Annotated in this window: 47 protein-coding genes and 2 tRNA genes (1 of these 49 only partly in view); 29 read left to right on the forward strand and 20 right to left on the reverse strand. The window is 57.8% G+C overall.

All coding sequences use genetic code 11. From position 1 onward, the window contains the following. Nucleotides 1–154: 154 nt before the first annotated feature. Genes ABNH18_RS06565 through ABNH18_RS06575 form a run of 3 tightly spaced genes read right to left on the reverse strand, consistent with a single transcriptional unit; the run spans nt 155 to nt 5,967 of the window. Nucleotides 155–1,579 carry an efflux transporter outer membrane subunit gene (locus ABNH18_RS06565; protein ID WP_349382044.1) on the reverse strand — a complete coding sequence of 475 codons (1,425 nt, stop codon included), beginning with the start codon at nt 1,577–1,579 and terminating at the stop codon, nt 155–157. Nucleotides 1,580–1,599: 20 nt separating this feature from the next. Then, nucleotides 1,600–4,725 carry an efflux RND transporter permease subunit gene (locus ABNH18_RS06570; protein ID WP_349382045.1) on the reverse strand — a complete coding sequence of 1,042 codons (3,126 nt, stop codon included), beginning with the start codon at nt 4,723–4,725 and terminating at the stop codon, nt 1,600–1,602. Between the two features lie 27 nt (nt 4,726–4,752). After that, a complete protein-coding gene (locus ABNH18_RS06575; RefSeq protein ID WP_349382046.1) occupies nt 4,753–5,967 on the reverse strand; it encodes an efflux RND transporter periplasmic adaptor subunit in 1,215 nt (404 codons plus the stop codon). 176 nt (nt 5,968–6,143) lie between these two features. Here ABNH18_RS06575 and ABNH18_RS06580 point away from each other — a divergent pair, with 176 nt between their 5' ends. The 13 genes from ABNH18_RS06580 to ABNH18_RS06640 all read left to right on the forward strand — a co-directional run bounded on the left by ABNH18_RS06580 (nt 6,144) and on the right by ABNH18_RS06640 (nt 21,939). Then, a complete protein-coding gene (locus tag ABNH18_RS06580) occupies nt 6,144–6,794 on the forward strand; it encodes a TetR family transcriptional regulator (protein WP_349382047.1) in 651 nt (216 codons plus the stop codon). 328 nt (nt 6,795–7,122) lie between these two features. Further along, nucleotides 7,123–8,802, forward strand: a complete 1,680-nt coding sequence (locus ABNH18_RS06585) for a long-chain fatty acid--CoA ligase (protein ID WP_349382048.1) — start codon at nt 7,123–7,125, stop codon at nt 8,800–8,802. 195 nt (nt 8,803–8,997) lie between these two features. Then, on the forward strand, nt 8,998–9,861 hold the full coding sequence (locus ABNH18_RS06590) for a branched-chain amino acid ABC transporter permease (protein WP_039927576.1): 864 nt from the start codon (nt 8,998–9,000) through the stop codon (nt 9,859–9,861). After that, the gene (locus ABNH18_RS06595) at nt 9,861–10,925 is read left to right on the forward strand and encodes a branched-chain amino acid ABC transporter permease (protein WP_349382049.1); all 1,065 of its coding nucleotides are present in this window, start codon (nt 9,861–9,863) and stop codon (nt 10,923–10,925) included. The genes ABNH18_RS06590 and ABNH18_RS06595 overlap by 1 nt, the downstream gene beginning before the upstream one ends. Continuing rightward, complete coding sequence (locus tag ABNH18_RS06600; RefSeq protein ID WP_349382050.1) at nt 10,918–11,685, forward strand: ABC transporter ATP-binding protein; 768 nt, start codon at nt 10,918–10,920, stop codon at nt 11,683–11,685. The genes ABNH18_RS06595 and ABNH18_RS06600 overlap by 8 nt, the downstream gene beginning before the upstream one ends. Beyond that, nucleotides 11,672–12,379, forward strand: a complete 708-nt coding sequence (locus ABNH18_RS06605) for an ABC transporter ATP-binding protein (RefSeq protein ID WP_349382051.1) — start codon at nt 11,672–11,674, stop codon at nt 12,377–12,379. The genes ABNH18_RS06600 and ABNH18_RS06605 overlap by 14 nt, the downstream gene beginning before the upstream one ends. Nucleotides 12,380–12,494: 115 nt before the next feature. Continuing rightward, complete coding sequence (locus tag ABNH18_RS06610; protein ID WP_349382052.1) at nt 12,495–13,679, forward strand: ABC transporter substrate-binding protein; 1,185 nt, start codon at nt 12,495–12,497, stop codon at nt 13,677–13,679. A 212-nt stretch (nt 13,680–13,891) separates the two neighbouring features. Beyond that, on the forward strand, nt 13,892–15,979 hold the full coding sequence (locus tag ABNH18_RS06615; RefSeq protein WP_349382053.1) for a 3-hydroxyacyl-CoA dehydrogenase NAD-binding domain-containing protein: 2,088 nt from the start codon (nt 13,892–13,894) through the stop codon (nt 15,977–15,979). A gap of 18 nt (nt 15,980–15,997) precedes the next feature. Continuing rightward, nucleotides 15,998–17,194 carry an acyl-CoA dehydrogenase family protein gene (locus ABNH18_RS06620; RefSeq protein WP_349382054.1) on the forward strand — a complete coding sequence of 399 codons (1,197 nt, stop codon included), beginning with the start codon at nt 15,998–16,000 and terminating at the stop codon, nt 17,192–17,194. Nucleotides 17,195–17,206: 12 nt separating this feature from the next. Beyond that, entirely contained in the window at nt 17,207–18,349 is a 1,143-nt protein-coding gene (locus tag ABNH18_RS06625) for an acyl-CoA dehydrogenase family protein (RefSeq protein WP_349382055.1), read from the forward strand. A gap of 172 nt (nt 18,350–18,521) precedes the next feature. Next, nucleotides 18,522–19,550 carry an NADPH-dependent curcumin/dihydrocurcumin reductase gene (gene curA / locus ABNH18_RS06630; protein ID WP_349382056.1) on the forward strand — a complete coding sequence of 343 codons (1,029 nt, stop codon included), beginning with the start codon at nt 18,522–18,524 and terminating at the stop codon, nt 19,548–19,550. Beyond that, nucleotides 19,550–21,004 (forward strand): DHA2 family efflux MFS transporter permease subunit, encoded by a 1,455-nt coding sequence (locus ABNH18_RS06635; RefSeq protein ID WP_349382057.1) that lies wholly within the window; start codon nt 19,550–19,552, stop codon nt 21,002–21,004. Before curA ends, ABNH18_RS06635 begins: the two co-directional genes overlap by 1 nt. Further along, nucleotides 21,001–21,939, forward strand: coding sequence for a ketopantoate reductase family protein (locus ABNH18_RS06640; RefSeq protein WP_349382058.1), 939 nt, complete (start codon nt 21,001–21,003; stop codon nt 21,937–21,939). The genes ABNH18_RS06635 and ABNH18_RS06640 overlap by 4 nt, the downstream gene beginning before the upstream one ends. A gap of 77 nt (nt 21,940–22,016) precedes the next feature. Here the strand turns inward: ABNH18_RS06640 and ABNH18_RS06645 are convergent, their stop codons facing one another. From ABNH18_RS06645 to ABNH18_RS06660, 4 genes are all read right to left on the reverse strand, one after another. After that, nucleotides 22,017–22,262, reverse strand: a complete 246-nt coding sequence (locus ABNH18_RS06645) for a YheU family protein (RefSeq protein ID WP_349382059.1) — start codon at nt 22,260–22,262, stop codon at nt 22,017–22,019. Between the two features lie 188 nt (nt 22,263–22,450). After that, the gene (locus ABNH18_RS06650) at nt 22,451–22,843 is read right to left on the reverse strand and encodes an MAPEG family protein (RefSeq protein ID WP_349382060.1); all 393 of its coding nucleotides are present in this window, start codon (nt 22,841–22,843) and stop codon (nt 22,451–22,453) included. Next, nucleotides 22,834–24,000: an FAD-dependent 5-carboxymethylaminomethyl-2-thiouridine(34) oxidoreductase MnmC1 gene (gene mnmC1, locus ABNH18_RS06655; RefSeq protein WP_349382061.1), complete on the reverse strand. Its 1,167-nt coding sequence runs from the start codon at nt 23,998–24,000 to the stop codon at nt 22,834–22,836. The genes ABNH18_RS06650 and mnmC1 overlap by 10 nt, the downstream gene beginning before the upstream one ends. A 97-nt stretch (nt 24,001–24,097) precedes the next feature. Beyond that, a complete protein-coding gene (locus ABNH18_RS06660; protein ID WP_349382062.1) occupies nt 24,098–24,763 on the reverse strand; it encodes a hypothetical protein in 666 nt (221 codons plus the stop codon). Between the two features lie 119 nt (nt 24,764–24,882). On the opposite strand from ABNH18_RS06660, the gene ABNH18_RS06665 reads away from it, so the two are divergent. Next, nucleotides 24,883–27,486 (forward strand): hybrid sensor histidine kinase/response regulator, encoded by a 2,604-nt coding sequence (locus ABNH18_RS06665; protein WP_349382063.1) that lies wholly within the window; start codon nt 24,883–24,885, stop codon nt 27,484–27,486. Here the strand turns inward: ABNH18_RS06665 and ABNH18_RS06670 are convergent. Then, entirely contained in the window at nt 27,476–27,769 is a 294-nt protein-coding gene (locus tag ABNH18_RS06670; protein ID WP_349382064.1) for a hypothetical protein, read from the reverse strand. The genes ABNH18_RS06665 and ABNH18_RS06670 overlap by 11 nt on opposite strands. Nucleotides 27,770–28,061: 292 nt before the next feature. Here ABNH18_RS06670 and ABNH18_RS06675 point away from each other — a divergent pair, with 292 nt between their 5' ends. The 3 genes from ABNH18_RS06675 to cmoB all read left to right on the forward strand — a co-directional run bounded on the left by ABNH18_RS06675 (nt 28,062) and on the right by cmoB (nt 30,323). Beyond that, nucleotides 28,062–28,508 carry a hypothetical protein gene (locus ABNH18_RS06675; protein WP_349382065.1) on the forward strand — a complete coding sequence of 149 codons (447 nt, stop codon included), beginning with the start codon at nt 28,062–28,064 and terminating at the stop codon, nt 28,506–28,508. Between the two features lie 115 nt (nt 28,509–28,623). Then, entirely contained in the window at nt 28,624–29,355 is a 732-nt protein-coding gene (gene cmoA / locus ABNH18_RS06680) for a carboxy-S-adenosyl-L-methionine synthase CmoA (RefSeq protein ID WP_349382066.1), read from the forward strand. Further along, a complete protein-coding gene (gene cmoB, locus ABNH18_RS06685) occupies nt 29,355–30,323 on the forward strand; it encodes a tRNA 5-methoxyuridine(34)/uridine 5-oxyacetic acid(34) synthase CmoB (protein ID WP_349382067.1) in 969 nt (322 codons plus the stop codon). Before cmoA ends, cmoB begins: the two co-directional genes overlap by 1 nt. Here cmoB and ABNH18_RS06690 read toward each other — a convergent pair. Then, nucleotides 30,278–31,036: a GGDEF domain-containing protein gene (locus tag ABNH18_RS06690; protein ID WP_349382068.1), complete on the reverse strand. Its 759-nt coding sequence runs from the start codon at nt 31,034–31,036 to the stop codon at nt 30,278–30,280. The genes cmoB and ABNH18_RS06690 overlap by 46 nt on opposite strands. Before the next feature lie 197 nt (nt 31,037–31,233). Here ABNH18_RS06690 and ABNH18_RS06695 point away from each other — a divergent pair, with 197 nt between their 5' ends. Then, nucleotides 31,234–31,554, forward strand: a complete 321-nt coding sequence (locus ABNH18_RS06695; protein ID WP_349382069.1) for a hypothetical protein — start codon at nt 31,234–31,236, stop codon at nt 31,552–31,554. A 56-nt stretch (nt 31,555–31,610) separates the two neighbouring features. On the opposite strand, the gene ABNH18_RS06700 is transcribed toward ABNH18_RS06695, so the two are convergent. Then, nucleotides 31,611–32,363 carry an SCP2 sterol-binding domain-containing protein gene (locus ABNH18_RS06700; RefSeq protein WP_349382070.1) on the reverse strand — a complete coding sequence of 251 codons (753 nt, stop codon included), beginning with the start codon at nt 32,361–32,363 and terminating at the stop codon, nt 31,611–31,613. A 231-nt stretch (nt 32,364–32,594) separates the two neighbouring features. Between ABNH18_RS06700 and ABNH18_RS06705 the strand changes: the two genes are divergently transcribed. From ABNH18_RS06705 to ABNH18_RS06715, 3 genes are all read left to right on the forward strand, one after another. Continuing rightward, a complete protein-coding gene (locus tag ABNH18_RS06705; protein ID WP_349382071.1) occupies nt 32,595–33,815 on the forward strand; it encodes a DUF445 domain-containing protein in 1,221 nt (406 codons plus the stop codon). Beyond that, the gene (locus tag ABNH18_RS06710) at nt 33,816–34,136 is read left to right on the forward strand and encodes a hypothetical protein (protein ID WP_349382072.1); all 321 of its coding nucleotides are present in this window, start codon (nt 33,816–33,818) and stop codon (nt 34,134–34,136) included. It begins immediately after the preceding gene. Between the two features lie 202 nt (nt 34,137–34,338). After that, the gene (locus ABNH18_RS06715) at nt 34,339–34,794 is read left to right on the forward strand and encodes a phasin family protein (protein ID WP_349382073.1); all 456 of its coding nucleotides are present in this window, start codon (nt 34,339–34,341) and stop codon (nt 34,792–34,794) included. Between the two features lie 288 nt (nt 34,795–35,082). On the opposite strand, the gene ABNH18_RS06720 is transcribed toward ABNH18_RS06715, so the two are convergent. Then, nucleotides 35,083–36,048, reverse strand: a complete 966-nt coding sequence (locus ABNH18_RS06720; protein ID WP_349382074.1) for an NAD(P)H-quinone oxidoreductase — start codon at nt 36,046–36,048, stop codon at nt 35,083–35,085. A gap of 44 nt (nt 36,049–36,092) precedes the next feature. Here ABNH18_RS06720 and ABNH18_RS06725 point away from each other — a divergent pair, with 44 nt between their 5' ends. Continuing rightward, complete coding sequence (locus tag ABNH18_RS06725; protein ID WP_349382075.1) at nt 36,093–37,121, forward strand: MBL fold metallo-hydrolase; 1,029 nt, start codon at nt 36,093–36,095, stop codon at nt 37,119–37,121. Nucleotides 37,122–37,298: 177 nt separating this feature from the next. Here ABNH18_RS06725 and ABNH18_RS06730 read toward each other — a convergent pair whose 3' ends face one another. Together ABNH18_RS06730 and ABNH18_RS06735 are read right to left on the reverse strand one after the other, a co-directional pair. Then, nucleotides 37,299–38,693: a hypothetical protein gene (locus ABNH18_RS06730; RefSeq protein ID WP_349382076.1), complete on the reverse strand. Its 1,395-nt coding sequence runs from the start codon at nt 38,691–38,693 to the stop codon at nt 37,299–37,301. A gap of 185 nt (nt 38,694–38,878) precedes the next feature. After that, complete coding sequence (locus ABNH18_RS06735) at nt 38,879–40,036, reverse strand: acyl-CoA dehydrogenase family protein (protein WP_349382077.1); 1,158 nt, start codon at nt 40,034–40,036, stop codon at nt 38,879–38,881. 338 nt (nt 40,037–40,374) lie between these two features. Between ABNH18_RS06735 and ABNH18_RS06740 the strand changes: the two genes are divergently transcribed. Beyond that, nucleotides 40,375–41,577: a 3-oxoadipyl-CoA thiolase gene (locus tag ABNH18_RS06740; RefSeq protein WP_349382078.1), complete on the forward strand. Its 1,203-nt coding sequence runs from the start codon at nt 40,375–40,377 to the stop codon at nt 41,575–41,577. A gap of 4 nt (nt 41,578–41,581) precedes the next feature. After that, on the forward strand, nt 41,582–42,748 hold the full coding sequence (locus tag ABNH18_RS06745) for an acyl-CoA dehydrogenase (protein ID WP_349382079.1): 1,167 nt from the start codon (nt 41,582–41,584) through the stop codon (nt 42,746–42,748). A 995-nt stretch (nt 42,749–43,743) separates the two neighbouring features. Here ABNH18_RS06745 and ABNH18_RS06750 read toward each other — a convergent pair. The 7 genes from ABNH18_RS06750 to ABNH18_RS06780 form a co-directional block, all read right to left on the reverse strand. Continuing rightward, nucleotides 43,744–45,573: a long-chain-acyl-CoA synthetase gene (locus ABNH18_RS06750; protein WP_349382080.1), complete on the reverse strand. Its 1,830-nt coding sequence runs from the start codon at nt 45,571–45,573 to the stop codon at nt 43,744–43,746. A 235-nt stretch (nt 45,574–45,808) separates the two neighbouring features. After that, the gene (locus ABNH18_RS06755; protein WP_349382081.1) at nt 45,809–47,767 is read right to left on the reverse strand and encodes an acetyl/propionyl/methylcrotonyl-CoA carboxylase subunit alpha; all 1,959 of its coding nucleotides are present in this window, start codon (nt 47,765–47,767) and stop codon (nt 45,809–45,811) included. Between the two features lie 154 nt (nt 47,768–47,921). Next, nucleotides 47,922–48,728 (reverse strand): enoyl-CoA hydratase/isomerase family protein, encoded by an 807-nt coding sequence (locus ABNH18_RS06760; protein ID WP_349382082.1) that lies wholly within the window; start codon nt 48,726–48,728, stop codon nt 47,922–47,924. Between the two features lie 98 nt (nt 48,729–48,826). Continuing rightward, complete coding sequence (locus ABNH18_RS06765; RefSeq protein WP_349382083.1) at nt 48,827–49,984, reverse strand: acyl-CoA dehydrogenase family protein; 1,158 nt, start codon at nt 49,982–49,984, stop codon at nt 48,827–48,829. A gap of 157 nt (nt 49,985–50,141) precedes the next feature. Continuing rightward, entirely contained in the window at nt 50,142–51,752 is a 1,611-nt protein-coding gene (locus tag ABNH18_RS06770) for an acyl-CoA carboxylase subunit beta (RefSeq protein ID WP_349382084.1), read from the reverse strand. Continuing rightward, entirely contained in the window at nt 51,752–52,621 is an 870-nt protein-coding gene (locus ABNH18_RS06775; protein WP_349382085.1) for an SDR family oxidoreductase, read from the reverse strand. The genes ABNH18_RS06770 and ABNH18_RS06775 overlap by 1 nt, the downstream gene beginning before the upstream one ends. A gap of 53 nt (nt 52,622–52,674) precedes the next feature. After that, entirely contained in the window at nt 52,675–54,471 is a 1,797-nt protein-coding gene (locus tag ABNH18_RS06780) for an acyclic terpene utilization AtuA family protein (protein ID WP_349382086.1), read from the reverse strand. Between the two features lie 291 nt (nt 54,472–54,762). Between ABNH18_RS06780 and ABNH18_RS06785 the strand changes: the two genes are divergently transcribed. The 5 genes from ABNH18_RS06785 to ABNH18_RS06805 all read left to right on the forward strand — a co-directional run. Beyond that, nucleotides 54,763–55,359: a TetR/AcrR family transcriptional regulator gene (locus ABNH18_RS06785; RefSeq protein ID WP_349382087.1), complete on the forward strand. Its 597-nt coding sequence runs from the start codon at nt 54,763–54,765 to the stop codon at nt 55,357–55,359. Next, complete coding sequence (locus ABNH18_RS06790; protein ID WP_349382088.1) at nt 55,356–55,544, forward strand: hypothetical protein; 189 nt, start codon at nt 55,356–55,358, stop codon at nt 55,542–55,544. The genes ABNH18_RS06785 and ABNH18_RS06790 overlap by 4 nt, the downstream gene beginning before the upstream one ends. A gap of 251 nt (nt 55,545–55,795) precedes the next feature. Then, nucleotides 55,796–55,871 (forward strand) — tRNA-Val (locus ABNH18_RS06795). Between the two features lie 36 nt (nt 55,872–55,907). Next, nucleotides 55,908–55,984 (forward strand) — tRNA-Asp (locus tag ABNH18_RS06800). Nucleotides 55,985–56,602: 618 nt separating this feature from the next. Next, nucleotides 56,603–57,012, forward strand: the start of a protein-coding gene (locus ABNH18_RS06805; protein WP_349382089.1) for a hypothetical protein. Its footprint extends 952 nt past the window's final position; 410 of the gene's 1,362 nt are visible here — the first part of the coding sequence; the start codon lies at nt 56,603–56,605; its stop codon lies beyond the right edge, outside the window.

Here is a 57,012-nt window from a genome sequence, read left to right on the forward strand (position 1 = left end):
GAGAAATACTGGCGAGACCTATCTACGTCACAGGCTCAGGGCCTCAGGTCGGATACGGGTTGCCCGCCAGCAGTGGCGAAAGGGTAGCAAATCCTTCCGCCGGAGAGACACAAGGTCGGATTAGCCGAAAGGCGTAATCCGACATCGCACTTAACTAACGGCTGGCCACGTGAGTGGGATGCTGTGCGTTCCAGCCCCCGCCCAATGCGCGATACAGCTCTGTTTCGTTGGTTAGCTGCTGCAGCTTCAGGGTGACGAGTTGCTGGCGAGCGGCGAGCAGGGTGCGCTGTGCGTCCAGTACCGCCAGATAATCATCCGCGCCTTGTTCGTAACGCTGTTGAGAGAGCGTCAGGGATTGTTCCGTGGCGGTAACCAGAGCTTGCTGAGCCTGCTGCTGGCGGGCCAGGGTGTCACGGGCCTCCAGGGCGTTGGCGACTTCCTGAAAAGCGGTCTGAATGGCTTTTTCATAAGTGGCCACGGCCTGATCCTGGCGCACTTCAGCCAGATCCAGATTGGCCTTGTTACGGCCTCCCGAGAAAATTGGCAGGGAAATACTGGGGCTGAACGACCAGGCTTTGGAGCCGCTGTCGAACAGGCCGGATAGCTCGCTGCTCATGGTGCCATAGGCGCCGGTGAGCTGAATGCTCGGGAAGAAGGCTGCTCGTGCTGCGCCGATGCTGGCATTAGCGGCGCGCAGTTGATGTTCGGCTTGCTGCACGTCGGGGCGTTGGGTCAGTAGGGCGGAGGAGAGGCCTTCCGGCACCGGTGCTACCAGCGCGAGGGTGTCGCTGTCCAGATTGACCGATTCCAGCGTGGGCAGTGGCCCCCCCACCAGCACGGCGAGAGCGTTGTAATCCTGGCTGACCTGGCGTTCAAAACTGGCCAGATTGGCACGGGCGCCTTGCAGGGCAATCTGCGCCTGCCGCACATCCAGTTCGGTGCCGAGGCCGCTTTCGAAGCGCCGCTGGATCAGTGTGAGTGAGTCCTCTTGTGCGGCCACGGTCTCTTCGCTGATCGCCAGGTTTTGACGGTCGCTGACCAGGGTCAGGTAGCTCTGCGCCGCTTGGGCAATCAGGGCCAGCTGGGTGCTGCGCTGGGCCTCTTCACTGGCCAGATAATTCTCCAGGGAGGCATCCTTGAGGCTACGCACCCGTCCGAACAGGTCCAGTTCCCAGGCGGTGACGCCAACCTGAACACCGTATTGATCAGAGAGGGTGGAACTGCCGGTGTATGACAGATCGCCGGGCAAGCGCTGGCGAGTGCCGCTGCCATCCACGGACAGGTTCGGGTATAGATCCGCACGCTGGATCTGGTACTGGGCCCGCAGGGCGGCCACATCCAGCACCGCCAGGCGCAGGTCCCGGTTATTGTCCAGGGCGCTCTGGATCAGTTGCTGCAGTTCCGCGCTCTGATACAGGGTGGACCAACCGGGCAGGGTCAGCTCGCTGGCGCCGTCAGTGGTGGTTTCGCCCAGTTGGGCAGGCACCGGGGACGCAGGTTGTTCGTAGCTGGGGGCTAGGGTGCAGCCACCCAGCATCAGCCCGCCCAGAAGGGCGAGCGTCAGAGGATTACGGGTCATGGGGGTTACTCCGCTTGGACTTACTCTTTGTCTTTCTTCTTGCCGTTGAGGGGCACGCCGGACAGTTTGCGTACCGCCACATAGAACAACGGAATAAAGAAGATGGCGAGGACGGTGGCGGTAAGCATGCCGCCGAATACCCCGGTACCGATGGCGTTACGGGCACCGGCGCCGGCGCCGGTACTGATCATCAGCGGGGTTACCCCGAGCATGAAAGCCAGTGAGGTCATCAAAATCGGACGTAGCCGCATGCGTACCGCTTCCAGTGTGGCCTTGAGCAAGTGCTCGCCTTTCTGCTCCAGCTCCAGCGCAAATTCCGCAATCAGAATCGCGTTTTTCGCCGAGAGCCCGATGGTGGTCAACAGCCCCACCTGGAAGAAGACGTCGTTGTTCAGGTCGCGGAAGGTGGCGGCCAATACGGCCCCCAGGATACCCAGTGGTACGACCAGCATGACCGCGAACGGAATCGACCAGCTTTCATACAAGGCGGCCAGACAAAGGAATACCACCAGCAGGGAAATGATGTACAAGGCCGGGGCCTGGTCACCAGACTGACGCTCCTGGTAAGACATGCCAGTCCATTCAAAGCCGAACCCGGCGGGCAGCTTGGCGGATAGTTCTTCCATGGCATCCATGGCGTCACCGGTACTGTAACCGGGCGCTGCGTTGCCCTGAATGTTCACCGAGGACACGCCGTTGTAACGCTCCAGCTTGGGCGAGCCATAGGTCCAGTGGCCGGTGGCGAACGTGGAGAACGGCACCATTTCGCCCTGATTGTTACGCACGAACCAGTCGTTGATATTTTCCGGCAGCATCCGGTAAGGGGCATCGGCCTGTACATACACCCGTTTCACCCGGCCCCGGTCCACGAAGTTGTTCACGTAGCTGGAGCCCCAGGCGATCTGCAAGGTGCTGTTGATGTCGCTGATGGACAGGCCCAGCGCCTTGGCTTTCTGCTGATCAATGTTGACCTGGTATTGCGGGCTGTCCTCCAGGCCGTTGGGGCGCACACCGGCCAGGCGCGGGTCCTGGGCGGCCATGCCGAGCATCTGGTTACGGGCCTGGATCAGTGCTTCGTGGCCCTGACCAGACTGGTCCAGCAGCTGGAAGTCGAAACCGCTGGCGTTCCCCAGTTCAGGAATTGAGGGTGGGTTGAGGGCGAACATCATGGCTTCACGAATAGTCGAGAAGTAACCCATGGCACGGCCAACCACATTGTTGGCGCCGTCCACGGACAGGTCCCGTTCTGACCAGTCTTTCAGGTTCACGAAGGCCATGCCGGCGTTCTGGCCTTGGCCGGTGAAACTGAAGCCGGCTACGGTGAACAGGCCATCCACGGCGGAGGACTCTTCGTTGAGATAGTAGTCCTCCATTTTTTTCAGCACGTCCACGGTCTGTTCCTGGGTGGAACCGGCCGGCAGGGTGACCAGGGTGAACAGAATCCCCTGATCTTCTTCCGGCAGGAAGCTGGACGGCAGGCGCATAAAGCTGAAAGCGAGTACGCCGACGATGATTACATAGATGAACAGGTAGCGACCCCGGCGGCCGAGGATCTTCTCTACGCTGCCCTGGTAGCGGCGGGTGCCACGATCAAAGGTGCGGTTGAACCAGCCAAAGAAGCCGTGATCGGTCTGATGTTCGCTGTCCTTGGCCTTGAGCATGGTGGCGCAGAGGGCTGGTGTCAGGATCATGGCCACCAGCACAGACAGCACCATGGCCGACACAATGGTGATGGAGAACTGGCGGTAAATGGCACCGGTGGAGCCGGGGAAGAAGGCCATGGGAATGAATACCGCCGACAGAACCAGGGCGATACCGACTAGCGCGCCAGTGATCTGGCCCATGGATTTACGGGTGGCCTCCTTGGGCGGTAGGCCTTCCTCGTGCATCACTCGTTCCACGTTTTCCACCACCACGATAGCGTCATCTACCAGCAGGCCGATGGCCAGCACCATGCCGAACATGGTCAGGGTATTGATGGAGAAACCGAAGGCGGCCAGCACCGCAAAGGTGCCCAGCAATACTACCGGTACCGCCAGGGTAGGAATCAGGGTGGCGCGGAAGTTTTGCAGGAACAGGTACATCACCAGGAACACCAGGATGATGGCCTCGAACAGGGTGTGCACCACTTCTTCGATGGAGATACTGACAAACGGCGTGGTGTCGTAGGGGAACTCCATCTTCATTTTGTCCGGGAAGAAGGGTTCCAGTTCTGCCAGACGAGCACGCAGTGCCTCGGCGGTGTCCAGCGCATTGGCGCCGGTGGCCAGGTTGATAGCCAAGCCCGCGGCGGGTTGGCCGTTGTACCGGCCCTGCACGTCGTAGTTCTGTGCCGCCAGTTCTACCCGGGCCACGTCTTTCAGGAAGACTTGAGAGCCGTCCGGGTTCACTTTTAGCAGAATATTCTTGAACTGATCCACGTCTTCCAGACGGGTTTGGGCAATGATGGTGGCATTCAGTTGCTGGCCTTCCACCGCAGGGGCGCCGCCCAGTTGGCCACTGGCCACCTGATTGTTCTGGACCTGGATGGTTTGGGTGATGTCCTGGGGCGTCAGGTCAAACTTGTTGAGTTTGTTCGGGTCCAGCCAGATGCGCATGGCGTAGGGCGAGCCGAATAACTGGATCTGGCCCACGCCGGGCACCCGGCTTACCGGATCCTGTACGTTGGAAGCAATATAATCGGCCAAGTCCGCCCGGGTCAGGCTGCCGTCATCGGAAGTGAAGGCCGCTACCATCAGGAAGGAGTCAGAGGACTTGGTGACCTGCATCCCCTGTTGCTGTACTTCCTGGGGGAGCAGTGGGGTCGCCAGTTGCAGCTTGTTCTGTACCTGTACCTGGGCAATGTCCGGGTCGGTGCCGGGGGCGAATGTCAGGTTCACCGCGGCGTTACCGAAGGAGTCACTGCTGGAGCTCATGTACAGCAGGTTGTCGATCCCGTTCATTTGCTGCTCGATCACCTGGGTGACCGAGTCTTCCACGGTTTTTGCCGAGGCACCGGGGTAGTTACCGGCAATGGACACTTGCGGCGGCGCAACGGTGGGGTACTGCTCGATGGGCAGGGTGTAAATGGCCAGGGCACCGGCCATCATCATGATGATGGCGATAACCCAGGCGAAAATCGGACGGTCAATAAAAAATCTGGCCATGGGAATCCCGTTTCTCGTCGTTGCGCGCTATTGCGCTGCGCTTTGTGCCTCGCCGGTGTTCTCGGCGGGGGACTGGGGCTGTTCTTGTTGGGCGGCTTCGCCGTCGGCTTTCTCGGTATCCACTGGCGTCACCGGCGAGCCGGGTTGAATGCGCTGCAGGCCGTCGACAATCAGGCGGTCGCCGTCTTTCAGGCCATCAGCGATCAACCATTGGCTTTTCACCGCACGCTCAGTGCTGACCTTCACCTTCTTGGCCTGGTCATTGCTGTCGATCAGCATGGCATAGGCTTGTCCCGTGGGATCGCGAGTAATGCCTTTCTGGGGAACCAGAATGGCATCCTTGCGCTGTCCTTCCGGCAGGCGGCCGCGCACAAACATGCCGGGCAGTAGCTCGCTTTCCGGGTTCGGGAACAGGGCGCGCATTGTCACGGAACCGGTGCTTTCATCTACTGCAAATTCGGAAAATTGCAGTGCGCCGGCTTCCCGGTAGTGAGAGCCGTCTTCCAGAATCAGGGTGATGCGAGCTTCATCGTCGCTGACTTGTTGCAGCTCACCGGCTTGCATGGCCTGACGAAGTTGGCGCAGTTCATTGCTGGACTGGGTCAGATCCACATAGATTGGATCCAGCTGCCTGATGGTGGCCAGGGTGTTGGCCTGGTTGGCAGTGACCAGGGCACCGGCAGTGACGCTGGAGCGACCAATACGGCCACTAATGGGTGCTTCGATGGTGGCGTAGTCCAGGTTGATCTGGGCGCTTTGCAGGTTGGCTCGGGCAGCGGCAACTGCGGCTTTGTTTTCATCTAGCTGGGCCTGGGCTTCGTCGTACTCCTGCTGGCTCACGGCTTTGTAGTCCAGCAGCTTCTTGAAGCGCTTGGCGCGTAAGTCATTGGACTTCAGCGTTGCCTGGGAGCGGGCCAGCTCGGCCTTGGCTGTGGCCACGGCAGCCTGATAGGTACGCGAGTCGATCTTGTACAGCGGTTGGCCGGCTTCTACTTCCTGGCCTTCCTCGAACAGGCGCTTCTCAATGACGCCGCTGACCTGGGGCCGCACTTCGGCAATTTGATGCGCAGTGGTCCGGCCGGGCAATTCCCGGTTCAGGGTGACAGTGTCAGCCTTGACCGTGACGAAACCGGCTTGTGGGGCTTGCTGTTGTTGTTGACCGGGCTGGTCGGCATCGCCGCAGCCGCTAAGCTGCAGGGCGAGTGCGCCTGCCATCAAGGGAAGAATGAAACCGCTGCGCATAATTACCTCAGTGCTTGGAAACACGCTAAAACACGCTACTTACCAACCCTGTGCAGACGGACTGGTAGCGCTTGCATGAATAATGAATCAGGTTCAGTATATACATTCAGCAATGTATGTATAGGCCTTTAGGCCCATCTGCACAAAAAATTCTTATGTCCATTTGGGAGCCTCCTATGGTCCGGCGCACCAAGGCAGAAGCGATGGAAACCCGTACCCAGATTCTGGATGCGGCCGAGCAGGTATTCCACCGCAAGGGTGTGTTGTCCGCCTCATTGAATGATATTGCCAGTGAGGCGGGTGTGACACGAGGGGCGATTTACTGGCATTTCAAGAATAAGCACGATGTCTTTGTGGCCATGGCCGATCGACGACGTCTGCCATTTGAGGCGCTGGCCCAGCGCGCGGGGGCCGATGATGAGGTGGATCCACTGGGTCGACTGCGCGAGTTTATGGTCTATCTGTTACAAAAAGCGGCACAGGACCCGTCCCAGCGCCGGGTGTTCGAGATCATTTTCCAGAAGTGCGAGCTCAGCGGGGAGAACCTGGATCTGCTGCACCGCCAGCAGGATGCCTGCAGAGACGCCTCTGACAGTTTGGAAACCACGTTCAGGAATGCCATTGCCAGGGGGCAGCTACCCGACGGGTTAGACGTTAGTCGTGCGGTGACCATGCTGCACAGCTTGTTAACCGGATTAATCATGCACTGGTTGCTGGACCCGTCGGTGTTCGACTTGGCGGAGTCTGCGCCGGATTACGTGGATACCTTTGTGTTCAGCCTGCAGCACTCTCCCTTTCTGCTCACCGACACTGACGCCCCGGCCTGAGGGGCGCGGCGCCTCAGTCCCCAGTAAAATTCCCGTCCGAATTTCCGATAACCGGTGTGTGCCTGAAGCATACCCGGTGGTATGTTCTTGGTCCTCCTGCCTGCTTTTCTGCTTTTTCCCCTCCGTTGTATTTGTTTTCAAAAAACAAAACGTAGTTCCAAAATAGTATTGACGCTCCCCATTGCCCGTGTCAGATTGACCGGCGAGTCAACACTTTGTATTCACCGATGAGCAGGCTGCGTTAGCCGGGTCTTGTCGGTTTTGCCCGCTTTTTTCGGGCATCAACAATAAAAGCAGCCCTGTAGGGCTGCATTCGGGAGAGTAAGCCATGTCTGATCGGCATTTTGCGGTCTGGCCAGAGAATATTCCCAAGCATCTGAGCCTGCCGCAGACCAGCCTCTATACCAATCTGGAGGTGTCTGCACTGCGTTACCCGCAGCGGGACGCGATCCATTATTACGATAGCCCCCTCACGTTTTCCCAGTTGAAGCAGCAGGTGGATGCCCTCGCGGGCTACCTGCAATCACTGGGCGTGGAGAAGGGCGACCGGGTGCTGCTGTTCATGCAGAACGCTCCCCAGTTCACTATCAGCTATTACGCCATCCTGCGGGCCAATGCCATTGTGGTGCCGGTGAACCCCATGAACCGGGCGGCAGAGCTGGAACACTACCTGGAAGATACCGACGCGTCGGTGGCGATCTGTGGTCAGGAGTTGCTGGCGGCGATGGCGCCGGTGGTGGGCAAGGTGAACCTGCGCCATGTGATTGTGGCGGCCTACAACGATTACATCGTCCGTGACACGGACTTGCCTTTGCCTCCAGAGGTGGAAGCGCCGGCCGCTGCCCTGACGGACCCGGCCCACCTGGCCTGGAAAGACGTTATCGCGGCAGATAAAACCCCCGGCGAATTGTTGGTCGGCCCGGACGATCTGGCGGTCTTTCCGTACAGCTCCGGCACCACCGGAGCTCCCAAGGGCTGCATGCATACCCATGCGTCGGTGATGGCCACCTGTGTGCAGGGGGCAGTGTGGAGCCATGGCACCACCGAATCCGTCACTCTGGCTACGCTGCCGTATTTTCATGTGACCGGCATGCAGGGCTCCATGAATTCGCCGATTTACTGCGGGTCCTTGACTGTGCTGATGACGCGCTGGGACCGCCGTGTGGCGGCCAAGCTGATCGAGCGCTACAAGGTGAGCCGTTGGGTGAACATTGTCACCATGGCCATCGACCTACTGTCCGACCCGGAAGTGGAGAACTACGACCTGTCATCGCTGGAAAATATCGGTGGCGGCGGTGCAGCTATGCCGGCGGCGGTGTCCGACAAGCTCTTCGCACTCACCGGCCTGCGCTACATGGAAGGTTATGGCCTGTCCGAAACCATTGCCGGCACGCACATCAATCCCACCGACCGACCCAAGTCTCAGTGCCTGGGGATTCCGGTGTTCGATATCGATTCGCGCATCATTGATGTGGAAACCGGCAAGGAGCTTCCCCAGGGGGAAGTGGGTGAAATCATCAGCCACGGTCCGCAAGTGTTCCAGGGTTACTGGAAACGCCCACAAGAGACGCAGAAAGCGTTTCTGGAATTGGATGGCAAACGCTTTTTCCGCACCGGTGATTTGGGCTACATCGATGAAGAGGGCTATTTCTTCATTGTCGACCGGGTGAAACGCATGATCAATGCGTCCGGCTTCAAGGTGTGGCCGGCAGAGGTGGAAAGCTTGATGTACCGCCATTCTGCGATCCAGGAAAGCTGCGTAATTTCCACTCCCCACGAACGCCGCGGCGAAACCGTTAAGGCCTGTGTGGTATTGCGCGATGACATGAAGGGCTCGCTCACCGAGCAGGCCATCATCGATTGGTGCAAAGAGGAAATGGCGGCCTACAAGGTGCCCCATGTGGTGGAGTTCCGCGATGAGCTGCCCCGTTCGCCCACCGGTAAGGTGATGTGGCGAGCCCTGCAGGAGCAGGAGTGGGCAGGCCAGAAAACACAGCAGGCGTCGTAACGGCGCTTGCCCATAGCGGTCTGTCTAATGGTGGGCAGGCCGAGTCAGCTCCAGCATAAACAAATAAGCGGAAGCGCTACTCCGCGGAGCTGAAATAACAACGCAAAACGAGAAACCGGTGCCCTACGTGGTGTGAAACCGCGAGGGCGTGGCGGCATGCCGCCGGCGGGTTTCTCCCCAACAGGAGGCTTTGCCTTGGAACTGTTCTTTCAACAAGTGCTCAATGGCCTGACGCTGGGCAGCATCTACGGGCTTGTCGCCCTGGGGCTGACGCTGGTGTACGGCATTCTGCACGTACCGAATTTTGCTCACGGGGCGCTGTATATGGTCGGCGCCTATGTCTCGTATATCACCATGGTCGACTTCGGTGTGAACTACTGGGTGGCCATGCTGTTGGCTGCCGTGGCAGTGGCGGCGCTGGCGGTATTGTGTGAACGGCTGGTGTTCAACCCGTTACGTGATGCGCCCCCGATTCACGACAAGATTGCGGCTATCGGCATCATGCTGTTTCTGGAAGCGCTGGTGCAAATGCAGTGGGGCGCCGAGTTCCGCCGCATGCCGACGCCCTATACCGAAATCCTGGATATTGCCGGCATGACCATTCCGGCCCAGCGGGTGCTGATCATTGCCGGTGCGTTTTCACTGATGGCGGTGCTGCATCTGTTCCTGAAGAAAACCATGACCGGTTCCACCATCGTGGCCATGGCGCAGAATCGTGAAGGCGCTTTTCTGGTCGGCATTGATGCCAACCGGGTGGCGATGATGACCTTTGCCATTTCCGGGGCGCTGGCGGCGGTGGGTGCGACCCTGTTTGCGCCGATTAACCTGGTCTACCCGGCCATGGGGCATCTGCTGATCATGAAAGCCTTTGTGATCATCATCCTTGGTGGCATGGGCTCCATTCCCGGTGCCATTGTTGGCGGGCTGATTATTGGCTTTGCCGAAGCGTTTGGTGGTTTTTATATCTCCACTGATTACAAGGACATCATCGCGTTTGCGTTATTGGTGGTGATTCTTTCCATCAAGCCGACTGGCCTGTTCAGCAAGGGGGTCCACTAATGAACGCCCTGACCAAGATTTCCAATTTTTTCATGACCCCGGCGATGAAGATCGTAATGATCGTGGCAGCGCTGCTGTTCCCCTTTGTGGCGGGCAATGAGTACCAGGTTTACGTGATGGCATTGGCGTTTGTCTGGGCGATTGCCGTGTATGGGATGAATATCATTACCGGCCTGTGCGGCCAGTTAAACCTGGCCCATGGCGGCTTCTTTGCTATTGGTGCGTATGCGCTGGCCATTCTGACCGTCGATCATGGCTGGGCTTTCTGGCCGGCGTTTATCGCGGCAGGGGCGGTGGGCGCTATCCTCGGTTTTCTGGTGGGGGTGATCTCGCTGCGCCTGAAAGAGCACTACTTCGCCATCTTCACTCTGTGCGTGGGCTTTATCATTTATCTGTTGCTGGATAAGTGGGAAGAGCTGACCCACGGTGCTCTGGGGATTATCAATATTCCTGCGCCGAGTGGCTTCGGGCTGGTGGACTTCACCGAGACCACCCCGTTCTATTACTTGGCGTTGGCGTTCATGGTGCTGTCCATCTGGCTGGCATCGCGAATCGCGCATTCCTTGTTGGGGCGGACCTTCCTAGCCATTCGTATCAGTGATGATCTGGCGGCGTCGCTGGGGATCAACCTGATGCGTAACAAGGTGCTGGCGTTTGTACTGTCTACCACCTACGCCAGTGTGGCGGGTGCGCTGTATGCCGGCATGGTGCGTTTTATTGGCCCGGCGGAAGCCGAGGTGACCCACACCTTCGACATGATTACCTACCTGTTGGTCGGTGGTATTGGCACCTTGATGGGCCCACTACTGGGCACCTTGGCCATTACCTGGCTGACCCAGTCACTGCAGTTCCTGGAAGAGTATCGGATGATCGTGTTCGGACCGATGCTGGTGGTGTTGGTGATCTTCTTCCCGAAAGGGGTGGTGGGGTCCTTCCTGTCCTGGCGCGGTCGTCGCCTTGCAGCGGCTCACGATGCCAGCCAGAAAAAAGAGAAGGGGGCCACCAATACGTCGTCCAACAAGACCTCGGCATCATCCACGCAGGAGGCCGGTAACCATGCTTAAGATTCATAACCTTACCAAGCGTTTCGGTGGGCTGGCGGCGGTCAATAACGTCAGCATCGAATTCGAAGCCAATAAGATCAACGCCATCATCGGCCCTAACGGGGCAGGCAAGAGCACCTTCTTCAATCTGGTGGCCGGTGCCATGGCACCCACCGAAGGGCGTATCGAATATCAGGGCATGGACATTACCGGCATGGCCTGTGATCGCATTGCCCGGCTGGGCATTGCGCGCACTTTCCAAACCACCATGTTGTTCGATCAATCCACGGTGCTGGACAACCTGATCGTGGGACACCGCCTGCGCACTCAGTCCCGCCTGTGGGATGTGATCATCAATTCCAAACGCCTGCGCGACGAAGAGAAAAAATGTCGCGCCCGGGCCCAGGAAGTGCTGGATTTTGTCGGCCTGTCTCACATCGGCCATCGCATTACAGCGGATATCAGTCAGGAAGAAAAAAAACGCGTGGCATTTGCTCTCGCGCTGGCGACAGATCCTGAGTTGGTATTACTGGATGAGCCCGCTGGCGGGATCAACCCGGAAGAAACCGAAAATCTGGCCGGGCTGATTCGCAAAATGGTGGATCACGGCGTCACGGTCTGCCTGATTGAACACAAGATGGACATGATCATGAGCCTGGCGGACAAGATTATGGTGATCGACCACGGTGAAAAAATTGCCGAAGGCACGCCGGATGAGATTAAGAATAATCCACTGGTGATCGAAGCCTATCTGGGGAGTGATGAAGATGCTGCAGCTTAATAACGTGGAAGCCCGTTACGGCAGCTTCAAGGCGCTGGAGCAGGTCTCCATGTCGGTGGCCCAGGGCGAGCTAGTGGTGCTGCTGGGCGCTAATGGTGCGGGCAAGAGTACCTTGTTCAACACCATTAGCGGCCTGATCAAGCCGTCGGCGGGCACCATTTCACTGGATGGCACCGATGTCACCGGCCTGAAACCGTCGGGGCTGGTGCAGAGTGGTGTGGTGCAGTGCCCGGAGGGGCGCAAGCTGTTCCCGGAAATGTCAGTGCTGAAAAACCTGATGTTGGGCGCCTATGTACATCGCCGTAACAAGGCGGCGATCAAAAAGACACTGGAAGAGGTGTTGTCACTGTTTCCGATTCTCGATGAAAAAAAGGATCAGTCTGCCGGGTCTCTCAGTGGTGGTCAGCAGCAAATGGTCGCCATCGGCCGCGCCATGATGGGCCGGCCCAAACTGCTCTTGCTGGATGAGCCTTCGTTGGGTCTGGCACCGCTGGTGGTCAAGCAGATGTTTGAAACCATCAAAGGAATCAACGAGCAGGGCACCACGGTTTTGCTGGCGGAGCAGAATGCCTTCGCCGCACTCAAGATTGCCCATCGTGCCTATGTGATCGAAAACGGTCGCCTGGTCATGGAGGGTGATAAAGACGCAATGCTGGGTAACGAAGCCATTCGCAAGGCCTATATTGGCGCGTAATGGTTATCGGGTATCCGCATGTGCGCTACAACATATTTTCGCTACAACAAACGCCATAAAAAATGGCGGCAACACAAGACTCACGGTTTGAGCAAAACAACAACGGGAGAGTTTCATGCGTAATGGAAGAAAGACATTGGCCAGCACCTTTCGCCGGTTAGCCTGCGCCAGCGCAATCGCTTTGGCGGCAACGGGTGTACAGGCGGCAGAAGAGGTCACTATCGGGTTTACCGGACCCTTGAGTGGTGGCGCGGCGCTATACGGCCAGAACACCCTAGAAGGCCTGCAGATGGCGGCGGAAGAAATCAACGATGCGGGTGGTTTCAAGGTGGGTGATGAAACCTACGAAATCAATCTGGTGTCACTGGACGACAAGTATTCGCCCAGCCAGGCGGCGGTGAATGGTAAGCGCCTGGTGCAGCAATACAATGCGCCGGTGATTTTCACTCCACATTCCGGCGGCACCTTTGCGTTACAAGCGTTTAACGAGCGTGACGGTTTTGTGGTGATGTCTTATACCTCGGTGCCCACAGTGACGGAGAAGGGTAACGAGCTGACCGTACGGATTCCGCCCACCTTTACCGGCTACATGAAGCCGTTTACCAAAATCGCCATGAAAGAAAATGGCAAAAAAGTGGCCGTGGCCAACGCCACCCACGACTATGCCAAGTACTGGACCAAGGCGTTTGTGCCTACCTGGGAAGCCATGGGCGGTACTGTGGTGGCGGATAACCCCATGGACTACAACAAATCCGCTGACTTCTATACCGGTGTGAGCAAGGTGCTGGCGGAGAAGCCGGATGTGATGTTCATTGGTGGCGCGTCCGAACCCACCGCCCTGGTGGCCAAACAGGCCCGTGAATTGGGTTTCAAGGGTGGTTTCGTGATTATGGACCAGGCCAAGATGGGTGAAATGTCCAAGATCATGGGTGGCTACAAAATGCTGGAAGGGTCTGTGGGGGTGGTGCCGCTGACCCTTTATGAAGAGCCGGGTGCTAAGGCGTTCGTGGCCAAGTATCACAAGCAGAACGCAGAGAAGGATCCGACTACTGAAGTGGCCTATAACTACTTCGCGCTGCACACGGTGGTTCAGGCCATGCAGGAAGCCGGTACCGTTGAAGATGCCGAGGCAATTCGTGGCGCTTTCAGCGCGGCGCTGAAGAGCCTGAAGCCGGAGAGTAACCCTTACGGCGTGACGGCAATTGATGGCAAGGGCGGCATGATGGCTGATCCGAATATCGCGACCGTGAAGAATGGCGAAGTGGTATTGCAACGTATGTCCGAAGTGCTCGAGGAGTAAGCGGATATCACAAAAAACAGGGCGCTCAGGCCCTGTTTTTGGTTCTTTTACATATAATGAAATTATATTCCGAAATAATTGAAACGCGCTTGTCTTTGCTTATACTGGTATGAATCTGATCCTTTCGAGTACGGTCCGTTAACAGGACTGGCGCTGCCTTTTACGCCGTACCGGCGATGCAGACTGGAAAGGACGTCCTGAGGAGAGTCGTAATGAGTAACCCGGTCAGCCTCAGTCGCGATAGCGACATTGGCGTTATTCGCATCAATTATCCCCCGGTGAATGCACTGGGCCATGGCGTACGTGAAGGCCTGCAGCAATGCCTGCGTGAAGCGCTGGCAGATGAACAAATTCGGGCGGTGGTGGTGATCGGTGAAGGCAAAACCTTCCCGGCTGGTGCCGATATCCGTGAATTCGGCAAGCCCCCCCAGCAGCCGGCGTTGCCGGCGGTCATTGACGAATACGAAGCCAGCGACAAGCTGGTGGTAGCGGCCATCCACGGCACTGCGTTGGGTGGTGGCCTTGAAGTGGCGCTGGGCTGTGACTATCGGGTGGCGCTGGATAGCGCACGCTTGGGGCTGCCGGAAGTCAAGCTGGGCTTGCTCCCCGGCGCGGGCGGCACCCAGCGCTTACCACGCTTGGTTGGCGCGCAAAAGGCGCTGGAAATGGTCGTCGGTGGCAACCCGGTGAAAGCCAAAGAGGCCCTGTCGTTGGGCCTGGTTGATAACGTGGTTAGTGGCGATTTGTTGGATGGTGCGTTGGCATATACCCGTCAACTGTTGGCCGATAACGCTCCCTTGAGAAAACTCCGTGATGTGGCCGTACCGGATGCGCAAGACGGGCTGTTCGACCAGTTCGAGCAATCCATCGCTCGCAAACAGCGTGACTTCAAGGCGCCGTTTTCCTGTATCAAGGCGGTGAAAGCGGCGGTGGAGCTGCCGTTTGATAAAGGCGTGGAGCGCGAGCGGGAGCTGTTCTTCGAATTGTTGATGTCCCCGGAATCGGCGGCCCAGCGTCATGTGTTCTTTGCTGAGCGCGAAGTGGCCAAGGTGCCTGGCCTGGACAAGAACACCCCCAAGCGTGAGATCAATCAGGTGGCGGTGATCGGTGCGGGCACCATGGGCGGCGGTATCGCCATGAACTTTGCCAATGCCGGCATTCCCGTGCGCCTTCTGGAAGTGAAGGAAGATGCGCTGGAGCGGGGTGTGGCGGTGATTCGCAAGAACTACGAAAACACCGCCAAGAAAGGCCGCATCAGTGATGAGCAAGTGGAGCAGCGCATGGCGCTCATTCAGCCGACGCTGAGCTACGATGATTTGAGCGACGTGGATCTGGTGATCGAAGCGGTGTTCGAGAACATGGACGTGAAAGAAGCCGTGTTCAGCGAATTGGATCGGGTGTGTAAACCCGGTGCCATTCTTGCCACTAATACCTCGACCCTGGATGTGGACCGTATCGCCAGCTTCACGCAGCGTCCGGAAGATGTCATGGGCATGCATTTCTTCAGCCCTGCCAATGTCATGAAGCTGCTGGAAAATGTCCGCGGTGAGAAAACCTCCGATGAGGTGGTGGCCACGGTAATGGATTTAAGCCGCCGGATCGGCAAGGTCGGTGTGCTGGTCGGTGTGTGCCACGGCTTTGTGGGCAACCGCATGTTGCATCGCCGTCAGGCGGAAGCCGTACAGTTGGTTAATGAAGGCGCCAGCCCCCAGCAGGTGGACAAGGTATTGTTCGATCTGGGCTTTCCCATGGGGCCGTTCGCCATGTCTGACCTGGCGGGCATGGATGTGGGCTACCGCATTCGAGAAGAGCTGCGCAAGGAAGATCCGGCCAATGGCCCGGCACGTAACTGGACTGACGAGCTGGTGGAAGCGGGGCGTCTGGGCCAGAAAACCCAAGCCGGCGTATTTGACTATAAAGACGGCGATCGTACCCCTGTACCTTCAACCGCTGTGGACGGCATTATTGAGCAATACCGCAGCGATAACGGCATCACCCCGCGTGAGATCAGCGACCAGGAGATTCTGGAGCGCTGTATGTATGTGATGGTGAACGAAGGCGCCAAGATTCTGGAAGAAGGTATCGCTGCGCGCCCGCTGGATGTGGACGTTATCTGGATCTACGGCTACGGTTTCCCGGTGTATCGGGGTGGCGTGCTGTTCTGGGCAGATCAGGTGGGCGTAAAGGCCATCTTCGAAAAAGCGAACGAGATCTATCAACAAACTGGCTCGGATGTCTGGAAGCCTGCCAAGCTGCTTAGCGATCTGGCAGAGCAGGGCAAGGGTTTTTACAGCAAATAAGCATTAGCTGAGGTAATCATGGATATTAACTTTACCCCGGAAGAACTGGCATTTCGTGATGAAGTGCGCAGTTTTCTGGATACCAAGCTGCCGAAAGAAATCGCCAGCAAAGTAAAGAACGGCCAGCACCTGAGCAAAGATGACTCCGTGCGTTGGCAGAAAATTCTCAACGAAAAAGGCTGGATGGCCCTGCACTGGCCGAAAGAGCATGGCGGCACTGGCTGGTCGCCGATTCAGAAGCATATTTTTGAAGAAGAGTGTGCGGAATACGGTGCGCCGGGGGTGCTGCCGTTCGGTGTGAACATGGTCGCTCCGGTGATCATCAAGTTCGGCACCGAAGAGCAAAAACAGAAATATCTGCCCTCCATCCTTAATAGCGATGTGTGGTGGTGTCAGGGGTACTCGGAGCCGGGTGCCGGTTCTGACCTTGCGGGCCTGAAAACCAAGGCCGTGCGTGAAGGCGATCACTACGTTGTCACCGGCCAGAAAACCTGGACCACACTGGGCCAGCATGCGGACTGGATTTTTTGCCTGGTGCGTACCGATCCCAGCGCCAAAAAACAGGAAGGCATTTCTTTCTTGCTGATCGACATGAACACCCCGGGCATCACCGTACGCCCACTGATCACCCTGGACGGAGAGCACGAAGTTAACGAAGTGTTCTTCGACGAGGTGAAAGTGCCAGTGGAAAATCTGGTGGGTGAAGAGAACAAGGGTTGGACCTGTGCCAAGTACCTGTTGACCTTCGAGCGTACCGGTATCGCTGGTGTGGGCCAGTCCAAGGCTGCCCTTAAGCACCTCAAGGAAGTGGCTCGCAAGGTACAGCAGAACGGCAAACCGCTGATTGAAGATCCGTTGTTCCGCAATCGGGTGGCGGATGTGGAAATGGAACTGATGGCCCTGGAAATGACCAACCTGCGTACTGTGGCTGCGGCCCAGGCGGGTGGTGTCCCGGGTGCTGAAAGTTCTTTCCTGAAAATCATGGGTACCGAACTGCGCCAGGAAATTACTGACCTGTTCCGTCGTGCCGCTGGTCCTTACGCCCAGCCGTTCCTGCCGGAAACCTTCGAGGCGGATTATGAAGGTGAGCAGGTTGGCCCGGCGTTTGCCAACAAGGTATCTGCTACCTATTTCAATATGCGCAAGCTGTCGATCTTTGGCGGTTCCAATGAAATTCAGAAGAACATCATCGCCAAGATGATTCTCGGTCTGTAAGGAGTATTGAGCATGGATTTTAAACTGAGCGATGAACAGCGCATGCTCGAAGAGACTGTGGGCCGTCTGGTTCGCGATGGTTATCCCTTCGACGTACGCGAGAAAGCCCGCACCAGCGAGTTGGGTTATTCCGCTGAAATGTGGCAACAATTTGCCGAGCTGGGCCTGTTGGGTGTGCCGTTCTCCGAAGACTTCGGTGGCTTCAACGGCGGTGGCCCGGAGTTGATGGTGGTAGCTGAAGGCTTTGGCCGCGGTCTGGTGCTGGAACCCTACCTGGCCACAGTGGTATTGAGCGGGACGCTGATCAATTCACTGGGCAGCGATGCCCAGAAAGAAAAACTGATTAGCGCCATTGTTGGTGGTGAGCTGCGCCTGGCATTGGCCGCTTACGAACCCGAAGGCCGTTACGACCACACCCATGTGGCTGCCACCGCTGAGAAAAGCGGCGATGGCTACAGCCTGACGGGTAATAAAGCCGTAGTGCTCCACGGTGACAGCGCCGACCAGCTGGTGGTGATTGCCCGTACCGGCGGCAACGGTACGGACCGTGATGGTTTGTCCGCGTTTATTGTGGATGCTAACGCAGAGGGCGTGAGCCGCCGTGGTTACGAAACCATCGACGGGCTGCGCGCAGCGGAAATTGCCCTGAACAATGCACCGGGCGAACTGCTGGGCGAAGCAGGCAAGGCCATTGATGCGCTGGAAGCGTCCCTGGCGCTGGGTATTGTTGCCCTGTGTGCCGAGGCCACCGGTGCCATGGAAGTGGCTTGTGATCACACGCTGGCCTACATCAAGGAGCGTCAGCAGTTTGGTGTGGCTATCGGTAAATTCCAGGCGCTGCAGCATCGCATGGTGGAAATGCGCATGGAACTGGAAAAAGCACGTTCCATGACCATCTTTGCGGCCTGTTCTCTGGACGCTCCAGCCCAGGTTTGCGCCAAGCGTGTGGCTGCCGCCAAGGCGATCATCGGCAAGTCCGGCCGCAAGGTGGCGGAAGAAGCCATCCAGTTGCACGGTGGTATGGGAATGATGGAAGAAACCGCAGTGGCCCATTACGCCAAGCGGATTGTGCTCATCGATCACCAGTTGGGTGATTTGGGTTATCACATGCAGCAGCTGGAAAGCTTGTTGGATGTGGATGACGATGCAGCATAAGTAAACGAAAAAGGGCGACTTCGGTCGCCCTTTTTCGTTGTCAGTGGCGGCCGCTAACGACACTGGGACGGCTTGAAACGACAATCCGTGCATTCAATCATTTGAAGCAGCCCTGTCGTCCCCCAGTGTATGGACTGACTTTTACTGCTTTACGTTTTACGGGAGAGAAAGCATGAGTGTAAATCGCCAGATTATTTTATCCGAGTACCCGAAGGGGATGCCCCAGCCTGAGCATCTGCCATTGAAAGACGGTGCGATGCCTTCGCCAAAAGACGGCCAAGTGCTAATCAAGACCATCTACTTGTCGCTGGACCCATACATGCGTGGGCGCATGAGCCCGGCCAAGTCCTATGCGGCCAGTGTGGAGCTGGGTGATGTGATGCAGGGCGGTACAGTGGGCCAGATTGTGGAATCGCACCTGGAAGGCTATGAAGCCGGTGACTATGTGCTGGGTTTCGGTGGCTGGCAGGAATATTCGGTGCAGGGTAAAGAGATGCTGCGCAAGCTGGACCCGAAACAGGTGCCCATCAGCACGGCACTGGGTGTGCTCGGCATGCCGGGTTTCACCGCTTATGCCGGCTTACTGGAGATCGGTCAGCCTAAAGAAGGCGAAACGGTGGTGGTGTCTGCAGCCAGTGGTGCAGTAGGCCAGATCGTTGGCCAGATCGCCAAAATCAAAGGGTGTCGTGTGGTCGGCGTCGCCGGTGCGCCGGACAAGTGCCAGCACGTGGTGGATGCCTATGGCTTTGATGCCTGTGTGAATTACAAGGACGACGATTTCGAGGCTCAGCTTAAAGCCGCGTGCCCGGATGGCATCGACGTGTATTTTGAAAACGTGGGTGGCAAGGTGTTTGATGCGGTGATGAAGCTGGTTAACGATTTCGCACGGATTCCTCTGTGCGGTCGTATCGCTCATTACAACGATACCGAAGCGCCCCAGGGGCCGGATCAGTTGCCGGCGTTCCTCACCAAACTGCTGGTGAAGCGGGTGCTGATCAAAGGCTTTATCCAGTTTGATTATGCGCACCTGATGAAAGATTTTGTCCGCGACATGAGCACTTGGATGCAGGCGGGCAAGATTCAGTACCAGGAAGATGTGGTGCAAGGGCTGGATAATACCGTGGAGGCTTTCCAAGGGCTGCTGCAAGGCCGTAACCGGGGCAAACTGCTGGTACAGGTCAGCGAAGATACCTCCCGGTAATGGCAACAGTGGATGCGCAGGTCCAGGCGCTTTTTGCTCTGCATGGCCCGCGCTACCGCTGGCTCGCAACGATAACGGTGATGCTTGGCACGATGTCCGTGGTGCTGGCATCCACTATTATCAATGTGGCGATCCCCACCATCATGACCGAGTTCCAGCTGGCGCAGGATCAAGTGCACTGGCTGGCCACCGGCTTTCTGGCGGCTATGACCGTCGGCATGCTGCTCAATGCCTGGTGCACCCAACGTTTCGGTGCCCGTGGCGCTTACCTGTTGGCCATGGGGCTGTTCGTGGTGGTATCCGTCATTGGCGCTGCCAGCGAGCATTTTTCGTTGCTGGTGGCGGCCCGGGTGGGGCAGGGCTTGTTGGCCGGGCTGATCCAGCCTCTGGCCATGATTACCATCTTTCAGGTTTTTCCCCTCAATCGCCGCGGCCAGGCTATGGGTATCTATGGGCTGGGCGTTGTATTGGGTCCGGCGATTGCTCCGGCCATTGGTGGTGTGCTGGTGGATACCTTGTCCTGGCGGGCGGTGTTTCTGGTGGTGTTGCCGGCTTGTGTTGTCGGCATGGTGATGGCCGCCCGTTACTTGCCCCGACGTGAAGAAGAGGCGGCGCCGGTCAGGCTTGACGCAGTGGGACTGATTACACTGGCGTTGGGTATCACTGCTTTGCTATGGGCGTTGGCTAATGGCCACCGCCGCGACTGGTTGGACCCGGTGCTACTTATGGCGTTCTTCGGTGGCTTGGGGCTATCTGTTTTTTTTGTCTATTGGCAAACCCGTTTGCGGCATCCGTTGATGGATCTTCGGGTGTTTCGTTATCGGGGGTTCACCGGCAGCTTCCTCATGTCGATGGTGATTGGTGCCGGGGTATTTGCGTCTACCTATATTACCCCGTTGTATTTTCAGCAGGTGTTGGGCGAGAGCGCGGCCAGTGCAGGGCTGATGCTGATGCCCGCGGGCCTGGCCATGGCATTCACTTTTCCGGTGGCCGGACATTTGACCGATCGCTTCCCGGAAGCGCGCATCATGGCCGCCGGGTTGGTGTTGTTTATCTTCAACATGGCGCTGATGGCCGGGGCCAACCTGGGCACGTCGGCGGTGTGGCTGGTGTGGTGGACCTTACTGGGTCGTGTGGGGCTGGGGTTGATGATGCCGCCGTCCTCCACCGGCGCACTGGGGCTGTTGCCTCCGGGCCTGATTCCCCAGGGCTCAGGCATTTTTAATTTCGGCCGCCAGATTGGCGGCGCACTGGGCGTAAATCTGTGCGCCCTGTGTATTCAGTTTTTCAGTGAATCCTTTGCACAAGACCGGCCGTCTGCGTCAGCAGCGCAAGCGTTTGAGTCGGGCTTTGATATGGCATTCCTGTTGTTGTTGGCCATTTTCGTGGTGGCGATGTTGCCACTGCGCGCCATGCAGCAGGGTATTCGACGTTTGGGAGAGCAGACACGATGAACCAAAAGAGCGAGAGTGATAAGCCTGATATTCTGGTGATTGGTGCGGGTGCCATTGGCAGTTTCTATGGTGCGATTCTGAAACGGGCGGGCTGTTCCGTGAGTGTGGTGCTTCGTTCGGATTACGACACGGTGAAGGCCAACGGATTTCGTTTTACCAGCCCGCTGGGTGACTTGTCGTGGACGCCGGATCAGGTCTACCAACCGGGTGATACCCCTGCGCAGATGCCAGATTATGTGTTGCTGTGTGTCAAAGTCTTGCCAGGTGTCGACCGGGCTGAACTGGTGCGCCCCTGGCTTGGGGAGCACACGGGGCTGGTGTTAATTGAGAATGGTCTGGATATTGAGCGTGAGTTGGCGGAGGCCTTCCCTCGCAATCCGTTGGTGAGTTGTCTGGCGTTTATTGCGGTGAGCCGCACCGGGCCGGGTACGGTGAATCACCAGGCCTATGGGCAGTTGGTCATGGGCAATTTCCCCCAGGGTTTTGATCGCCACTGTGAGCAATTGGCTGCGCTGTTTTGTGATGGCGGCATTGATATTAACGGCACCGATGCGGTGGTGGGGGAGCGGTGGCGCAAGTGCGTTTGGAATACCCCGTTCAATCCGTTGAGTGTGCTGGCCAATGGGGCCGACACCTTATCCATGCTCGATGCGCCGGGCGGCGAAGGGTTAATTCGCACCTTGATGGAAGAGGTGATCGCGGTGGCCCAGGCCGATGGCTACCCCATGCCGGACGGCATTATCGAGAAGAATCTGTCAGGCACCCGGGCCATGGGCGCGTATAAAAACTCCATGGCGCTGGATTATCTGAACGACAGGCCCATCGAGTTGGATGCGATTCTTGGCAATGTGGTCGCCATAGCGGACCGGCTGAATGTTCCCGTGCCGCACCTGCGTACGGTATTGGTGGCGCTGCGTATGCGCGCCAGTGGTTGAGTCCGTCTACGGCGTTTTCTAATCCGCTATTACCGCGAACCCGGTGTTGGCCTTTCACAATGATGAGCGGCGGTGCGTTACGGCGTGCCGTGGATCTGCGCGTCGTTCAGCTGCTCTTTGCTCAGTACTGAAACGGTTTCCGTGATTTCATCGAACACGACAAATGCCAGCTCTTTCTTCAGCTGCCCACGTACCTGTTCTACCTTGGTGGCAGTGGGGGTTTCGGTATCGCCGTAATCCGTGCCATCGCGAGTCACAAATTCCTCTATCAGGTTGTGAAGCGTTTCTGGTGGCAGATCTTTCCAGGGAACAATGATGGGCATAAATCCAGTTCCAGGGAACCTCTGAATAATTCCTGCACGCTTCAGGCCGCGCTGAGCATGCAGGAATTATTCAGAGGTTCCCTATAAAAAAGTGAATATTGTCAGGGCTGTATTCGGTGACGTACGAAACCTGAATTTCAGTTTTTCGTCTTTTGTTTTTAGCGTCAGGCATCCGGCGCGGGGCGTCGCTATACCAGCAGCAGCTGGATGCCGGTGCCGGCAATGACAAGCCAGGAGGTGAGGATACCCAGTTGGCGGGGCAGGTTGGCGCTGCTGCGCGGGACCAACATGCCATAGGCGTAGAGTAGTCGACCGGCCACCAGCAGGATACCGTAGACATGCAGGGCGCTACTGCCGCCGCCATTGATTTCCAGCAATGCCATCAGGATCAGTGCCAGCGGGATGTATTCCACCGTGTTGCCGTGTGCGCGGATAGCGCGAGTGACGTCTTTGTGGCCACCATCGCCCAGTGAGACTTTTTTACCCAGCCGGTAACGGACCACGTTGGCGGCCAGGGCGATGACTAGAAAACCGCACAGGGCGGCGTACAGGGCGGTAATAGGCAAGCTGATTAATTGCATGGTTTCCACTCAGGTTGTTTTTTTCGTTTGCGAACAATAAACCGGGATGGGTCCAGGGCGTCAACCAATTGTGCATCCGCCGGTAGCGGTTGCCCGGTAATTTGGTCGGCTAGCAGCTCGGCGCACAGGGGGGTGCCGGTAATACCGCGACTGCCATGGGCCAGGTTCAAATACAGGCCGGTGGCGATGCGGTGGGGGTTCTCGGTGGCCACAGGCAGTGGCCCGCACAGGGGGAGAAAGTCGAGGCTTTGGCAGCGAAAGGCCACGCGCCGATCCTGGATGACAATGGTTTCCCCGCCTAACGCTTGCCAATGCTCGGGTAGGTAGTGTTTCAGTTGCGCCAGATTGTCGGCGTCATCTGCATCGGTGGGGGTGGGGTGGTTGTCGTGCAAATTAAAGGTGGCACCGACACAGTGCAAGTCATCCAGTGCGGGCGTCAGGTAGCCGCTATGGCATTGGGCTTGCTGCCATTGCCGGGAAGCCTCGGTGGCCTGGCAATAACTGACCTGACCGCGAATGTGTTTGAGCGGCAGCCAGGCCAGCCCGGGTAGTTGCTGGCTGGCGCCCGCGGCACAGACCACCACTGCGTCCGCGTGCAGGGGGGTGCCGTTATCCAGAAGTACGCTGGCGGGTGTGCCTTCCTGTAGCGACGCTACGGAGTCACCAAGCAATGTGATGGCTGGGTGATCAAGAAGGTGCCGGCACCATCGATCCGGGCGCAGGTAACCGCCGCCCACCAGTTCAACGCCATTGCCTGCTGGCGACGGTCGGAGCAGATCGGCAGGCCAGGCACCGCTGTCCATGGCGGCAGTGAGCTTGTCTCGCTGCTTGTCGTTCACAAAGTGCTGGATGACCCCATTGAGCTGGCCGTCGCGGTCGTTGGCGGGAAAACCGTAACGGTGCAGCCAGTGCAATGCGTGGCGGTAGCTGTCCCGGTAGAAACGGTTCTGTGGCGTCATGTGCGGGCTGGCAGTGCTATACACCACGCCTGCCAGGTTGCCGGAGGCGCCGGCGGCAATGCCCTGGGGGTCCAAAACGGTCACGTGCCAGTTTCGCTCGACCAGGGCGCGGGCGGTGGTGGCACCGGCCAGTCCGGCGCCGATGACAATGGCGTGTTGTCGTGTGCTAGGGCGCAGGGGCGCGCTGATTTCAGTCATGGTCAATCAGGCCCGTGCAATCGGGCAGGGAACGGGGGCGTGATCATGGGATCCAAGTGGTTAGCGGCCGCGCAGTGAGCAGGATAACACGCTGTGCTTATGGCGCCGGCATGGTCTGGGCCGCTTTGAACTCTGCCAAGACTCGCTTTGCCTGCTGCAGGAGCCAGACGGTTTTCTGCCGGTAGCTGGCGCTGCTGATACGAATGAAGTCGTCGTTGATCAGGGTGACCAGTAACGCCTGGTTCTGAATCGGACGGTTGGGCTCTACCCAGCGCATTTGAGACTGGGCACTGGGGTTGCCTTCCAGATCGACCAGGCGTTCGCTGATGATGCTGAGCGCATTGGCGCTGTTGCTGAGAGCCTTGTCGACCCGGCGCTGTCGCAGTTCGCTGTAGTAACCCGCCACGGCGCGCTGGGGGTTCATGGTATCCCAGCCCGTGGGTAAGCCTGAGAGGGTGAGGGAAAGCTGCTCCTTGCCTTCCGCATCCCGGTAACGCAGGGTGCGCGCGCGTGCGGAGCTGATCTCTCCGTCGAACTGCAGGCCGGCCAGGGTTTGGGGTGCCTGATACAGATCAAGTTGCGCCTTGCTGTCTGGCAGGGCGCGGGCCTGATTTTCTGAACCCGTGGCTTGCAGAGTGACCTTGTCCAGCTTTTGCACGTTAAGCGGTGAGTCCGGGCTTTGCTCCACGGGCTTGTCGGCACAGCCAGATAGTAGAACGGCCAGTGTGAAGGCCGGCAAGAGATAGCAAACTTTTACATTCATGGGTCGTAGCATAGGGCAAGGTAAACATCTTGTTATAAGGGATATGCCGTTGTGTGCAGAGATGTGGCAAAGCCTCAGTAGTGGCAAACTACGAGCATAACCGTTTTCAGGGCAGGCCGATGGAAAAGCCATCACATAATGTGTCGCCAGACAGGCCGCAGTCAGCACCGGGCTTACCGGTTACCGGCCTGCGGACCAGCGCGGCCATGTTGTTGCTGTTTGCGCTGATCACCGTGCCGTTCGCCATCGCGTCGGTACTTTTGATTCAGCATCGCCTGGGGATGCTGGATACCTACGATACCATGCGTGAAGATGCACGCTTGTTCGAAGCAGGGCTGGCGGCGTTCCCGCCGCTGAATGAGATGCGCGACTTGGCCCCGGTGGCAATTCATACCCAGGAGCCGAAAATCGTCTCCCGTTTTGAGCTGAGCCGCTCCCGTGCCGGCAGCCGTTTGCTGGCTTTCCTGAAGCTTGTCCGCCAGCGCGATATTCCGGGGCTGAATGATCAGGGCGGCTTGCTGAGTGAAGCCTGGCGCGACCTGACGGTGAAAACCGGTATCCCCATGGAGGACGTGGTCGGCCCCTTCGATAACGTCAACCAGATTACCCAGCGGTTGAGCAATGCCTTGTCTACGGTGCTGTTTGTTTCGGACCTGTCGATTGGTGAGGGGCTGGAACCCAATGAGGTGTTGTCTCTGCCGTTGGGGTCCTTCCGGCAAGCCCAGGAAGACATTGGTCTGATTCGGGCGCTGGGGTTCTATGTAAGCCTGCGTGGCGGTTACCTGGGGGATAATGATGCCCGGCGGCTGGAAAACGCCTGGCAGCGGCTACAGCACCAGATGACCATCATCGACAGTGAAATCAAGGCGCTGGTAGCACGTACCGGTGCCATTGAGTTGCAGCAACAGTGGCGGTTGGTGCAGGGCGGGTTGCTGTCGTTTCTGGATTGGTCCGAGCAGGAATTGATCCTGGCGCCGCGAATTCAGGTGTCCTGGGAGGATGCCTACGACCGCAGCCGCGGTGCCATGAAATCACTGGACGGGATGTCCGCCACGTTGATTTCCCTGGCGGACCAGCTGCTCAGCAATGCTCGCCAGGAAAAGGCCCGGGCCACGGTCTGGATGATGCTGGGTATCGTGTTGCTTTATGTGCTGGTGTTGGGGTCGGCGTTGTTGGTGTACCGGGCCAGTTACCGGGCGATCAATGCCCGCGCCGAGAGCCAGGCCAAGGGCTTGTTTCTGGCCCGTATGAGCCACGAAATTCGCACACCACTGAACGGCGTCATAGGTCTGGCGGAATTGTTGCGTGAGACCGACCCGTCACCCCGGCAGCAGGAATATATCAGCCTGATCGACAGCGCTGGCCGAACCCTCACGGCGCTGATCAACGATGTGCTGGATTTTGCCAAGATTGAAGCGGGCAAATTGCAACTGGTCGAAGAATGTTTTGACCTGCCGACGTTGCTGGCGGAATGCGTGCAGATGTTCAATTTGCCCGCCAGCGATAATGGCACCCTGGTGATTCTGGATGTGGACCCGCACACCCCGTCGGATGTAGTGGGGGACGCGATCCGGCTGCGTCAGATCCTGATCAATTTAATCGGTAACGCAGTGAAATTCACCCGCAATGGGCGGGTGGTGGTGTCACTGGTATGCCGTCGTCACGGCGGTGAAGCCCCGCTATACACCTTTGCGGTTACCGATACGGGTATTGGTCTGACCCAGGACGAGCAAACGCAACTTTTCCAACGTTTTTCCCAGGCGTCCGCCAATACTGCTCGTCGTTATGGCGGTACGGGGTTGGGGCTGTCTATCAGTCGCGAACTGGTGGGGCTGATGGGCGGAGAGATTCATGTGCAAAGTGCTCCGGGGCTGGGGTCCCGGTTCAGCTTTAGCATCCAAATGGCCAGCGAACAGGACGAAATCCCGATGATGGCCGAGCTGCCGCCAGCCAGTTGGTTTTGGGATGTACAGGGAAGCCTGGCGGATTGGCTGGCTGATGACCCGCGGTTTGAAACCGTGAAGGTGGTGGAAAGTGCGGGCCAACTGGCGGAGGGGAATGGGGACGCTCGCAGTGGCATTTTGTTGATCAATGGCTTGCCGGAGCAGGCGTTACTCGACGAAGCGTTGCAGATGGTGCGCCTGAACCCGGCCCGTATTCAGGTTTTGCTGCTGATGGGCATGCGTTGTGAGGCGCCTAACTGGTTGCCCGAAGAGGTGCGCGTACTGCGCCGTTCAGTGGTGACGGTCAGCGACCTTCAGCAATTACTGGGCAGTTATGTGCCGGGGGCGATCCCGATCGTCACCGACCCGGTGGCGGTGGAATCTATCTCCAGCTTGCGTGTCCTGATTGTGGAAGACAACCCGGTAAACCAGATGGTCACCAAGGGCTATTTAGAGAGGCTGGGCGTCGCACATATCATTATTGCGGAAGATGGCCAGCAGGGTGTTGATTGCTTTGATGCTGAGGATGGGGATCTGGATTTGGTGTTGATGGATCTGGATATGCCGGTGATGGACGGGTTTGCCAGCGCCTATCATATCCGTGAACTGGAGGTTCAGAATGGCTGGCCTGCTTGCCAGATGCTGGCGCTGAGTGCGCATGCCATTACCGAGCATGGCGGCCGGGTGTCCCAGGCTGGCATGAATGGGCAATTGATCAAACCCCTGTCCCTGGCGGCCATGAAACAGGCCCTTTCCCAGTATCTGGGCGTTACGGCATAAGGTAGATCAGCGTGTCTTGCATAGCCGCGGGTAACAGCGGTTCGGATAGTACCAGGGCCATCAGGGTTACCAGAATAACGCCTTCAATACGCCAGGCCCGGTGTCGGCGTATAGCGTGCAACAGGCAGGCACATGCGGCTAGTAGAACGCCGCTGAAAAAACTGGCCATGCTGACCAGTTGCCATTGAACATCATTAAACGTCAGACCAATGCCACAGGCGGTGAGAGCCGCAGCGCTGACGGTGAGGAACGAGAATGATGAGTGGTGGCGAATTGATTGCATGTTCAGCATCCGAAAGATAATCCCCATGGTTACGGACCATGCAAGCAAGCACCGTGCCGAAACCTATCCTTTTGCCTGCCTGAATGCTAAGTATTATTTATGAACATGTTGTGAATTCCCTCAGTTTATTGGGTTAATGAATGTCATTTTTCTGCCGGATTAATGGGTAAAAATGGTTAACATGTGTACGCATTAGTTCGTATAATGCGCGCCGCAATACCGGCATTGTGATTTATTGATTTCTTGCTGTGAAAGCCAATGGGGCTCGCAACGGGGAGAAATGAGGTGAAATATGCGTTTATTTGCAATTATTCTGACTCTTTCCGCTATGTTGCCTGCCCAGGCTCAGTTGAATCCGGGGGTGGAGGGACGCCTGTGTCAGGCGGCGTCCCAAGACAGTGCTTTTGGTGTGCTGGTGGATCAGATGATCGAAACCGGGGAAGTGCAAATGACCGCGGGTGAGTCCCTGCTTTCTGTCACGTGTCAGGATGGGGGCAGCGTGCTTTCCCATATGGTCAAAGGCCGGCAGGCGGAGAACCTGGAATATGCGGTGATTGATCTGGGCCTGAGCCTGTCGGTTTCTCGGGTGAGCCTGAACGGCCAGACGGTGAGCCTGGGCGAGGCCTTGGCACGCCTCGGCGCTGACAGTGATACCGCGACTCGGGATTTTGTCGACAGTTACCTGGATGATTTGGCCGACGAAGACTTTAACCCCAATTTGCGGGTCAGCCTGAAGTAATCACCGTTCCTGTCACTTCACGTTTTTGGTTTTTTCAGACGGCTGCGCTCGCAGCCGTTTCTCCCCGGCTCCCCACCCCGCTATAATCGGCTCGCAGATGAATACCGGGGCCTCTATGTCAGACCAGCATGATCGCATTTACGCCACGTCCCACCAGCAGGTGGCGCGTTTTTCCTTCGATGATACGGTGGTGCGGGTTTTCCCGGACATGATTCGTCGTTCGGTGCCGGGTTACCCCACCATTATCGATATGATCGGGGTGCTGGCGGCCCGTTATGCTCAGCCTGATACCTGCCTGTATGACCTGGGTTGCTCCCTGGGCGCGGCGGCCACGGCCATGGCGTCGCTGACCGAAGAAACGGGTAACGATATTGTGGCCGTGGATAACTCCCGCGCCATGATCGAGCAGGCGGCTACCTTGCTGTCTGATGCGGGGCAGGCTCATCGGGTGGCACTGGAAGAAGGTGATGTGGCCGAGATGGCCTTCGCGCCTTGCTCCATGGCGGTGCTAAATTTCACCTTGCAGTTCATCGCCCCGCAAAAGCGCGATGCCCTGATTCAGCGCCTGGCGGATGCCACGGTGCCAGGAGGCATTCTGGTGTTGTCGGAAAAAATCCGTTTTGCCAATGAGGCAGAAAATGCACTGCAGACCGAGCTGCACCATGCCTTTAAACGCAATAATGGTTACTCCGATCTGGAAATCAGCCAGAAGCGGACCGCGCTGGAAAATGTGTTGATCCCGGAAACCGTGGCCGATCACGAGGCGCGCCTGAAAAAGGCGGGCTATCGGCACATTCATGTCTGGTTCCGTTGTTTTAATTTCATCTCATTACTGGCCGTGCGCTGATGCTTACCGATTACCTTCAGGCCTGCGAACGCGGGCTTGCGCCTCTGTTTTCTCCGCAACCCTTGTCCGCAGTGATGACGCTGTCACAGGAGCGTCTGGTTGATCGCCCCCACGGTGATTTGCCGCGTTGGCTGGCCGCCCTGGACGCCTTGCCGGCGGGGCCGGCCGAGTGCGCTCTGGATCAAAATACCCTGACCATTGGCGGTGCCGGAGAGCAAGACCCGGAGGTGGTGAAGCAGGCGTTGCAGGGGTTGATCCCCTGGCGTAAAGGGCCGTTCGAATTCTTCGGGGTGCCGGTGGAAACGGAGTGGCGTTCGGACTGGAAATGGCAACGGGTGGCGCCGCATTTGTCGCCGTTGGCGGGACGGCGCATTCTCGATGTGGGCTGTGGCAGTGGCTACCACTGCTGGCGTATGGCAGCGGCCGGGGCCAGTGCGGTGGTGGGGATCGATCCGACCATTCTGTTTCTGGTGCAGTATCTGGCAGTACGCCGTTTTGCCCCTGAATTACCGGTGTGGTTCCTGCCTCTGCGCATGGAAGAGCTGCCGGCAGAGGGCGGGCAGTTTGATACGGTGTTTTCCATGGGTGTGCTGTACCACCGGCGCTCACCGCTGGACCATTTACTGGAATTGAAAGGTGCGTTGTGCGCCGGCGGTGAGCTGGTGCTGGAGACCCTGGTGGTGGAAGGGGACGAGCGTACCGTGCTGATGCCGGAAGATCGCTATGCGGTCATGCGCAATGTGTTTTTCTTGCCTTCAGTGGCCATGCTCACTCGCTGGCTGGAACGGTGTGGCTTTGTGGATGTGCGATGCGTGGACGAAAGCAATACCACGATGCAGGAGCAGCGATCCACGGACTGGATGCGTTTCCAGTCGCTTCCCGATTTTCTCGACCCGGACGACCACACTCTTACCCGTGAAGGTTACCCGGCGCCACGCCGGGCGGTGTTGGTTGCCCGAAAACCGTAAGGTTTTGTGGGCGGGCTGGTTCGTGTGGATGCGTCGAGCAGGTGACCCACAAGCTCCAGACGTGCGCTTTCATCCAGGGCGTTGATGATTGGTGCCAGGGTGTCGAGCAGGCCATCTTGCCGGACCAGTGTTAGTAACGCATCACTGAGGGCTTGGCGCTGATTCCGCTCATCCTCTTGCGTTTTTTTAGGGGGCTGACTTTGCCGGCTGCGTTGTTTCTGTGCTTGGGGGGAGAGAATGCGTTGGCCGCGCTCCGCGGGTTGGCGCAATAGTTTCAGGGTATCATTCACCAGTCGTCCGGTGCCCTCGTTGTCCGCGCCGCTGTGTACATGGACGGCAATGCGCACATTCAGCGTGACACGAAACTCATCGAGCTTGAATTCATGATGATTAAGCCAGTCCAGTAGCCGCTCGGCGGCGAGATCGGCGCCGTCAGCGTTGGTGCCGGGCAGTGCCAGAAACACCACCTGATTGCTGCGCGTGGTAATCAGGATATCTTCACAGCGCTTGCGGTTATGCAGCTGTTCGCAGAATTGCCCGAGCAGTGGGGAAATGTAGTGCTCGCCAATTTCTGCCCGCAGTGTTTTCAACTCCTGTAGGTCGATGGCAAGGAGTGCGAGGGGTTGCTTGTGTCGCCGGCAAAACGATAAGGCTTGTTGTAAAACATGCTGGCTATGGCTTTCTGCGCGTTGCGGGCTTGTCACGGCAGTCATTGGCACCTCGGGACCAGAGATTATGATGGCATCCTGCTCAACGTTGTAGGCTTCCATTCCCGCTAGGATGACTCTAGCGGGTTCGCGGCTTTTCGACATCGGGTGCATACTCTATGTAACAACAATGCCGGGCACTGTTACGCAAACAGTTGCCAGCATGCGTGGCCCGAAACGGGTTTCACTCAGAAGGATCAATCATGTCAGTTACCTGGATTGTCGCGTCGGCGCTACTTAGTTCCCTGTTCACACTGGTGGCCGTGGGTGTGTGGGCACATTTCTACTTTCAGCCCCGGTTGCGTGACAGCCTGCAACGGGAGCTGGATGAGCAGGTAGAGAAAGCTGCACAAGTTCTCTCCGACCGGGTCGAGGAAGGGGTTCGTCGGGGGTTGGTGGAAGGAGTGCGCAATTTGCCTTCCAAGGAATTACTGGAAGGCGCCAGCCGTAATCTGGCGCGCACCAGTGCCGAGATGGTTGGTGAGCGTCTGGGCCAGATTTTCGGACGCAAGGACAGACCCTGACTGTGGCCCGGGTTGCCGGTTCAGGATTGTAGCGTCAGGCTTCCAGCGTTGGGCTTTTATTGAAGCCGTTTGGGCAGTAAACGAATGACCAGGCAGGCGATACCCAGGCTGAGCATGGCCAGGGAGAGGAAATCCTGTTGTAGCGCGTGCCAAGTGGTTTCCCACAGGTTGGAGGCTTTCATCAGTGACAGCAAAATCAGCAGCATGCCAGTGAGGGTAAAGAACTGATCCAGTTTGCGTGCCCGCCGGAATTCGCCACGCAGTTGCCGCAGCTCATCAAGAATGTCTTCCTGCAGCAATTGTTGCCGCGCCACCTGTTCTGCCAGCTGACCCACTTGCTGAGGCAGAGTGGCCAGCTGCTCCAGCCAGACCGGATCCTCCCGGCGTAGCAGCGCCAGCAGCTCCTTGAGTCGCACATGGTCGTCCAGCCAGTTGCGCATCAGCGGCCAGAGGCTGAACTGGTCAATTAGTTCGGCCAGTTTGACCACATGCTCTTCGCTGCCGGTGATACGCAATGAGTCGTGCTCTTCCAGCGGTTCGCTGGCGAATAGCCAATGCACCATGCCACCCAGCGGGCCACGCACCCGGATGTCCACATTGCCTTCATAGTCGGTGAGCAGCTCCACGCCGTCTTCATAAATCAGCACATACAGGACCGAACGCGGGCGTTCGGCACGGATTCGCACCACGGTTCCATGGAGGGCGGCGAGACGTTCTCGCCCTTGTTGTGTCCCGGTGAGGGCCTGGTTTAGAGCACTTTCCAGGCCCCCGAGCACAATAAGCTGGGGGAAACTACCGGTTTCAGGCATGGTGGCAGCGCAGTCCTGTCTTTATGTTGGGCCGAAGAGATGTTTCGATCCCGTTTTGTTGCCAAAAATTACGCGATGGCGCTTATATTTGGCATGACGGCTCCCTATACTATGCATTTTCATAATTAAACAACATTGGCTTTTTTGACTTGGATGGGTGTACACGGGACCTGTTCGCCTTGGCACTGTCGAGTTACAGTGCACCAGCCCTTGGAGGGGAGTTTTTTTTACATGCTGGACTCTTTGCTTGCGTACCCGGATTTCTGGAAGTACGTCAGTATTCCGTTCATCGCTGGTGCCGTCGGTTGGACAACCAACTGGATGGCCGTGCAGATGACATTCTATCCCCTGGAATTTCTGGGTATCCGCCCTTTTTTCGGCTGGCAGGGCATCATTCCCTCCAAGGTGGAAAAGATGGCCGGCATCGTGGTGGACAAGGCACTCTCGAAGCTGGGCAGCCTGGACGAATTCTTCCGCGAAATGGAACCGGAAAAAATCGCCGCCCACCTCACCCGTACCGTTCAGGTTCGCATCGAAGAATACACTGACGAAGTCATGACCGAGCGCAATGCGGTGCTGTGGGAAAACCTGCCGCTGTTAGTGCGCAAGCGGGTTTATAGCCGCGCCCGTCGGGCCATTCCGGCGGTGATGGACAATGTGGTCGACGATATCAGCCGTAACCTGGACAGCCTGGTGGACATGAAACACATGGTTGTCACCCAGATGAGCGAAGACAAACAGCTCATGGTTCAGATGTTCCGCGAAGTGGGTGATCCCGAATTCCGCTTTGTGACCAACTCCGGCTTGTATTTCGGCTTTCTGTTCGGCCTGATCCAAGTGCCCGTCTTTATTTTTATGCCAGAGAACTGGGTGTTGCCGCTGTTCGGCTTTATTGTCGGGATTGCCACCAACTGGTTAGCCTTGAATCTGATTTTTCGCCCATTGAATCCCGTAAAGGTTGGGCCATTCCGTATTCAGGGGCTATTTCTGAAGCGCCAGAAGGATGTGGCCGAATCCTTTGCGCGCCTGTCCACCGACGAGGTCATCACCTTACGCAATATCATGTACCAGGTGGTGAATGGGCCGCGGGGTGATCGCACCAAAGCGCTAATCAAGCGCCACTTGAAACCCCTGTTGAATGGCGGAATTGTGCGTACTGCGGCCCAGCTCACGGTGGGCCCGGAAGGGTACGCTGACCTGAAAAAGGCGGTGGAAGAAAAGGCAGTAGACCTGGCGGTGGAACCCTTTGAAGACCAGGGATTCAACAAAGAGCGCGGGCAGGTTGTCGAACGGCTTATGTCCGAGCGCATGCAGGCGCTGAGCTCCGATGAGTTTCAGGATTTGTTGCGCCCCGCTTTTCAGGAAGACGAATGGATCTTGATTGTGGTGGGTGGCTTCCTCGGCGCCATGGCCGGTGTCTTCCAGCTTGTGTTCATGTTTGGAGTCAGTTGAATGCAGGTGCTGCAGATAGACATGACCACCCTCGGGTGGTTGCTATTTGCGGCGGCGGCGGGCTCTTCGCTGCTCACCCTGATAGTGCTGGGGATTATCGGCCACTTTTGGTTGGGCCCCCGGCTTGAGCGCAAGGTGGATCGGCGTCTTAAAGAAGGCGCAGCGCAACTTGAAGAACGATTACGGCAGCGCTTCATGGATTTGCTGACCGGGCGCTCACGGGAAGTCATCCGTGAAAGGGCTCGGGATCTGGCCCGTGGCGTTGGCTTGATTAGCGGCCGTCGGCAAGGCTCCACCGACAAGGATGATGCCGGCGAATAGTGCCATTATCGTGTCGATTGTCTGGATTCTACGCACTTGGCTTAACAGGAAGAGATCTCCTGGCTAATACTGTTTTATTGTTCGACAATGTGCCGCTGTCCAGTGGCACTACCCCCCTATAATTTACCCCGCGCGCTGATGATGCTTGTGTGTTGTTTTCCCGCTGCATTCGCTCGTGGAATTGCCTTCGGGAGTTTGGACCATGTCCGACCAAGAACAGAACCAGAACGAAAAAGACGGGCGTCAAAACCCGCTGAAAGCCCTGAGCGGGGCTTCACGAGACATTCGCAAGTACACCCATCAGATCTGGCTCGCCGGTCTGGGCGCTTTTGCTCGCGCCGAAGAAGAGGGCAGCGGTTTTTTTGATGCCTTGGTGGAAGCGGGCCGCGAAGTAGAGCGGCACACCAAGGATAAAACTGAGTCCCGGGTGGAAGAGATTAAAGAACGGGTTCGCCACCATACGGGCGAAACCATGGATAAAATGGAAAAAGCCTTTGATGATCGTTTTAACAAGGCTTTATCCCGTTTAGGCCTGCCCAATAAACGGGAGGTCGAACAGCTTGAACAACGGGTGCAGGAATTGACTCAGGCACTGGATCACGCCGAGGAAAAGCCCGAAAAACCTGCCCCGAAACGCCAGGCTCGTAAAAAGAGTTAACGGCTTCAAACCGTGTTGTAGCGCACACCGCTAACCCCTTAGTGGTGTCTTTCAGCGGGTACCCTCCTTGGGTACCCGCTTTTTTTTGGTTTGGGAAAGTGCGGGTTGGATAACGGCCGCAGAGTTTGCCTTGCCACTTGCCACTTGCCGCTTCGCTTGGGCCAGCTTGGGAGGATTGCGGGTCCGTCGCAGTGGTTGTTTTGGTCATTGAGGCGCAGGAATAAAATGTGAAATAGTATTCCGAATACTGTTTTCCTGCGGGCCGCAATGCACCCTTTGACCCATCGATTATTCGACAACGATCACGCGCTTGCCACTAAAGTCGTTGCTGGCCATGTGCTCGTGGGCAGCGTTTGCGTCTTCAAAGGGAAAGGTTTCCAGCGGCAGGGGCAGCAGGGCGCCGCTGGCAAACAGTGGCGCCAGCCGGTCATTGAAAATCTGCGCCAGGCGAATGCGGTTTTCCAGCGGTTGGCTGCGCATGGTCATGCTTTTCAGGGTCTGGCGTTTCATCAGCAGAGCGCCCAGATTCAGCTCTGTGTTCAAGCCGCCAAGGACGCCGATGTTCACCAAGCTGCCTTCTGTACGCAGACCACCGAGCAGATCGTTCCAGTCCGGGCCGACCATATCCAGAATTACCGCGACACCGTCGCCATGGGTAATGGCGTTGAGCTGGGCAGTGAGGGTGCCGTCTTCACACACTTGGGCGGCAAGGCCCATGTTGTTGGCGGTGTCGAGTTTGCTCAAGTCCCGGCTGCTGCCGATGGGCCGGGCGCCGAGGGTGTTGGCCAGCTGTGTGGCGGCGAGGCCGACGCCCGCGGTGGCCGGACGCACCAGGCACCACTGTCCCGGTTGCAGTCCGCCTTCCAGAAACAGTGCTCGGTAGGCGGTCAGAAACGCTTCCGGCAGCGTGGCAGCGCGGGCAAAGTCCATGCCTTCAGGCACCGTCAGGGCCTCGCGCTCATGGGTGATGATCTGCTCGGCATAGGCACAACCCGGTACCAGCCCCATCACCGTATCACCGACTTTACGTTGCTGTACTCGTTCGCCAACGGCACTGACAACGCCTGCATACTCGAGTCCGGGGATACGGCTGCTGGTGCCCGGTGGTGCCGGGTAGCGGCCCAGCACTTGCAGCAGGTCTGCCCGGTTTACGCCAATGGCTTTGACCTGTACGCGGATTTCCTCCGGCCCGGGTTGCGGGTCGGGCAGGGTCTCCAGTTGCAGTTGCTTATCTTCAATACACCAGGCACGCATGGTTGTGCTCCTATTTGCCGTATTAGCAGTAAAAGGAAAACGTTATGACGAGTTCCCCATTAATCTACCCGTTTACTGACCTGCCGCCGGCAGGTCAGCCTTTCAAGGTGGCCGAGGGGGTTTTCTGGCTGCGTTTTCCGCTGCCCTTTGCGCTCGACCATATCAACCTCTGGTTGCTGGAAGATAACCAGGGTTGGGTGATTGTGGATACCGGCCTCGGTGTTCGGCGCAGCCGGGAAATCTGGCAGCAGTTGCTGGTAGAGCACCTCGATGGCAAGCCGGTCACCCGGGTGATCGTTACCCATTATCACCCGGATCATCTGGGTATGGCGGGCTGGCTGCAGCAGCAGTGCGATGCGCCGGTAATCATGAGTCGTGGCGAGTGGCAACTGGCAACTGATATCTGTGTGGCAACGGACGCCCAGACCATTGAGCGGTTCAAGGGGTTTCTGGGTAGCCACGGCCTGCAAGGAGAAGACCTGGATAAAGTGGCGGGTAAAGGCAACGGCTTTCGCCGGGTGGTGATGCCTTTGCCTGAGAGCCCGGAATTTGTGGCCGAGGGCGACACGTTGACCATCAATGGTGAACGCTGGCTGGTGTATATCGGCCGCGGCCATGCACCAGAGCATTTGTGTTTGTACCGCAGCACCGACCGGTTGTTGCTCAGTGGCGATCAAGTGCTGCCGACTATTTCCAGTAACTTGATGGTGCGCCCCACGGAGCCGGACGCCAATCCGGTGACCGCCTTTGTGGATAGCCTGACGGTAATCCGTGATGCGCTGCCGGAAGACACCTTGGTGTTGCCCGCCCACGGGTTGCCTTTTCGGGGCCTGCATACGCGGATTAATGCGCTGGTGGATCACCATGCTGAGCAACTGGATCAGGTGCAGGCCGCCTGCCGTGATCAACCGCATAGTGCGCATGATGTGCTGCCGGTAATGTTTAAACGGCAACTGGATGTGCAGCAAATGATGTTTGCCATGGGCGAGAGCATTGCGCACCTTAATTGCCTGCTGGAGCAGGGCCGAGTGCAGCGTGAAGACTGCGATGGAATCTGGCACTTCGCGGCCTGATCAGAGGGTGAGTTGAAAGTTCAAAGTGTAAAGTTAAAAAGTTCGGGCGAGCCTGGCGTGAACAGTTAAGCCCTGCCCGCGTTGCGTGTTTGGCGGAAACGCGGGCGAAAGCATTTACCGGATGGCTGCGCCATTTTTCGCGCTTATCAACTTTACACTTTGAACTTTCAACTGCTCTCATAACCATTGCCCCAGCATTGCAATCCATAACGCCAGCATCGGCACCACCAGCGCAAAGAAGAGACCATTCCAGCGCCAGGCGATGCGATAGGGCGAGCGGTGAATCATCTGACTGAGCACTAGCATGGAGGCGGTGAAGGGCGAGGAGATCATCGACAGGCTCCAGGCGCACATTAGACCGACGGCCAGAATTCTTGGATCCACCCCGACGCTGTCACCCAGCAATGAAGCCAGCAGGGTGACAGACACAATCGGGTTCAGGCCCACCTGTGCTAACCCGACCACCAGCAACATGGCTGCCACGGCCATGGCGGCGCCTTGCAGATGGGTGGCCAGTAGCAGCTCGTGCAGGACATGTTGATCCACCAGGGGCGTAATCAATGCGCCCAGGCAGGCTGAGCCGCCCAGCACCGCAATTTCCCCTCGATTAGCGCCGAAGATTAAGCGCGAGTGTCGGGCTAGCAAGGTGAACGAGCGTCGCAGCCCGGTGCCGCCGCCGAGTCGCCGCCTTTGCTTTGCCATCCACAGAATGGCAGCAAGCGGACAGGCGATCAGGACGGCGACGGGTAAACGCAGATTCCCCGCCAGGGCGACGGCAAATACGCTCAGTGTGATCAGCAGGGCCAGCAAGGTGAAGCGAATCAGCGGCGATAGCGAGGGAGGCTGTGTTGCAGGTACCCGTTGCGCCAGTTGTTTGGGTCTGAGCTGCCAGTCCAGCCACCAGCCAAGTAGAAAAAAGAGCCCGGCGGTGGGCAGCGCCACCGGCGCCAGGCTGGCCCAGGTGAGGCTGGGCATATTGGCGAGAATGACTGCCATGGTCACCCCCAGAGGCGACACCAGAGGGGCCAGGGCAAAGCCGCGCAAAATGGACAGCATCATCCGCCGTTCGCGGGCTTGCTGGATATCATCGTGGCCACCAGCCGCCTTGAGAGTGTTGCTGCGCATTACCATGGCGCCGAACAGGTTCAGTACCCCGATGTTGATAATGATGCCGAACAGTGCGGTCCCCAGAGAAAGGGTGGGATAGCGCAGGGCGGGCTTCTGGCGGATCAAGGTCTGTCCGGCATCGCGAACCAGTCGCGAGCGCATGGCAGAGACGCGCAGCAGGCCCAGGGATGAAACAAAGGTGGCAAAAAAACAGAGGCGATCCAGGGCATGCAGTAAAACCGGAACAGGCTGGGCTTGACGCCAGATAACAACACCCGCCATTGTCACAACGACGAGCAAAATCCCCTTTGCCATCCGTGCCTGCCGAGGCCATTGCACCAGCAGGTAAAGCAGCAGAGCGATTCGCGCCAGCCAGGCTCCTGCGTCCAGATCGAACACCAGAAACAGGATCGTGCCGATCATGCACAGGGGGAGGGTGTAATCGAGAGTGCGGGTCAGGGGCATGGGGAAGTTGAAAGTTCAAAGTTTAAAGTTGAAAGGCGCGTTCAGGGTCAAAGGTAATTGATGAAATCAGTGCCCGCGATTAAATGCCGTATTCACTATGCCTGCATAGTGAATACGGCATGTCGGCGCGGTTCGGGCTTTGTTCAATTGGCAGAAACAGTGATTCGCGTTTCAACTTTGAACTTTCAACTATTCCCCGCCTGCCGTGCCAGCTCCCGAGCGATGACAATTTGCTGGATCTGGGTGGTGCCTTCGTAAATCCGAAACAGGCGCACATCGCGGTAGAAGCGTTCCACCGGATAGTCAGCCATATAACCTGCGCCGCCATGAATCTGCACGGCGCGATCGGCCACACGCCCCACCATTTCCGAACAGAACAGTTTGCAGCAAGAGGCATCCAGGCTGACGCGTTCACCCCGGTCCTTACTACGGGCCGCTTCCAGCACCATGGAGCGGCCGGCGAAAGCTTCAGCGCGGGAGTCCGCTAGCATGGCCTGAATCAGCTGGTGTTCGATGATGGGCTTGCCGAACTGTTTGCGCTCGGCAGAAAAATTCACCGCGTCCTCGATGAGCCGGTAGGCAACGCCAACGCAGATGGCCGAAATATGCAGCCGGCCCCGGTCCAGCACTTTCATGGCGGTTTTGAACCCCTTGCCTTCCTGTCCGCCGATAATGTTCTCTGCGGGGACTCGGCAATTTTCAAAAATGATGTCGCAGGTGTGGGCGCCTTTCTGGCCCATTTTTACGTCTGCTTTGCCTCGCTGAATGCCGGGGGTGTCGCCATCGACGATAAAGGCGGTAACGCCGCCACCGCCTTCGATGTCCGGGTTGGTGCGTGCCATCACGGTAAAGAGGCCGGCGTGGGGGCCGTTGGTGATAAAGCGTTTGGTACCGTTGAGAATGTAGTGGTCACCGTCTTTTTCGGCGCGGGTTTTCACTGCGCCGGAGTCGGAGCCCACGTCCGGTTCGGTCAGGCAGAAGGCGCCGATTACGTCCCCGGTGGCGAGCTGGGGCACGTATTTCTGTTTCTGTTCGTCGGTGCCGTCAATCAGGATGCCCTGGGCGCCGATGCCGTTGTTGGTGCCCATCAATGATCGAAACGCGGGGGAGGTGCGACCCAGTTCAAAGGCCACCATGACTTCCTCTTCCATGGTCAGCCCGAGTCCGCCAAGCTCTTCCGGAATCGACAGCCCGAATAGCCCCATAGCCTTCATGTCGGCGACAATGTCGTCGGGAATAGTATCGCTCTCGGCCACCTGCTGTTCGGCAGGCACAAGTCGTTCGCGTACAAAACGGGCAATGGTGTCGGTCAGTTGGGAGAGGATTTCGGCATCACGAATCATGGCTGGGTCCGGCGGCGATAATGGTTCGGGGCGATAACGACGGGTTCTTGTCGGCTGGGTGCGATCCGAGCCGTGACGGCTCTCTTGCACCACTTGCATCGCACTCTGTCACGGCCTATTCTGCCCGTCAAGTTTCAAAACATCATTCCGCATAGCGGACGAAATGGCCGCAACACGCTTCACGTAACAGGCAACAACGCGCTGGAAGCTAGTGGATTTGGCTGTCTCTTTTGGTCGCGCCCGACCGCGGATTCGCGGGCACGGCGACAGTTCTGATCAGAAGCGTTAACGCGTTGTTGCGTGTTACGTGAAGCCTGCTGCACATTCGGAGAATGCTTATGCTTGATGCCTATATCTACGATGGCTTGCGAACCCCGTTTGGTCGCCATGGTGGTGCGCTCGCACCGGTGCGGCCAGATGACTTGCTGGCCGGGGTGATCCGTGAGCTGGTCGCGCGCAACGCTTTCGATGGCAGTGGCTATGAAGACGTGGTGATCGGCAATACCAATCAGGCCGGTGAAGATGCCCGTAACGTGGCTCGCCATGCCGGTCTGCTCGCGGGCCTGCCAGAATCGGTGGCGGGGATTACCGTGAACCGGCTCTGTGGCAGTGGCCTGGCGGCGACCCTGGATGCCGCCCGTATGGTGACTGTGGGAGAGGGCGATTTGATCGTTGCCGGCGGCACGGAATCCATGAGCCGCGCGCCCTTCGTCATGGCCAAGGCGGAAAAAGCCTTCAGCCGTGATATGACGATTTTTGACAGCACCATCGGTGCCCGTTTTCCCAATCCGAACATTCTCCAACAGTTTGGTAGCGATACCATGCCAGAGACCGCGCAGAACGTGGCAGCGGATCTGGGCATTAATCGCGAAGCCGCGGACCGTTTTGCAGCGCAGTCCCAGCAGCGTTATGAAGACGCCCGGGAGCGGGGATTTTTCCATGAAGAAATTACCCCGGTAACCGTGCCGCAGGGGCGTAAGAAAGAACCGCTGACGGTGGCCGACGACGAACATCCGCGCCCGGGAACCGGCGTAGATAAGCTGGCCAAACTGCCGGCGATTGTTGAGGGGGGCATTATCACTGCCGGCAATGCGTCGGGAGTGAATGACGGTGCTGCGGCCTTGATTGTCGGTTCCCGCGCCGCCGGCGAAGCGGCTGGCATTGCCCCGCGTGCCCGTATTCTGGCCGGTGCGGTTGCTGGTGTGGCGCCCCGTGTGATGGGGCTGGGACCGGTGGCCGCGTGTAACAAGGCTCTGGCCCGGGCGGGCCTGACGCTGAACCAGATGGATGTAATCGAAATTAACGAGGCGTTTGCCGCCCAAGTGCTGGGCTGCTGTAAGCAGCTGGGCCTGGCCGGAGATGACGAACGCCTTAACCCGAATGGCGGCGCTATTGCGGTGGGCCACCCGCTGGGTGCGTCCGGTGCTCGCCTGGCCCTGACGGCCATGCGGCAGCTGGAACATGGCAACGGCCGTTATGCGCTGGTTAGCCTGTGCATTGGCGTGGGCCAAGGTGTCGCCATGGTGATTGAGAGAGTATAGATCTATGAATAGCTTTGTATGGAACGATGCGTTGTTACTGGAAACCCAACTCAGCGACGACGAGCGAATGATCCGTGATGCGGCCCATGATTATTGCCAGAAAAAATTGATGACCCGGGTGCTCGAGGCGAATCGCCATGAGATTTTCCACCGGGAAATCATGACGGAAATGGGCGAGCTGGGTTTTCTCGGCCCGACCATTCCTGAACAGTATGGTGGCGCTGGGGTAAATCACGTCAGTTATGGTCTGGTCGCCCGGGAAGTAGAGCGGGTGGACTCCGGTTACCGTTCTGCCATGAGTGTGCAGTCGTCCCTGGTGATGTTTCCCATCTATACCTTTGGCAGTGAAGCGGTACGTGAGAAATACCTGCCCAAGCTGGCTACCGGCGAATGGGTGGGGTGCTTTGGTTTGACCGAGCCAGACCATGGGTCGGACCCGGGTTCTATGAGCACCCGGGCCAAAAAGGTGGATGGCGGTTACCTGCTGACAGGTGCCAAGACCTGGATTACCAATTCGCCGATTGCGGATGTGGCGGTGGTGTGGGCGAACCTGGATGGCAAGATTAACGGTTTTGTGGTGGAGCGGGGCTTTGATGGCTTCAGCACCCCGAAGATCGAAGGCAAGTTCTCCCTGCGGGCGTCCATCACCGGGCAGATCATGTTGGATGATTGCTTTGTACCGGAGGAAAACCGATTGGACGTGGAAGGCCTGAAAGGGCCGTTCAGCTGCCTGAATAAAGCGCGTTACGGTATTAGCTGGGGCGCCATGGGCGCGGCGGAGTTCTGCTGGCAGGCCGCTCGCCAATACACCCTGGACCGCAAACAGTTTGGTCGTCCATTAGCGGCGACCCAGCTGATTCAGAAAAAACTGGCCGACATGCAGACCGAGATTACATTGGGCCTGCAGGGTGCGTTGCAGCTGGGTCGGCTCATGGATGCGGGAAACTGGGCACCGGAAATGGTGTCGCTGATGAAGCGCAACAATTGTGGCAAGGCTATCGATATTGCTCGCCAGGCCCGCGATATGCACGGTGGCAACGGGATCAGTGATGAATACCATGTGATTCGCCACGTGATGAACCTGGAAGCGGTGAATACCTACGAAGGCACGCACGATGTCCATGCGTTGATACTGGGCCGAGCGCAGACCGGCTTGCAGGCATTCGGCTAACAGGCAAACGCTGCCGCTCTTGTCCTGGAGGCGTGTTCTTGAGGAGGAGGGTGGCAGTGGCAACCGGATCGTCGGACAGGAAGGTGACCTGTTATATGCACGATTGTACCAGGGTGTCACTCTTGGTAACGCGCGCGTGCCCCAATTTTGTACACAGTTTTTTGTCAATGCTCTTTTTCTGCAGAAAAAAATGACAGTCACGTTAAATACTCATAGAAAACAACGTAACGCATTGATAAATAATTAAAAAAATGATTGATCAAAAAATAACCGTGTCGTCCTGATGCGTGATTTTTGGGTGATTTTGCAGGGTTTTCTACTGGCTATGCACAGTGTTATCCACAGGATCTGTGGAAAAAGTATATCCCCCGGGTAGAGCCAGCTATGTCATAGACCGAAAACACAGGGTCGTTATGACAGAGATGTGATTTCTCTGACGCTTTTGCACAAGCTGGTTACGACCGCCATTTTGAGAACCCGATCAATATCCCTCCGCGAAGAGTGTAAAAAAGCACCAATAAGTCACTGAATAATCAATAGTTTATGATTCGTGTAAAAATGAATCAGTTTGTGGGAGGTGGCGTGTACTGGGCGCTTCGGCGGCTTTTAGTCAGGTTGTTCACAAAGTTATGCACAGCTTTTGTGGAATAATCCCCAGGCCATAAAAAAATTCTAATGGGCTTGACCTTTTGCTGCCTATGCAGGTCTGTTTCAGCTTGGTGAAAAACCACGCAAGTCGCTGGAGGCCCTGCCAGTGCTCGCTTTGAAAGCGTTATCCGACACTCGCTAACAGTGTTATCCACAGATGCCGTGGATAGAAAACCGGATGTGAGTAACTGTGGTGATCGTTGATATGCTGATGACAAGAGGCTGTTGGCTGCTGATTGAGTTTAAGCGTAGGCCGGAAATTGCCAACAGGTGGTGGGTTATCCTGCATACAGAATCAAAAAAGGCGCCGTGAGGCGCCTTTTTTGTGCTTCTTTACAGTGAGTGCGCTAGAAGCGGTACTCTCCACCGTCGATGCCGTTTTGCGTGGCTTCGTCCAGTTTCTGGTAGCAACTTTCACCAGGCAGCAGCGCGTACACCGCGTTGCTTTGTTGGCTCAGGTCATACTTCTGTTCCTTGAGCTTGTTTTTCTGGTGCTTGAAGGTGCCAGTGGTTTCCATGGCTTCTTCATTGATACGCAGGAAAATCGGAATGGCGTAGGCGGGTAGCTCTCGCTTTAGGTAGTCACACAGGCCTTTGAAGTCAAAGTCGCTGTGGCTGCCAGTCAGTCGGATCTGCCCCATGCCAGCACGGCCGTTGGTGTTGGGAATTTCCACACCGTAGACCACGGATTCCTGGATGCCGTCGTAGCCATCGAGAATCTGCTCCACTTCGGTGGTGGAGACGTTTTCGCCTTTCCAGCGGAAGGTATCCCCCAGGCGGTCCACGAACTGGGCATGGCGGAAGCCGATATCGCGCATCATGTCGCCGGTGTTGAACCAGGCATCACCCTTGGTGAACACATCGCGGTAGATGGATTTCTCGGTCTTTTCTGCGTCGGTGTAACCGTCGAATGGGGTCTTGTCGGTGATCTCGCCCAGCATAAGACCAGACTCGCCTTTGCCGACCTTGATCATGTGACCGTTGCTATCGCGAACTGGCTCGTCACGTTCTTTGTCATATTTGACGATGGCGTAGCTAACCGGTGAGAAGCCAACGGTGTTGTCGAAGTTGAACACGTTAGTGAAGGCCACGTTACCTTCCGACGACGCGTACAGCTCTACCACACGGTCAATGCCGAAACGGTCTTTAAAGTCTTTCCAGATGCTCGGGCGCAGGCCGTTACCAACGATGGTATGAACCTTGTTGTCTTTGTCGTTGGGTTTTGCCGGCTGTTCGTGCAGATAACGGCACAGTTCACCTACGTAGCCGAAGGCGGTGCAGTTATGGCGGCGAATATCATCCCAGAAGCCACTCGCTGAGAATTTGCGCGCGATAACGATTGCCCCGGCATGGGCGATAACCGAGGCCCAGCAAACCACCATGCCTGTGGCGTGATAGAACGGCAGAGTAGTATAAATGCGGTCGTCTTTGGTCAGGCGTACGGCGGAGAAACCAAAGCCACCGTAGGCTTTTTCCCAGCGGCCGTGGTTGAAGACCACTGCCTTGGGCAAGCCGGTGGTGCCGGACGTATAGATGTAGAACAGCGGGTCGCGCAGGAAGGTCTGTTTGCTGGACGCGGGGTTCTCGCTGGAGCAGTCGCGGCTTTCGCTGGCCAGGTTCTTGTAACCGGCCGGGGCTTCGCCAGGGTTCTCCAGGGTGTTCTGATCAGCAAAGAAGAAGAAGTTGTCTTTCAGATCCAGATCACCGCGAACTTCTTCCACGGCATCAACCAGTTCTTCACCCACGATAGCGGCTTTGGGTTTCACCAGATTGAAACTATGGATCAGTACCTTGCCGCGCTGGGAGGTATTGATCAGGGCCGCACAGACGCCCAGTTTGGCGCAGGCAAGAACAGTGGCCAGCAGCTCGGGGCGGTTTTCAACGTTGACGGCAACGGTATCGCCTTTTTTCAGGCCGATGGAGGCCAGATAGTCTGCCAGGCGGTTGGCCCAGGCGTTGAACTGTTTGTAGGTAAGTTCTGTGTCTTGGTAGACCACGGCAGCGCCATTCGGGTTCATGCTGGTGGCGCGCTCGATAGCAACGCCCAGCCCCAATGGCTTGCTGGTGTCAGTGATTTTCGCCATCTTCGAGCCCTTGATCAGGCCGGGAAGATTGGTGATTACCTCTGGAACCTTGGACAGAAGCTTGGGCAACGTGATGATGTCGGCGTTGCTCATAGGATCTCCATTGTCTGTATTCTTGGAAGGCCCGGAAAAGCCGGGAGCCCAGTGTTGGCAAGCGGGCGCTTACCATAACCGTAGCACCAGGGCAGGGCAAGCGCCCTGCCCGGTGGCAGTGCCCGGGGAAATTGACGCGCATTGTTTTGGCTCAATTTGCCCGGTGCAAATTATTGAAGCACAACAGAGCATCCTTCTCCGTGACTAAATTGTCACTGACCGGATGTGACGGAGGTTACTCCGCCGCATCCGGGGTGACGGTGACCAGCAGTTGCTGGCGTTTTACCTGGCTGCCAGGGCTCAGATCGAGAGCCTCTACCTTGCCGTCGCAGTCTGCCTTCAGGCTGTGTTCCATTTTCATGGCTTCCATGACCACCAAAACCTGCCCCTTGCTGACGGTATCGCCGGCTTTCACGTTCACGTCGATAATGGCGCCGTCCATGGGGGCACGGATCAGGCCGGAACCGGCTTGGTCGCTGTTGCCGGCAGAGGTGTGGGTATCATCGGTGAAGCAGGCGGTGCGGCCCTGACATTGCAGCCAGTATTGCTTGCCATCCTGTAACACCTTGACGTCCATAGCGACGCCGTTGACGGCCACGCGGTTGTTGCTGAGTGGAGCCAGGGTGAGGGATTGTGCCGGGTCGCCGACGCTGATCTGTGCCGCGTCATCCTGATAACGAATGTAGAGCGTTTGGGTATGCTCGTCGCAGCGCAGGGTGACCGGCTGTGCGCCCAAGGTGCTGGAGTGCCAGCCGCGAAGGGCATCGGACGGGGTTTCGCTGCGGCAGTGATAAAACGCTGCGAGAGCCCACAACAGGGCGTCCGGGGCATCGCCGGCCAGGCTGCTGTCGTCGGCAAAGTCATCAGCAATAAAGGCGGTAGTCGCCTCACCACGGGCAAAGACCGGATGGGCGAGGATCGCGGCCAGGAACTGACGGTTGTCGTTGACGCCCATCAGAGTGGTCTCTTGCACGGCACGAATCAGGCGGCGGCGGGCGTCTTCACGGCTGTCGCCCACGGCGATGATTTTGGCCAGCATGGGGTCGTAATGACTGCCGATCTCGGCGCCTTCCACCAAACCGTGGTCAATGCGGATACCGTCACCGGTGGCCGGTTCCCAGCGCAGTATCGGGCCGGTTTGCGGCATGTAGTTCTGCGCCGGGTCTTCGGCATAGAGGCGCACTTCCATGGCATGGCCGGTGAGTGTCACCTGATCCTGAGTCAGTGGCAGGGCTTCGCCGCGCGCCACCTTGATTTGCCAGGCAACCAGATCCAGGCCGGTGACCAGCTCAGTGACTGGATGCTCCACCTGTAGACGGGTGTTCATCTCCAGGAAGAAAAAGTCGCCTTCCGGCGCAAGCAGGAATTCCACCGTGCCGGCACCCACATACTGGCAGGCCTTGGCCGCCTGTACGGCGGCCTCGCCCATGCGTTGACGCAGGGACTCGTCTACCGCCGGAGAGGGCGCTTCTTCCACCACTTTCTGGTGACGGCGTTGCACGGAACAGTCGCGCTCGCCCAGATGAATCACGTTGCCGTGGCGATCACCGAATACCTGGATCTCCACGTGCCGGGGCTGCAGGACCGCGCGTTCCAGTATCAGCTCGTCACTGCCGAATGCGTTTTTGGCTTCCTGGCGGGCGCTTTTCAGCTGAGCGCTGATATCACTGGCGTCGGTAACCACACGCATGCCTCGGCCACCCCCACCGGCACTGGCTTTGATCATCAGGGGCAGGCCAATACGTTCGGCTTCCTGCTGTAAGCGTTCGTCACTTTGCTCTTCACCCTGATAACCGGGGATACACGGCACGCCGGCATCCTGCATGGCGATCTTGGAAAGCCGCTTGGACCCCATCAGTTGAATGGCGTCTTCATCAGGGCCGATAAAGGTAATGCCTGCTTCTTTGCATGCCTTGGAAAAGGCGGCATTTTCGGAGAGAAAGCCGTAACCGGGATGCACCGCATCGGCCCCGGTTTGCTGGCAGGCGGCGAGCAGGGCGTCCATGTTCAGGTAGGAGGCGCTGGCCAGGGCCGGGCCGATGCAGACCGCTTCGTCAGCCAGTTGCACATGACGGGCACCGGCATCCGGCTCGGCATAGACCGCCACGGTCCGGTAGCCCAAGGACTGGGCGGTGGCGATGACTCGGCAGGCAATTTCGCCACGGTTAGCAATCAGGATTTTTTCAAAGCTCATTGTGGTTCCTTACCGGTGTTCCGGTTGAAAAATCTTTCCCGCAGGAGCGGCGCCTAAGGACAGGAACAGCTCAGGAGCGAGGTACGAGTGACGAAAGGAAAAACGAAGTCCCTGGTGATAGGTCTTCGCCACTCGCTCCGCGCAACGTTTGTTCTTATTGATTCCAGGCCGCCGGACGTTTTTGTACGAACGCCATGGTGCCTTCCTGGCCTTCTTCGCTGTTAACCGCCGCGGCGAAGTCGGTGGCGGCCTGGTCCAACAAGGTGTTCATGGGAATGTGGCCTACGTTCAACACCAGCTCCTTGGTAACCCGGTTAGCATGGGGCGCGCAGCGACGCACTGCCTTCAGCGTGTTCTCCAGTGCGCAATCCAGTGCGCCGGTGTCACTTGCTACCTCATGCACGATACCCAGCCGCAAGGCTTCGTTTCCCTTGAAGCGGACGCCGGTCAAGGCCAGGCGGCGGGCCTGAGTCAGGCCGATGCGTTCCACCACAAAGGGGGCAATTTGTGCGGGGATCACACCCAGCCCGGTTTCCGGCAAGCCGAAGGTGGCGTCTTCGCTGGCAATAGCCACGTCCGAGATACACGCCAGGCCGAAGCCGCCGCCAAGGACCGCCCCTTCCAGCACGGTGATGAGTACCTGTGGCTGGCGGTTGGCTGTGGTAATCATTTCCCCGAAGCGACGGTTCAGCGCCTGGAAGGCACTATCGTCGCCGCCGGCGGCCTGCTGTCGCGCTCCGGCCATGTCCTTGATGTCGCCGCCGGCACAGAAATGGCCGTCGGCGCCGCGCAGAACGATGGCGCGAATGGTTGTATCGCCGGCCACGCTTTCAAACACCGCCATCAATTCGTTCACCATGGTCAGGCTCATGGCATTGCGGCTTTCGGGCCGGTTCAGCGTGATATGCAGAACCGGGCCGTCCTGGTTAAGGGTGATTGTTTCGGTTTGCGGTAGGCTCATTGGTTTGTCCTTCGAAAATGCGGGCCTGACGCTGAACGCCAGATGCTTGACGCGAAAAGTCAAAACACACCATTTGTGAGGCGTTAGGCGTTAGGCGCCTAGCGTTTCTTGCCCGGCAAAATGTCCATGGTCTTGCAGATAATGCCCAGCATGATTTCGTCGGCGCCGCCGCCGATGGAGCCAAGACGACCATCACGGTAGAGCTGGCCGGCGGGGTTTTCCCACATGAAGCCATTGCCACCCCAGTACTGCAGGCAGCTGTCGGCCACTTCGCGGCTCAGGCGGCCCACTTTCAGTTTGGCCATGGAGGCCAGCTGCAGGACATCCTTGCCATTCACATACATTTCGCAGGCCTGGTAGGTGAGGGCGCGCAGTGCTTCCACTTCGGTCTGCAGCTCGGCCAGGCGGAAATGCACGCTCTGGTTATCGATCAGCGACATGCCGAATACTTTGCGGTCCTTGGCGTAGGCGATGGTTTCATCGATCACATGTTCCATGCCCTTGAGGCTGTTGGCGGCGGCAAACAAACGCTCTTCCTGGAACTGCATCATCTGCATCATGAAGCCCATGCCTTCCTGACCGATCAGGTTGCGCTGGGGCACGCGAACGTTATCGAAGAACACCTGGGCGGTTTCCGAAGAGCGCATGCCCAGCTTGTTCAGCGGCTTGTCCACGGTGATGCCGGCCGCATCCTTGGGCACCACGATCAGGGATTTATTGACGTGGGGCTTGGCATCGGAGGTGTTGGCCAACAGGCAGAAAAAATCGGCACTGGGCGAGTTGGTGATCCACATCTTGGTGCCGTTGATCACGTAGTCGTCGCCGTCTTTAACCGCAGTGGTTTTCACGGCTGCCACATCGGAACCGGCATGGGGTTCGGAAACCGCAATGGAGGCCACCATGTCGCCGGCGATGGCGGGGGCCAGGTAGTCACGACGCAGTTCATCGGAGCCGAAGCGGGCGATGGCTGGAGTGGCCATATCGGTTTGTACACCCACCGCCAGAGGTACGCCGCCACAATGAACCCGGCCCATCTCTTCGCTCATTACCATGCCGTAGGAGTAGTCCAGCCCCATGCCACCAAATTCTTCCGGTTTGGTTACCCCGAGCAACCCCAGGTCGCCCATTTTTTTGAAGACTTCATGAATGGGGAAACGGCCAGCGTCTTCCCATTCACGCACATGGGGGTTCAGTTCCTTGTCGACAAAATTACGGACGGTACGGCGAAGTTCTTCGTGTTCCTGAGTGAATTGCATGGGAGGCTCCCTGTTGTGTTCGTTATGTTCGTTGTGTTCGGTTATGTCGGCCATTTTTGGCTATGTGGGTTGCCAAAGCGGCTAGCCACGAGCTTCTAGCTGCCAGTAAAAACAAGACCGCGTTTTCTGGTTGCTCGTAGCTAGAAGCTCGTAGCTTTTATAGTCTCGCCACCCCGAATGAATTCGGGTGCAGCTGGCGTTGTTCAGCGTCGTCACAAATGTCCAATGCGTAGGCCACTACCCGGCGGGTGTCGCGTGGGTCGATGATGCCGTCGTCCCACAAGCGTGCCGTGCCGTAGAGGGCCGTGGACTGGCTGTCGAGTTTCTGGGCGGTGGTCTGCTGCAGCATGTCGAGGACTTTCGGGTCCGGTTCGATACCGTTGGCCCGTTGTTTCCCTTCGGCCACAATGCGCAGCACCATGCCGGCCTGCTGGCCACCCATGACCGCGACTTTGGAATTGGGCCAGGCAAAGATGAATCGCGGGTCCAGGCCGCGACCACACATGGCGTAGTTACCGGCGCCGTAGGAGCCGCCCACTAACACGGAGATTTTCGGTACCCGTGCATTGGCCACGGCCTGCAGCATTTTTGAACCGTTTTTGATCACCCCGTTCTGTTCTGCATCGGTTCCGACCATGAAACCGGTGGTGTTGTGAAGGAACAATAAGGGGCGGCGGGTCTGATCGCAGAGCTGAATAAACTGGGCGGCCTTGGCGGCGCCGCGTGGGGTAATCGGGCCATTGTTACCAATGATGCCTATGGGCTTGCCTTCGATGGTGCTCCAGCCGCAGACGGTGGCGCTGTCCCATTCGTTTTTGAAGTCCAGAAAATCAGAACCATCAACGACACGGGCGATGACTTCACGTACGTCGTAGGGTTTCTTGGCGTCAGCAGGAACCACGCCGAGCAGTTCTTCCGGCGGGAATTTGGGTTCTTCATGCTCGGGAGCGGTTGCTGCCGCCCGGCGCCAGCCCAGCAGCTTGACCAGATCGCGAGCCTGGCTGATACCGTCGCCATCGGATTGCGCCAGGTACTCGGCCGTGCCCGCAGTACCCGCATGCATCTCTGCGCCACCCAGTTCTTCGTCGGTGGCAATTTCCCCGGTGGCGGCTTTCAGCAGGGGAGGGCCGGCCAGGAACATCTTGGCCCGTTCGCGAACCACCACCACGTAATCAGATAGCCCTGGTTGATAGGCCCCGCCGGCGGTGGCGTTACCGTGCACCACGGTAATTTGAGGGATGCCTGCGGCAGACAAGCGTGCCTGGTTGGCAAAGGTGCGGGCGCCCTCCACGAATACTTCTGCGGCGTAGTTCAGGTTGGCGCCGCCGGATTCCACCAGGCTCACCACCGGCAGTTTGTTTTCCAGGGCGATGCGTTGCAGCCGCAGGGTTTTGTGCAGGCCGGAGGGGGAAATGGTGCCGCCCTTGATGGCCGAGTTGGAGGCGGTGACCAGGCAACGGACACCGGACACATAGCCGATGCCGGCAATGGTGCTACCGCCGGCTTCGGTGCCGTCCTTGTCGTCGTGCATCTTGTAACCGGCCAGATTCATTAGGCTCAGAAAAGGCGAGCCGGCATCCAGTAACCGTGAGATTCGCTCATGGGGTAGCAGCTGGCCGCGCTTTTCAAACTTGGCACGTTTGCTTTCAGCGGTATCCACCACGGCCTGTTCAATGGCACGGAACTCGTCCACTGCTGTGAGCAGAGCCTCGCGGTTCTGGCGGTATTCTTCGCTGTTGGGGTCAAGTGCGCTGTCGAGAGTCGCCATTAGAGATCCTTGAACACGTCCGGGGTGGTGGCACGGTGGAAGCCATCGAACGGCTTGCTCTTGTCGTGGGCGGGCAGCGGGAAGATCGCCACATTCCCCTGGCTGGCGGCGCCGTCGATGCGCAGGGTGTCGCCGCTGATAAAGGCGGCGGCATCGCTGAGCAGGAAGCAAATGGCGCCGGACACTTCAGATTCATTGCCCATGCGCTGCAGTGGCACGGCGGCGCGCAAGGTTTTAAGCGTCTCTTTAAAACCATCAGGGTAGGTGTCCATGCCACTGGACATGATCCAGCCCGGCGCCACTGCATTAACGCGCACGCCACAGCTGGCCCATTCATAGGAGGAAGTCTGAGTGAGATTGACCATGCCGGCGCGGGCGGCGCCGGAGTGGCCCATGCCGGGCATGCCACCCCACATGTCGGCGACGATGTTGACGATGTTGCCACCGTTTTTATTCATGCCTTGCATAAACACTTCGCGGGCCATCAGAAAGCCACCGGTCAGATTGGTACGTACCACGGTTTCCCAGCCCTTTTGGCTAATCAGTGCCAGTGGCGAGGGGAATTGCCCGCCGGCGTTGTTGACCAGGCCGTGGACAACCTCCACCGCCTTGTAGACATCGGCCACGGTGGCTTTTACTGCTTCTTCATCACGGATATCGCAGGAAAAGCCCAGCGCCTGTCCGCCGTCTTCGGCAATTTCGGCGGCCACGGCATCCAGCTTTTCCTGTTTGCGGCCGATAAGCACGACACGGGCGCCCAGGGCCGCCAGTTCGTGGGCAGTGCAACGGCCAATGCCGGAGCCGCCGCCGGTGACAATGATGTTCTGGCCGGCAAACAGATTTTCTTTAAAGACGGAACGGTATGACATTGTTGGGTCCTTGGAGTCCTAAAGGTGCTGGCTCGCAGCACTCTGAAACAGAATTATTTGCTCACTTCATCAGCGATGGTCTGACTGACGGAGATAGGCATATCCAGTAACTGCTGGGCAAAGGCCTTACCTTGCGGGTCAATGCGCAGAGAGGCGATGCCGCCGCCGCCCAAGGCATTTTTCAGCAGAAAGTTGAAGGCATTCATGCCCGGCATAGACCAGCGGTGAACGCTGCCTGCGTCTGGATCCAGCACGTGCTGCATGTAGGTGGCCACGGCTTGTTCGGTCAGCGCTGCATTCAGGTAAGGCAAATATTCCGCCTTGCGGGCAATGACGCCGATGTTGGCATGGTTGCCCTTGTCACCACTGCGGGCCCAGGCCAGCTTGACCAGTGGCACCGTGGTATCGGTGTCAGTATCGCCGTTGGCGGTGCCGTAATCCGTGTCCTGGGGCAGGGCGCTGGCATCAAAGACCTGGCCGGAGGAGATGTCGACGGAGTGCGGGTTGCCATCCAGATCCACGGTAGCGGTGACCGCCTTTTTCTCCACCAGAGTGGAGAACAGGCGGATACGCGGGAAGGGTTTGGGGCGACCGCCGACCAGGCCGGAGAGGCCCGGCGCCATGCCGGTGGCGGCCTGTGCGATTTCCCGGGCAAACAGGCCCAGGGCTTTCTTGTCATCGTGCAGGGCGGCGATTTTGACGACCACTTCACGGGTGTCCGCGCGGCGGGCATTGGCGCCATAGGTGCTTTCGCTGCCGAGTACTTCCACGCTGGTGTCGCGGAACGGGGCCATGCCAAGCTGCTGAAAGAGGCCTGCCACTTTTTTGAGTATGGCGTCGGCAACCACCTGGCCTTTGGCGGGTGCATCGATGCCCCCCATCAAAAAGGAGGCGGTAATGCGGTTGCCGTCCGGGTAGGTGGCGGAGACTTTATAGCTGTCCGTGGGGGGCAGGCCACGGGCGCCGGAGACGCTGACTCGATGCTCGCCGACTTGTTCCAGTGTCACTTGAGTAAAGTCGCACACCACGTCCGGCAGCAAATAGGCTCGGGGATCGCCAATTTCGTACACGATCTGTTCGCCCACGGTGGCGCAGGTGACCAGTCCACCGGTGTTGTCGGGCTTGGTGATCACAAAGTGGCCATCCGCATGGCATTCGGCCACCGGGAAGCCCATGTTGTGAAAGTCCGGTACGTCGTGCCAGTCGGTGAAGTTGCCGCCGGTGCATTGGGCGCCGCATTCGATCACGTGCCCGGCCAGTGACCCCTGGGCCAGCTTGTCGTACTCCTCGGCGGACCAGTCGAATTCGTGCATCAGCGGGCCCAACACCACGGCGGAGTCGGCGATGCGCCCGGTGAGCACGATGTCAGCGCCGGCATCCAGCGCCGCCTTGATGGGCAGGGCACCCAGGTAGGCGTTCATGGTGACCGTCATGGGCGGAAGGGGGGCGCCGCTGTCCAATTCGGTCACATCGGCAAAGTCGTTGCGGCGTGTATTCAGGTCGTCCCCTTCTACCAGGGCAATCTTCATTTCCACGCCCGCGGCGGCAAACGCTTTGTGCAGGGCATCGCGGCAAGCACGGGGGTTTACGCCGCCTGCGTTGCTGATCACCTTGATCTTTTTCGCCTTGATGTCCTTGGCCAGCGGGGCCATCACATTGGTGACAAAATCGTGGGCATAGCCTGCGTTGGGGTCTTTCATCCGTGCCCCGGCCATGATCGACAGGGTGACCTCGGCCAAGTAGTCGAACACCAGGTAATCCAGCTCGGTCTGGTGAACCAGCTGGAAGGCAGCGCTGTTGGTATCGCCCCAGAATCCGGCGGCACAACCGATGCGAACAGGCTCTGACATGGTGGCTCCATTTGCGTGTGAATTCATGGTTCCGTAAGCTACCAAGCAAGCGCTTGGTTTGTAAAGGGCGAAAAAAGCAGTTGAAAGCGAAAAGTTTAAAGTTGAAACGCGGCAACCCAATGCAGACAGGAAGGGAGGGCGCGCAAAGAACGAGTCGTGGCCCAAGAGATCCATGTCTGGCAACCAGTCCAGATCGCGTTTCAACTTTAAACTTTTCACTTTCAGCAGGCCTCACCTTGCTGCTCCCTGCTCGTAACCGTGATAATGCGTGCCTGAATAAAGAGGATAACAATGGCTGAGTCTCTATCGATTAATGGAATTGATGATTCCCCTCGTGGGCGTTTGCTCAGTGCCGCTGCACACCTGTTTCGCGACAAAGGGTTCGATCGCACCACGGTTCGTGATATCGCGGCGTCAGTGGGGATTCAGAGTGGTTCTATCTTTCATCACTTCAAAACCAAGGAGGACATCCTCTATGCGGTGATGGAAGAGGTGATCCACTTCAATACTGAGCGATTGCGCCAGGCGGTAGCGTCCCACGATACCGGTAAGGATCAGTTGCGGGCGCTGATTCGGGCGGAGCTGCAATCGATTGTCGGCGACACGGCCGAGGCGATGACGGTGATGGTGACCGAGTGGCGGTGCCTGAGTGCGGACAAGCAGGCAAGGGCGCTCAAGCTGCGCGGTATCTATGAACAGTTGTGGCTGGATGTATTGTCGGATCTGCACCAGCAGGGTGCCTTTACCACTGACCCTTTCATTATGCGTCGCTTGCTGACGGGGATGACCGGCTGGGCGCCGCACTGGTTTGATCGCGACGGGCCGCTGAGCCTGGATGACCTGGCCAACATTATGCTGGCTCGGGTTATTGGTGAGTCCGCACCATGATTGGCAACGCGATTGCTTGGGGGGAAACCGGTTATTCCATCATCGAGGAGGGCGAGCTGAACCGGCAGACCTGGGCCCTGGATGTGCATTGTTACCTGATTGCCAAACCGAATGGGCAGTCTTTACCGGGCAAATTCACCCTGGAAGAGGCAAAAGCGAGAATTGAGGCGCTTGAGAAAGAATAGTAGCTGCTAGCTTCGAGCTGACAGGAGAGCCTGGCCGCCGTGACATGGCCGGCACTTTTTGCCCCCGCTGCCCGCGGGCAGCGGGGGGTAGACGTTCAATGTTTGCTCGCGGCTGATGGCTAGAAGCTCGTTGCTAGCCGATTTTTTAGCCGTATCGCCCATTTTCTAGGCAAACGAACGGTTTTCTGAAAAAAGCCGTTGACACCCCCGGCTCAATCCCTAGAATGGCGCCCACTTCGCAGCGCGAACAAGGGTGATTAGCTCAGCTGGGAGAGCATCTGCCTTACAAGCAGAGGGTCGGCGGTTCGATCCCGTCATCACCCACCATATTTAGTAAGTGAAAGAATTCCGTAAGGGATAAGTGGAGCGGTAGTTCAGTTGGTTAGAATACCGGCCTGTCACGCCGGGGGTCGCGGGTTCGAGTCCCGTCCGCTCCGCCACTATTCAGCAAAAAAGGCTCTCCTTCGGGAGGGCCTTTTTTGTGTTTAAAGAAAGCTACATGTTCCACGCAACACGCTGCATACCAGTAGCTCGCCTGTGTTTCTCCTTTGCTTTCCGTGTTGCCTGTTGCGTGAAGCGTGCAGCGTCTCTTTCATCAACCTGTCACGTTCTTTCTGTCTAATCCCATGGACGACATGTGAAACGATAGAAGGAAAAAGACAATGGATGATTATCTGGAAGAGCGTTTGGAAGAAAAGCTGCTGATGGAAAGCTTGGAAGAGTGGCTGGAAGATGATGGTTGGGTGGACGACGGCGAGGAGTTGTAATCCGTCGCTGTTCTTCCGCCCCTCTTTTGTTGCCTCTCTCTGTTCCGCCCCCTCTTCTGTTTACCTTTTCTGCAGCAACGTGACCCCGGTACTGTTCTGGTGGCGTCGTCTGACGCAAGCTATCGTCGTTACTTTTTTTTAGCTGCCTTTCAGGTCACACTCTTTCCATAAGGCCTGACTATAATTGGCAGCGCCGTGACTGTGGGTGTCACTTTTGGGTGTGACAGGATGCGCGACGCATCTGCCTGCGGCGGCCACCTATAAAATAATTTTAAGGGAAGGACCGGCACCATGGCTGCATCCTCTGTTACCTCGGAAGCAATTCTGTTTTTTGATCATCGGGGTATTTCCAAAAGCATGCTCTACGCAGATTTCGAAGCCATTCTCGATGGAATGGTGGGGGTGCCGGAGTTTGCGGACAAAGAGGTGCGGGGCGCGTATTGCCTGGTTAACGGCCAGTTGCGGGTACGCTCTCTGGTGCTGTTTACCATTGATTTTGATGAAGATGGAATGGCCGATACCACGTGGAATGTGCCGTTACGCCATCTTGCGGAGCACGCGGGGCAGGGGCCGGACATGGGCGCAGGCCCGATTCGTCTTGCTTGCCGTAGCCAATGCCCGGTGGCTTGGCACCAGGACCAGATGTGGGATCCGGGGATGAAGCCCGGAGCCAACGATTTTATTGCGATCCGCGATTCTAT

Origin of the sequence: Alcanivorax sp., assembly GCF_040118815.1 — a bacterium.
Lineage (GTDB): Bacteria > Pseudomonadota > Gammaproteobacteria > Pseudomonadales > Alcanivoracaceae > Alcanivorax.

Excerpts from the sequence above, each read along its gene's own strand:
- ABNH18_RS06565 (WP_349382044.1), bottom strand. The coding sequence starts at position 1,579 with ATGACCCGTAATCCTCTGACGCTCGCCCTTCTGGGCGGGCTGATGCTG.
- ABNH18_RS06570 (WP_349382045.1), bottom strand. The coding sequence starts at position 4,725 with ATGGCCAGATTTTTTATTGACCGTCCGATTTTCGCCTGGGTTATCGCC.
- ABNH18_RS06575 (WP_349382046.1), bottom strand. The coding sequence starts at position 5,967 with ATGCGCAGCGGTTTCATTCTTCCCTTGATGGCAGGCGCACTCGCCCTG.
- ABNH18_RS06580 (WP_349382047.1), top strand. The coding sequence starts at position 6,144 with ATGGTCCGGCGCACCAAGGCAGAAGCGATGGAAACCCGTACCCAGATT.
- ABNH18_RS06585 (WP_349382048.1), top strand. The coding sequence starts at position 7,123 with ATGTCTGATCGGCATTTTGCGGTCTGGCCAGAGAATATTCCCAAGCAT.
- ABNH18_RS06595 (WP_349382049.1), top strand. The coding sequence starts at position 9,861 with ATGAACGCCCTGACCAAGATTTCCAATTTTTTCATGACCCCGGCGATG.
- ABNH18_RS06600 (WP_349382050.1), top strand. The coding sequence starts at position 10,918 with ATGCTTAAGATTCATAACCTTACCAAGCGTTTCGGTGGGCTGGCGGCG.
- ABNH18_RS06605 (WP_349382051.1), top strand. The coding sequence starts at position 11,672 with ATGCTGCAGCTTAATAACGTGGAAGCCCGTTACGGCAGCTTCAAGGCG.
- ABNH18_RS06610 (WP_349382052.1), top strand. The coding sequence starts at position 12,495 with ATGCGTAATGGAAGAAAGACATTGGCCAGCACCTTTCGCCGGTTAGCC.
- ABNH18_RS06615 (WP_349382053.1), top strand. The coding sequence starts at position 13,892 with ATGAGTAACCCGGTCAGCCTCAGTCGCGATAGCGACATTGGCGTTATT.
- ABNH18_RS06620 (WP_349382054.1), top strand. The coding sequence starts at position 15,998 with ATGGATATTAACTTTACCCCGGAAGAACTGGCATTTCGTGATGAAGTG.
- ABNH18_RS06625 (WP_349382055.1), top strand. The coding sequence starts at position 17,207 with ATGGATTTTAAACTGAGCGATGAACAGCGCATGCTCGAAGAGACTGTG.
- curA (WP_349382056.1), top strand. The coding sequence starts at position 18,522 with ATGAGTGTAAATCGCCAGATTATTTTATCCGAGTACCCGAAGGGGATG.
- ABNH18_RS06635 (WP_349382057.1), top strand. The coding sequence starts at position 19,550 with ATGGCAACAGTGGATGCGCAGGTCCAGGCGCTTTTTGCTCTGCATGGC.
- ABNH18_RS06640 (WP_349382058.1), top strand. The coding sequence starts at position 21,001 with ATGAACCAAAAGAGCGAGAGTGATAAGCCTGATATTCTGGTGATTGGT.
- ABNH18_RS06645 (WP_349382059.1), bottom strand. The coding sequence starts at position 22,262 with ATGCCCATCATTGTTCCCTGGAAAGATCTGCCACCAGAAACGCTTCAC.
- ABNH18_RS06650 (WP_349382060.1), bottom strand. The coding sequence starts at position 22,843 with ATGCAATTAATCAGCTTGCCTATTACCGCCCTGTACGCCGCCCTGTGC.
- mnmC1 (WP_349382061.1), bottom strand. The coding sequence starts at position 24,000 with ATGACTGAAATCAGCGCGCCCCTGCGCCCTAGCACACGACAACACGCC.
- ABNH18_RS06660 (WP_349382062.1), bottom strand. The coding sequence starts at position 24,763 with ATGAATGTAAAAGTTTGCTATCTCTTGCCGGCCTTCACACTGGCCGTT.
- ABNH18_RS06665 (WP_349382063.1), top strand. The coding sequence starts at position 24,883 with ATGGAAAAGCCATCACATAATGTGTCGCCAGACAGGCCGCAGTCAGCA.
- ABNH18_RS06670 (WP_349382064.1), bottom strand. The coding sequence starts at position 27,769 with ATGCAATCAATTCGCCACCACTCATCATTCTCGTTCCTCACCGTCAGC.
- ABNH18_RS06675 (WP_349382065.1), top strand. The coding sequence starts at position 28,062 with ATGCGTTTATTTGCAATTATTCTGACTCTTTCCGCTATGTTGCCTGCC.
- cmoA (WP_349382066.1), top strand. The coding sequence starts at position 28,624 with ATGTCAGACCAGCATGATCGCATTTACGCCACGTCCCACCAGCAGGTG.
- cmoB (WP_349382067.1), top strand. The coding sequence starts at position 29,355 with ATGCTTACCGATTACCTTCAGGCCTGCGAACGCGGGCTTGCGCCTCTG.
- ABNH18_RS06690 (WP_349382068.1), bottom strand. The coding sequence starts at position 31,036 with ATGACTGCCGTGACAAGCCCGCAACGCGCAGAAAGCCATAGCCAGCAT.
- ABNH18_RS06695 (WP_349382069.1), top strand. The coding sequence starts at position 31,234 with ATGTCAGTTACCTGGATTGTCGCGTCGGCGCTACTTAGTTCCCTGTTC.
- ABNH18_RS06700 (WP_349382070.1), bottom strand. The coding sequence starts at position 32,363 with ATGCCTGAAACCGGTAGTTTCCCCCAGCTTATTGTGCTCGGGGGCCTG.
- ABNH18_RS06705 (WP_349382071.1), top strand. The coding sequence starts at position 32,595 with ATGCTGGACTCTTTGCTTGCGTACCCGGATTTCTGGAAGTACGTCAGT.
- ABNH18_RS06710 (WP_349382072.1), top strand. The coding sequence starts at position 33,816 with ATGCAGGTGCTGCAGATAGACATGACCACCCTCGGGTGGTTGCTATTT.
- ABNH18_RS06715 (WP_349382073.1), top strand. The coding sequence starts at position 34,339 with ATGTCCGACCAAGAACAGAACCAGAACGAAAAAGACGGGCGTCAAAAC.
- ABNH18_RS06720 (WP_349382074.1), bottom strand. The coding sequence starts at position 36,048 with ATGCGTGCCTGGTGTATTGAAGATAAGCAACTGCAACTGGAGACCCTG.
- ABNH18_RS06725 (WP_349382075.1), top strand. The coding sequence starts at position 36,093 with ATGACGAGTTCCCCATTAATCTACCCGTTTACTGACCTGCCGCCGGCA.
- ABNH18_RS06730 (WP_349382076.1), bottom strand. The coding sequence starts at position 38,693 with ATGCCCCTGACCCGCACTCTCGATTACACCCTCCCCCTGTGCATGATC.
- ABNH18_RS06735 (WP_349382077.1), bottom strand. The coding sequence starts at position 40,036 with ATGATTCGTGATGCCGAAATCCTCTCCCAACTGACCGACACCATTGCC.
- ABNH18_RS06740 (WP_349382078.1), top strand. The coding sequence starts at position 40,375 with ATGCTTGATGCCTATATCTACGATGGCTTGCGAACCCCGTTTGGTCGC.
- ABNH18_RS06745 (WP_349382079.1), top strand. The coding sequence starts at position 41,582 with ATGAATAGCTTTGTATGGAACGATGCGTTGTTACTGGAAACCCAACTC.
- ABNH18_RS06750 (WP_349382080.1), bottom strand. The coding sequence starts at position 45,573 with ATGAGCAACGCCGACATCATCACGTTGCCCAAGCTTCTGTCCAAGGTT.
- ABNH18_RS06755 (WP_349382081.1), bottom strand. The coding sequence starts at position 47,767 with ATGAGCTTTGAAAAAATCCTGATTGCTAACCGTGGCGAAATTGCCTGC.
- ABNH18_RS06760 (WP_349382082.1), bottom strand. The coding sequence starts at position 48,728 with ATGAGCCTACCGCAAACCGAAACAATCACCCTTAACCAGGACGGCCCG.
- ABNH18_RS06765 (WP_349382083.1), bottom strand. The coding sequence starts at position 49,984 with ATGCAATTCACTCAGGAACACGAAGAACTTCGCCGTACCGTCCGTAAT.
- ABNH18_RS06770 (WP_349382084.1), bottom strand. The coding sequence starts at position 51,752 with ATGGCGACTCTCGACAGCGCACTTGACCCCAACAGCGAAGAATACCGC.
- ABNH18_RS06775 (WP_349382085.1), bottom strand. The coding sequence starts at position 52,621 with ATGTCATACCGTTCCGTCTTTAAAGAAAATCTGTTTGCCGGCCAGAAC.
- ABNH18_RS06780 (WP_349382086.1), bottom strand. The coding sequence starts at position 54,471 with ATGTCAGAGCCTGTTCGCATCGGTTGTGCCGCCGGATTCTGGGGCGAT.
- ABNH18_RS06785 (WP_349382087.1), top strand. The coding sequence starts at position 54,763 with ATGGCTGAGTCTCTATCGATTAATGGAATTGATGATTCCCCTCGTGGG.
- ABNH18_RS06790 (WP_349382088.1), top strand. The coding sequence starts at position 55,356 with ATGATTGGCAACGCGATTGCTTGGGGGGAAACCGGTTATTCCATCATC.